This is a genomic window from Bradyrhizobium sp. WYCCWR 13022 (assembly GCF_030435535.1).
Lineage (GTDB): Bacteria > Pseudomonadota > Alphaproteobacteria > Rhizobiales > Xanthobacteraceae > Bradyrhizobium.
The window spans coordinates 173015-230365 of sequence record NZ_JAUIZJ010000009.1 but is presented as its reverse complement, the minus strand read 5'-3'; the positions used below and the strand labels follow the sequence as shown (position 1 = coordinate 230365).

General features: G+C 58.8%; 52 protein-coding genes and 8 pseudogenes (2 of these 60 only partly in view). 19 read left to right on the top strand and 41 right to left on the bottom strand.

The window, feature by feature from the left end:
- A protein-coding gene (locus tag QY049_RS15505; RefSeq protein WP_128929564.1) for a WGR domain-containing protein crosses the window boundary here: on the bottom strand, positions 1 to 46 show its beginning. Its footprint begins 224 nt before the window's first position; the window shows 46 of its 270 coding nt (coding positions 1–46); the start codon lies at positions 44 to 46; its stop codon lies beyond the left edge, outside the window.
- A 266-nt stretch (positions 47 to 312) separates the two neighbouring features.
- On the bottom strand, positions 313 to 906 hold the full coding sequence (locus QY049_RS15500) for a hypothetical protein (protein WP_128929565.1): 594 nt from the start codon (positions 904 to 906) through the stop codon (positions 313 to 315).
- Between QY049_RS15500 and QY049_RS15495 the strand changes: the two genes are divergently transcribed.
- On the top strand, positions 905 to 1357 hold the full coding sequence (locus QY049_RS15495) for a hypothetical protein (protein WP_128929566.1): 453 nt from the start codon (positions 905 to 907) through the stop codon (positions 1355 to 1357). The genes QY049_RS15500 and QY049_RS15495 overlap by 2 nt on opposite strands.
- Positions 1358 to 1369: 12 nt before the next feature.
- Here QY049_RS15495 and QY049_RS15490 read toward each other — a convergent pair whose 3' ends face one another.
- The 4 genes from QY049_RS15490 to QY049_RS15480 all read right to left on the bottom strand — a co-directional run bounded on the left by QY049_RS15490 (position 1370) and on the right by QY049_RS15480 (position 4260).
- Complete coding sequence (locus QY049_RS15490) at positions 1370 to 2488, bottom strand: hypothetical protein (RefSeq protein ID WP_128929567.1); 1119 nt, start codon at positions 2486 to 2488, stop codon at positions 1370 to 1372.
- Positions 2469 to 2777 (bottom strand): hypothetical protein, encoded by a 309-nt coding sequence (locus QY049_RS39025; protein ID WP_210214794.1) that lies wholly within the window; start codon positions 2775 to 2777, stop codon positions 2469 to 2471. Before QY049_RS39025 ends, QY049_RS15490 begins: the two co-directional genes overlap by 20 nt.
- Positions 2681 to 3112: a hypothetical protein gene (locus QY049_RS15485; protein ID WP_210214793.1), complete on the bottom strand. Its 432-nt coding sequence runs from the start codon at positions 3110 to 3112 to the stop codon at positions 2681 to 2683. The genes QY049_RS39025 and QY049_RS15485 overlap by 97 nt, the downstream gene beginning before the upstream one ends.
- 164 nt (positions 3113 to 3276) lie before the next feature.
- Positions 3277 to 4260, bottom strand: coding sequence for a CBASS cGAMP-activated phospholipase (locus QY049_RS15480; RefSeq protein ID WP_164934236.1), 984 nt, complete (start codon positions 4258 to 4260; stop codon positions 3277 to 3279).
- Between the two features lie 192 nt (positions 4261 to 4452).
- Here QY049_RS15480 and QY049_RS15475 point away from each other — a divergent pair, with 192 nt between their 5' ends.
- From QY049_RS15475 to QY049_RS15465, 3 genes are read left to right on the top strand one after another with little or no spacing between them, the layout of a single operon-like run.
- On the top strand, positions 4453 to 5601 hold the full coding sequence (locus QY049_RS15475) for a cyclic GMP-AMP synthase DncV-like nucleotidyltransferase (RefSeq protein ID WP_128929569.1): 1149 nt from the start codon (positions 4453 to 4455) through the stop codon (positions 5599 to 5601).
- Positions 5531 to 7282 carry a ThiF family adenylyltransferase gene (locus QY049_RS15470; RefSeq protein WP_128929570.1) on the top strand — a complete coding sequence of 584 codons (1752 nt, stop codon included), beginning with the start codon at positions 5531 to 5533 and terminating at the stop codon, positions 7280 to 7282. The genes QY049_RS15475 and QY049_RS15470 overlap by 71 nt, the downstream gene beginning before the upstream one ends.
- Complete coding sequence (locus QY049_RS15465) at positions 7279 to 7731, top strand: Mov34/MPN/PAD-1 family protein (protein ID WP_128929571.1); 453 nt, start codon at positions 7279 to 7281, stop codon at positions 7729 to 7731. Before QY049_RS15470 ends, QY049_RS15465 begins: the two co-directional genes overlap by 4 nt.
- 28 nt (positions 7732 to 7759) lie before the next feature.
- Here QY049_RS15465 and QY049_RS15460 read toward each other — a convergent pair whose 3' ends face one another.
- Both QY049_RS15460 and QY049_RS15455 read right to left on the bottom strand, forming a co-directional pair.
- Positions 7760 to 8656, bottom strand: coding sequence for a hypothetical protein (locus QY049_RS15460; protein WP_128929572.1), 897 nt, complete (start codon positions 8654 to 8656; stop codon positions 7760 to 7762).
- Between the two features lie 617 nt (positions 8657 to 9273).
- Positions 9274 to 9855, bottom strand: coding sequence for a hypothetical protein (locus QY049_RS15455; RefSeq protein WP_128929573.1), 582 nt, complete (start codon positions 9853 to 9855; stop codon positions 9274 to 9276).
- Between the two features lie 157 nt (positions 9856 to 10012).
- On the opposite strand from QY049_RS15455, the gene QY049_RS15450 reads away from it, so the two are divergent.
- From QY049_RS15450 to QY049_RS15440, 3 genes are read left to right on the top strand one after another with little or no spacing between them, the layout of a single operon-like run.
- Positions 10013 to 11011: a hypothetical protein gene (locus QY049_RS15450; protein WP_128929574.1), complete on the top strand. Its 999-nt coding sequence runs from the start codon at positions 10013 to 10015 to the stop codon at positions 11009 to 11011.
- Positions 11012 to 11061: 50 nt separating this feature from the next.
- Positions 11062 to 11493, top strand: a complete 432-nt coding sequence (locus tag QY049_RS15445; RefSeq protein WP_128969537.1) for a hypothetical protein — start codon at positions 11062 to 11064, stop codon at positions 11491 to 11493.
- Positions 11490 to 13208 carry a hypothetical protein gene (locus QY049_RS15440; protein ID WP_128958738.1) on the top strand — a complete coding sequence of 573 codons (1719 nt, stop codon included), beginning with the start codon at positions 11490 to 11492 and terminating at the stop codon, positions 13206 to 13208. The genes QY049_RS15445 and QY049_RS15440 overlap by 4 nt, the downstream gene beginning before the upstream one ends.
- Here QY049_RS15440 and QY049_RS15435 read toward each other — a convergent pair.
- The 4 genes from QY049_RS15435 to QY049_RS15420 all read right to left on the bottom strand — a co-directional run bounded on the left by QY049_RS15435 (position 13183) and on the right by QY049_RS15420 (position 16820).
- Entirely contained in the window at positions 13183 to 14364 is a 1182-nt protein-coding gene (locus QY049_RS15435) for a radical SAM protein (protein WP_128929577.1), read from the bottom strand. The two genes, QY049_RS15440 and QY049_RS15435, sit on opposite strands and share 26 nt — an antisense overlap.
- A gap of 245 nt (positions 14365 to 14609) precedes the next feature.
- Positions 14610 to 14816, bottom strand: coding sequence for a hypothetical protein (locus QY049_RS15430; RefSeq protein ID WP_050631493.1), 207 nt, complete (start codon positions 14814 to 14816; stop codon positions 14610 to 14612).
- A 294-nt stretch (positions 14817 to 15110) separates the two neighbouring features.
- The gene (locus QY049_RS15425) at positions 15111 to 16142 is read right to left on the bottom strand and encodes a nucleotidyl transferase AbiEii/AbiGii toxin family protein (RefSeq protein ID WP_232995576.1); all 1032 of its coding nucleotides are present in this window, start codon (positions 16140 to 16142) and stop codon (positions 15111 to 15113) included.
- A 9-nt stretch (positions 16143 to 16151) separates the two neighbouring features.
- Positions 16152 to 16820, bottom strand: coding sequence for a DUF6088 family protein (locus QY049_RS15420; protein WP_128929578.1), 669 nt, complete (start codon positions 16818 to 16820; stop codon positions 16152 to 16154).
- Between the two features lie 586 nt (positions 16821 to 17406).
- Here QY049_RS15420 and QY049_RS15415 point away from each other — a divergent pair.
- From QY049_RS15415 to QY049_RS15405, 3 genes are all read left to right on the top strand, one after another.
- The gene (locus QY049_RS15415; RefSeq protein WP_128955173.1) at positions 17407 to 18720 is read left to right on the top strand and encodes a DUF2130 domain-containing protein; all 1314 of its coding nucleotides are present in this window, start codon (positions 17407 to 17409) and stop codon (positions 18718 to 18720) included.
- 606 nt (positions 18721 to 19326) lie between these two features.
- Positions 19327 to 20340 (top strand): SIR2 family protein, encoded by a 1014-nt coding sequence (locus QY049_RS15410; RefSeq protein ID WP_232995577.1) that lies wholly within the window; start codon positions 19327 to 19329, stop codon positions 20338 to 20340.
- Positions 20337 to 22430, top strand: a complete 2094-nt coding sequence (locus tag QY049_RS15405; protein ID WP_128929580.1) for an ATP-binding protein — start codon at positions 20337 to 20339, stop codon at positions 22428 to 22430. Before QY049_RS15410 ends, QY049_RS15405 begins: the two co-directional genes overlap by 4 nt.
- A 579-nt stretch (positions 22431 to 23009) precedes the next feature.
- Here the strand turns inward: QY049_RS15405 and QY049_RS15400 are convergent.
- From QY049_RS15400 to QY049_RS15365, 7 genes are all read right to left on the bottom strand, one after another.
- Positions 23010 to 23915, bottom strand: coding sequence for a hypothetical protein (locus QY049_RS15400; protein ID WP_237866540.1), 906 nt, complete (start codon positions 23913 to 23915; stop codon positions 23010 to 23012).
- Positions 23916 to 24009: 94 nt separating this feature from the next.
- Positions 24010 to 24567 carry a hypothetical protein gene (locus QY049_RS15395; protein WP_237866542.1) on the bottom strand — a complete coding sequence of 186 codons (558 nt, stop codon included), beginning with the start codon at positions 24565 to 24567 and terminating at the stop codon, positions 24010 to 24012.
- A gap of 15 nt (positions 24568 to 24582) precedes the next feature.
- Entirely contained in the window at positions 24583 to 25353 is a 771-nt protein-coding gene (locus QY049_RS15390; RefSeq protein WP_128929582.1) for a DNA-binding transcriptional regulator, read from the bottom strand.
- 1150 nt (positions 25354 to 26503) lie between these two features.
- Positions 26504 to 27325 carry a hypothetical protein gene (locus tag QY049_RS15380; protein ID WP_232995578.1) on the bottom strand — a complete coding sequence of 274 codons (822 nt, stop codon included), beginning with the start codon at positions 27323 to 27325 and terminating at the stop codon, positions 26504 to 26506.
- A gap of 276 nt (positions 27326 to 27601) precedes the next feature.
- Positions 27602 to 28531 (bottom strand): relaxase/mobilization nuclease domain-containing protein, encoded by a 930-nt coding sequence (locus QY049_RS15375; protein WP_232995579.1) that lies wholly within the window; start codon positions 28529 to 28531, stop codon positions 27602 to 27604.
- Between the two features lie 143 nt (positions 28532 to 28674).
- Positions 28675 to 29001: a plasmid mobilization relaxosome protein MobC gene (mobC, locus tag QY049_RS15370; protein ID WP_237866544.1), complete on the bottom strand. Its 327-nt coding sequence runs from the start codon at positions 28999 to 29001 to the stop codon at positions 28675 to 28677.
- Between the two features lie 616 nt (positions 29002 to 29617).
- Positions 29618 to 29779, bottom strand: coding sequence for a hypothetical protein (locus tag QY049_RS15365; protein ID WP_232995580.1), 162 nt, complete (start codon positions 29777 to 29779; stop codon positions 29618 to 29620).
- A gap of 334 nt (positions 29780 to 30113) precedes the next feature.
- Between QY049_RS15365 and QY049_RS15360 the strand changes: the two are divergent.
- Positions 30114 to 30809 (top strand): annotated as a pseudogene (locus QY049_RS15360) (transposase); the annotation flags it as partial.
- A 113-nt stretch (positions 30810 to 30922) separates the two neighbouring features.
- Here QY049_RS15360 and QY049_RS15355 read toward each other — a convergent pair.
- Positions 30923 to 32128 carry a sulfotransferase gene (locus QY049_RS15355; protein ID WP_276575773.1) on the bottom strand — a complete coding sequence of 402 codons (1206 nt, stop codon included), beginning with the start codon at positions 32126 to 32128 and terminating at the stop codon, positions 30923 to 30925.
- Positions 32129 to 33026: 898 nt separating this feature from the next.
- Here QY049_RS15355 and QY049_RS15350 point away from each other — a divergent pair.
- A pseudogene (locus tag QY049_RS15350) lies at positions 33027 to 33247 on the top strand (helix-turn-helix transcriptional regulator); the annotation flags it as partial.
- A 200-nt stretch (positions 33248 to 33447) separates the two neighbouring features.
- On the opposite strand, the gene QY049_RS15345 reads toward QY049_RS15350, so the two are convergent.
- From QY049_RS15345 to QY049_RS15300, 10 genes and pseudogenes are all read right to left on the bottom strand, one after another.
- On the bottom strand, positions 33448 to 34431 hold the full coding sequence (locus QY049_RS15345; RefSeq protein ID WP_128929584.1) for a hypothetical protein: 984 nt from the start codon (positions 34429 to 34431) through the stop codon (positions 33448 to 33450).
- 393 nt (positions 34432 to 34824) lie between these two features.
- A pseudogene (locus QY049_RS15340) lies at positions 34825 to 35102 on the bottom strand (WGR domain-containing protein).
- A gap of 35 nt (positions 35103 to 35137) precedes the next feature.
- Positions 35138 to 35503 carry a hypothetical protein gene (locus tag QY049_RS15335; protein ID WP_128929585.1) on the bottom strand — a complete coding sequence of 122 codons (366 nt, stop codon included), beginning with the start codon at positions 35501 to 35503 and terminating at the stop codon, positions 35138 to 35140.
- An 83-nt stretch (positions 35504 to 35586) separates the two neighbouring features.
- Positions 35587 to 36261, bottom strand: coding sequence for a hypothetical protein (locus QY049_RS15330; RefSeq protein WP_128929586.1), 675 nt, complete (start codon positions 36259 to 36261; stop codon positions 35587 to 35589).
- A gap of 123 nt (positions 36262 to 36384) precedes the next feature.
- Positions 36385 to 36939: a 3'-5' exonuclease gene (locus tag QY049_RS15325; RefSeq protein ID WP_128929587.1), complete on the bottom strand. Its 555-nt coding sequence runs from the start codon at positions 36937 to 36939 to the stop codon at positions 36385 to 36387.
- Positions 36936 to 38102 (bottom strand): hypothetical protein, encoded by a 1167-nt coding sequence (locus QY049_RS15320; RefSeq protein WP_128929588.1) that lies wholly within the window; start codon positions 38100 to 38102, stop codon positions 36936 to 36938. The genes QY049_RS15325 and QY049_RS15320 overlap by 4 nt, the downstream gene beginning before the upstream one ends.
- Positions 38102 to 39103: an ATP-binding protein gene (locus QY049_RS15315; RefSeq protein ID WP_245470816.1), complete on the bottom strand. Its 1002-nt coding sequence runs from the start codon at positions 39101 to 39103 to the stop codon at positions 38102 to 38104. Before QY049_RS15315 ends, QY049_RS15320 begins: the two co-directional genes overlap by 1 nt.
- Positions 38995 to 39495, bottom strand: coding sequence for a hypothetical protein (locus tag QY049_RS15310; protein ID WP_128929590.1), 501 nt, complete (start codon positions 39493 to 39495; stop codon positions 38995 to 38997). Before QY049_RS15310 ends, QY049_RS15315 begins: the two co-directional genes overlap by 109 nt.
- Positions 39496 to 39497: 2 nt before the next feature.
- Positions 39498 to 40253, bottom strand: coding sequence for a CBASS oligonucleotide cyclase (locus QY049_RS15305; RefSeq protein WP_276575777.1), 756 nt, complete (start codon positions 40251 to 40253; stop codon positions 39498 to 39500).
- Entirely contained in the window at positions 40168 to 40437 is a 270-nt protein-coding gene (locus QY049_RS15300; protein WP_232995582.1) for a hypothetical protein, read from the bottom strand. Before QY049_RS15300 ends, QY049_RS15305 begins: the two co-directional genes overlap by 86 nt.
- Positions 40438 to 40649: 212 nt before the next feature.
- Between QY049_RS15300 and QY049_RS15295 the strand changes: the two genes are divergently transcribed.
- Positions 40650 to 41714, top strand: coding sequence for an XRE family transcriptional regulator (locus tag QY049_RS15295; protein ID WP_128929591.1), 1065 nt, complete (start codon positions 40650 to 40652; stop codon positions 41712 to 41714).
- Positions 41715 to 43510: 1796 nt separating this feature from the next.
- On the opposite strand, the gene QY049_RS15290 is transcribed toward QY049_RS15295, so the two are convergent.
- Entirely contained in the window at positions 43511 to 44431 is a 921-nt protein-coding gene (locus tag QY049_RS15290) for a nucleotidyl transferase AbiEii/AbiGii toxin family protein (protein WP_128929592.1), read from the bottom strand.
- Positions 44418 to 45215 (bottom strand): type IV toxin-antitoxin system AbiEi family antitoxin, encoded by a 798-nt coding sequence (locus QY049_RS15285; RefSeq protein WP_128929593.1) that lies wholly within the window; start codon positions 45213 to 45215, stop codon positions 44418 to 44420. Before QY049_RS15285 ends, QY049_RS15290 begins: the two co-directional genes overlap by 14 nt.
- A 315-nt stretch (positions 45216 to 45530) precedes the next feature.
- Here QY049_RS15285 and QY049_RS15280 point away from each other — a divergent pair.
- Positions 45531 to 46806: pseudogene (locus QY049_RS15280) on the top strand (DUF2130 domain-containing protein).
- Between the two features lie 416 nt (positions 46807 to 47222).
- Here QY049_RS15280 and QY049_RS15275 read toward each other — a convergent pair.
- Positions 47223 to 48545: pseudogene (locus QY049_RS15275) on the bottom strand (AAA family ATPase).
- An 11-nt stretch (positions 48546 to 48556) separates the two neighbouring features.
- Here QY049_RS15275 and QY049_RS15270 point away from each other — a divergent pair.
- Positions 48557 to 48899: pseudogene (locus QY049_RS15270) on the top strand (transposase); the annotation flags it as partial.
- Here QY049_RS15270 and QY049_RS15265 read toward each other — a convergent pair.
- From QY049_RS15265 to QY049_RS15235, 7 genes and pseudogenes are all read right to left on the bottom strand, one after another.
- The gene (locus tag QY049_RS15265) at positions 48809 to 49204 is read right to left on the bottom strand and encodes an AAA family ATPase (protein ID WP_164935606.1); all 396 of its coding nucleotides are present in this window, start codon (positions 49202 to 49204) and stop codon (positions 48809 to 48811) included. The pseudogene QY049_RS15270 and the gene QY049_RS15265 overlap by 91 nt on opposite strands.
- Positions 49205 to 49333: 129 nt before the next feature.
- The gene (locus QY049_RS15260) at positions 49334 to 50080 is read right to left on the bottom strand and encodes a restriction endonuclease (protein ID WP_128929596.1); all 747 of its coding nucleotides are present in this window, start codon (positions 50078 to 50080) and stop codon (positions 49334 to 49336) included.
- 51 nt (positions 50081 to 50131) lie between these two features.
- Positions 50132 to 51138, bottom strand: a pseudogene (locus tag QY049_RS15255) (nucleotidyl transferase AbiEii/AbiGii toxin family protein).
- On the bottom strand, positions 51131 to 51730 hold the full coding sequence (locus QY049_RS15250; protein ID WP_128955174.1) for a DUF6088 family protein: 600 nt from the start codon (positions 51728 to 51730) through the stop codon (positions 51131 to 51133). The pseudogene QY049_RS15255 and the gene QY049_RS15250 overlap by 8 nt, the downstream one beginning before the upstream one ends.
- A gap of 179 nt (positions 51731 to 51909) precedes the next feature.
- A complete protein-coding gene (locus QY049_RS15245; protein ID WP_128929598.1) occupies positions 51910 to 52326 on the bottom strand; it encodes a hypothetical protein in 417 nt (138 codons plus the stop codon).
- Positions 52327 to 52384: 58 nt separating this feature from the next.
- A complete protein-coding gene (locus QY049_RS15240; RefSeq protein ID WP_128929599.1) occupies positions 52385 to 53578 on the bottom strand; it encodes a Fic family protein in 1194 nt (397 codons plus the stop codon).
- A 405-nt stretch (positions 53579 to 53983) separates the two neighbouring features.
- Entirely contained in the window at positions 53984 to 54808 is an 825-nt protein-coding gene (locus QY049_RS15235) for a hypothetical protein (protein WP_128929600.1), read from the bottom strand.
- Between the two features lie 56 nt (positions 54809 to 54864).
- Between QY049_RS15235 and QY049_RS15230 the strand changes: the two genes are divergently transcribed.
- Positions 54865 to 55284 (top strand): GFA family protein, encoded by a 420-nt coding sequence (locus tag QY049_RS15230; protein ID WP_128929601.1) that lies wholly within the window; start codon positions 54865 to 54867, stop codon positions 55282 to 55284.
- Positions 55285 to 55336: 52 nt separating this feature from the next.
- Here the strand turns inward: QY049_RS15230 and QY049_RS15225 are convergent.
- Positions 55337 to 56059, bottom strand: a pseudogene (locus tag QY049_RS15225) (CBASS cGAMP synthase); the annotation flags it as partial.
- Between the two features lie 313 nt (positions 56060 to 56372).
- Here QY049_RS15225 and QY049_RS15220 point away from each other — a divergent pair.
- The 3 genes from QY049_RS15220 to QY049_RS15210 all read left to right on the top strand — a co-directional run.
- A complete protein-coding gene (locus QY049_RS15220; RefSeq protein ID WP_128929603.1) occupies positions 56373 to 56564 on the top strand; it encodes a hypothetical protein in 192 nt (63 codons plus the stop codon).
- Between the two features lie 183 nt (positions 56565 to 56747).
- The gene (locus QY049_RS15215) at positions 56748 to 57062 is read left to right on the top strand and encodes a hypothetical protein (RefSeq protein WP_301269550.1); all 315 of its coding nucleotides are present in this window, start codon (positions 56748 to 56750) and stop codon (positions 57060 to 57062) included.
- 111 nt (positions 57063 to 57173) lie between these two features.
- Positions 57174 to 57351, top strand: partial view of an SAM-dependent methyltransferase gene (locus QY049_RS15210; protein WP_194408521.1) — the 5' end (the start) only. Its footprint extends 623 nt past the window's final position; 178 of the gene's 801 nt are visible here — the first part of the coding sequence; its start codon is at positions 57174 to 57176; the stop codon falls past the right edge of the window.

The window sequence follows — 57351 nt, the reverse complement described above, 5'->3', positions numbered from 1 at the left end:
GATCGCGACGCTCGAGCACGAGATATTGCACGGTGAGTTCGGACATGCGCCAGAATCGCAATTACCGAATCGACCGTCCAATTAAATAAATGAACCGATCAGGGCCTAAGATTCAGAAATTTCATTGTGGCAACAAACGCCGAGGCCAAGCGTATCCGCTTTCCGCCGATGACCCCGTCAAGCGCCGCCCGATAGAGCTTATGCCGTTGCGTCGACAACTGCGCCCAATCGATTGCGAGGCCTTTAGCGGTACAGCCCGGTCATGGATGCGCCCACACCCGCCGATCGCAAGATCGGGCGCGGCATCGTCGCCTAAAACCAGGCGTGCCTCTCCAGTTTGAACTCGGCGATGCCATTTGTCGGCTGGTCCGTAAAATATTCACCGCTTAAAGTCTTCGTCCCCGACATCCCAACACTCATTATAGCCACGCCTCGATAAATCGTAGGAAGCCCAGGCTTAGTGTACTCAGCCTTCCGTCGATTCTCGAAGACGTAGTACACATGGTATTGCGTGCCGGTAGGATCGCGTGTGGCTACAACCGCCAGCGTAGTCGAGGTCGATTCCCTGGTTTCGAGGACAAGAGACATCCCGCTCAAGTGATGTCGGATCGTCAGCGTGGCATCCCTGAGCTCCTGCCTGTCGGGTGGACCATAGCGCAGCACACCGGTCCACCGGCCACCCAAATAGGGGAATGTCATACGCTGAAGTATCGGGATAGCACGCCATGCCCCGTAGATGACGACAGCAAGAGCAGCAGGTATGCCAAAGACATACCTGGAGAATATCCAGACGTCTTCGTAGGTGTTGCCGGTGAATACATCGGCAAACTTCAACCCTGCGAATATCGCTATCGCCAGACAGACGACTATCGTAAATAGAAGCCGGGTCTGAAGAAAGTTGATCATGTCGAAGACCGAAGCCGCGATGACTGGAATAGACGAAATCTTCAGGATTCTGGCTGGACGTCCAGCAGCTTTCGATCCGCTGATTTGCTGTCTCTACCATCAGAATAACCTACCACGTTTCGCCGAGCCAATGCCGCGCGATCCTTCCCCCGAGGTGGGCCAATTCCTCGACCAGAATTTTGCGGAGACCGTGCGAGCAGCAATCGCTTTTAACGAGGCGATTCACGATGGAGCGATCATGGCTGCCGTAGATCATCATTCGCGCTGTACCATCACGGGGTGGTCCTACCGCCTCTTCCCTCCCCCCTCAGAGATACCCCCACCTGTCAACAAAGGATCGGCGTTCAACAGTTGCGTGGCGATGTCCCTCGTTCCCGGGATCCTGGCTCTCTACCTGGTCTCCAAGGGCACGACGTGGAGATTCGAACGCGGCAGCGTCAATAGGCTTTAGCGGCCCGACGACTTAACTCGGTATCTCGATCGACTCGATGGCGCCTCGCGCCACCCCCCAGGGTATGCCCAGATCGAACGTCAGTTGCGGCTTCTGCTCCTTGGCGACGTTCTTCACGAGATCATCGATTTCATGTGAGAGCGCCTTCATGCCTTCGTACTTCTCCTGTGTGTCGAAAATGAACCGGGAGCTGTCCGGGACGCGCAACTTCTTTGCTTCTTCAGGGTTGTGATACAGGTAATCCAAATGTCGCTGCACCTCCGCGAGGACCCGTAACTCGTAGAGATATCCGATTTTCAAGGCCGTCTGATCCGCGTGATACATGGTAGCGGCTATGTCGAAGCTGGGGAAATTGATCTTGGTACCCTCCTCGACCGCATCAGCCTTGACGTTCTTGCAGAGCCGTATGGCCTTCCTCAGGCCGCCGAGACACGAACTGCAACGATCTTCGATCAGCTTTATGTGTTTGAATGGGAAGTTCTCGATTGTCTTCGGCACTTTGCGATCGAGAATAACAACTCCTCGGTCGTGAATCTGTCTAGACTGCTGGTAGACGACGGTATCGTACCAGTGGGACGGAACAACATCCACCGGTCGCGCCAGAGACCCTCCAGAAACGGCGACCGCCTTCCCACCGGACGTATCGACGTCGGCGGCTGGAAAGTTCAATGGCAGGATCTTCTCGATCGAGGAACGTAGTTCGCCTAGCACTCCAAGCGAGTTGCGCGCCGTGGGAACATAGGTGCCTGCCGCGGGCCCCGACGAGTGGAATATGAGGAAACCGGTCTCCAGCACGAGCAGATCGACGTCGCTGACTCCCCGGATATGGACGTTGAGGGGCACCGACCCCTGAAGCCGAAATTCGACCGAATCGATGGATTTCTGGATTTGGTTGCCCACGCGCTCGGCCGTTTCGACACTGATTCTGGTGTACTCAGGTCCCACCTCCTGCATCGCGCCAAGCGCATATCGCGTGTAAGCATGCGACGGAGCCCTATTCTGCCAGCTTTCCGCAGCCAAGCTCTTCGACAACACTTCCTTGCGGGAAGCCTCGTTGAGTTTTCCAAGACGGTCGACGCCCCTGCGACGCAGGCGCAGTTTGTTCAGTCGACTATTGATGTCCCTTACCATGGTCCCTCTTCAAACTAATCGTGCCAAATGTGAAGCGGCCGTGACCGTTGAAATACTCGCCCTCTGCTGATTCCAGATCTTTCGAGAAAATAAGCATGCAGGAACCGAGATGGCTTCTTAAGTCCACCTCTCCGATAGCCGGGTCGTTCCGATAGTTGTACAGAAGCCTATATCCCTCTGCGTCGTCGCAGATCAGGGCTGCCCAATGCTGTCGGAGCCCGATTGATCCGTCTTCAGCCTCACTCGGATCTTGTCCCAGGTCTGAAAGATCGTGAGGGTCGCCCTCCATGCGTAGCCGAGGCTCCCGTCGGGCTTGAGGCTTCGTCCTTCGCAGGACCAGCTCCCAGCGAGATCCGGGACCTTCAGCGCCGCATTCAGAAAGGGCCATCGCCACGCGTACCGATCGAGCGTCCAATAGAGCGCCGCAAAGACCATGCCCGCACCGACGAGGGAAAGGACCGATGGTGGCAGGTTGACATTGAGCCCGAAGCGGTTCGCCACGTCGACCACGGAAAGCAGCGTGAAAACGATCGCAGCCGATACCGACGCGGCGATCAACGTTAGGTAGCGTCCGACCTTGGCTCGGTTCAGTCCACCGTGCAACGAATAGTCGTGTTGTTTCACTTCAACGTTCCATTTGGCAAATCTCGATTGCGACACATTGACCGAAACTTTAACCTCGATGATCCCGCACTAGCTTTCCGGCCCCACGAGTAGCTCGCATCTCAACCTGCTCGCGGCCTTCAGGCAATCTGCCGATGTTACGCGTTGGATCCCTCTTGCGTAGTTCACACGTGATAGAACGTCGGCTTGGTAGGCCGATGTGCCAACATATCGATGACGCGCCTATCGTTGCACAGCGCTTGATAGCAACCGTCCGCCATCCCTAGCAGGGTCTTCCGCCGGCTCTCGGTCGCGAGGTCCATCCCGAGATCGGAAATCTGCTCGGCGGAGGGCTGCTCGTCGAACCTGATGTAGCGATCGCCGAGCTGATGCTTGAGCATGAAATCGACCAGCTGTTGCTGCGAGGAAATGATGGTCGATGGAAGCCGGTTGTTCTCGAGCCAGTCCCTTTGGCCGAAATTGCGTCCCGCCGACGTCGGCAGCGAGAATTTGCTGGTGGTCGTGCCAATGCTCATCACCGATACGTCCTCGATCTTTTGATCCAGGAACTGGACAGCTTCGTGCAGCGCACAAAGGTCAGGTGCGTTCGCGACCACGCCGCCGTCAATGAAATAGCTGTTCCCGATCTCGGCCATCGGGAAGTACAGCGGCGCGGCCGCCGTCGCCATGGCGATGTCCGCGGCCTTCACCTTGTAATCGGTCATGAACCTCGGATTATGCGCGGTCTTGAACATCTGGACGCTTCCCTTGGTCATGTTGACCGTCGGAACAAGCACGCGCGTCTTCGCGTCGCCGAGCTTGGCGTCGGCGCCGAGCACGCCCTCGATCTTGCTCCGGAGCACCGTACCGTCGTACTTGGGATGTCGCCACTCGAACCACCGGGCCTGCATTTGCGCCAGCCGGCTTTTCGGCGTCTCCCCGCGGGGGAATATCTCTTCCCCGTGCTTGAGAAACATCTCCTGAATCGTCTCGGCCTTCTTTCCCATCGCCAGACCGAGGGCGATAATGCCGCCTGCCGATGTCCCCGAGATCAGGTCAAAGCATTCGTGAAGGGGGCGCTTTGCCTGCTCCTCCAGGCGCGCCAGGACCGAACTTGTGAACAGGCCTCGAAAGCCACCGCCGCTGAGAGCAAGTATCTGAAAAGTCATTGCAATCTCTAGTTTCGGAGCACGCTGTGGCATCGGAGATCCACCGAGGCTCGGGAATCCCGTATGAAATGTTCATTTTCTGTTCTACAATCTAGTGGACTCTCAAGATAGAGTCTGATTCGCGCGGTTGTGCGACTGGAGGGCATTGTCCACCGTCTAGATCTCCCTCGCTTTTCCAGATGGAGATCGGCCATGGCCAACGTCTCGAAAGTGCTGCACGCGTCTGGCGACGCGGCGTGTTTCCTGAAGAACCTGAACATCGCCGATACCGACCGCGCGTGCCTCATGGAAGCGCGCGAGAAGGTTCGAGATTGCCTGCGCAAGACGTTCGCGGCTTTGACCAAGCAGGAGCTCGGCGTGACAGTCCATCCCCGGTTTTTCACGCAGGGCAGCTTCGCATATCGGACCATCAACGATCCGTGCTGGACCCCGCCGCAGCAGATGGACCTCGACGACGGCGCCTACCTCCCGATGACGTTTATCCAGGGCGTACAGCGGCCTTCCGTCGCCGCTACCGCCTTCTTCAAGGTGGTTGACGCCGCGCTCGAGAAGCTCGCGAAGGAAGAAGGCTGGCAGTTCGGGAAGAAGCCGACCTGCTCGCGGCTGGTGATCTCGTCGAACTCGCACATCGACGTGCCGCTGTACGCGATTCCAGATGCGGAATTCGAGAAGCTCGAGAAGCAGATGAAGTCGTTCGACGCTATGGCCCGCGATGCGCGCGTCGACAGCGATGATCGTTGGGACGCGCTGCCGTCGGACTGCGTCCTGCTCGCCCATCGCGAGCACGACTGGATCTCGTCGGATCCGCGCAAGATCCGGGACTGGTTCGTCGAGGCCATCAAGATCTATGGTCCGGTGCTTCGCCGCGTCTGCCGGTACCTGAAGGCCTGGCGCGACCACCACCGCCCCCATCTCGACGACGTATCGTCGATCCTTCTGATGGTGTGCGCCTTCGAAGCGTGCGAGGACCTCGGCCGTCCGAACGTTCCCGGCCGTGACGACCTGGCGCTGCTGCGGATCGCCGAACGTCTTCCGCGCCTGCTGGAAGGCCCGGTCTACAATCCCACCGACCGCGACGAGCGCGTCGACGGCAGACTGAGTGCGGCCAGCCGCCGTATCGCGATCGACATGGCCAAGAAGTTCGATGCGGAGCTCACAGAGATCGTCGAGAAGTGCTTCGATCCCGAAGAAGCCATTGAAAGGCTGACCGCATTGTTCGGTGACCGCATTCCGGATCAGATCGATCTCGTCGACGTCACCAAGGCCGCGCATGCCGAGATACGCTCGCATGCTCCGAGGATCGCCGCCGCCCCCACGGTCGGCAAATCGACCAGTGCCTGAGCGGGACGACGATTCTGTCCGGCGCATTCACGACGCCTTCAGTCAGCGCAACTTCCGGCGCGACTTTTCGCGTCGTGGCCTTCACTACATCGGCCTTCTCGACGAGACCGGACTCAAGGTCCCGGCGGTCGTATCCGTCGACGACCTCGACTTCATCAGGCCTCCGGTCATTTGCCTGACCGACCCGGAAGCGGGATCGAAGGGGCAGGTCCCGCATGTGCTCCGCTCGGACGGCACGTTCTGCTATCTCGACCGCAAGAGCGTCGTGCTCGACCGCTACAAGCCCGCCGAGACCATCATCCAGTGCCTCGAGCGTGCGGACCAGGTGCTGCGTGACGCCGTAAGGGGCCGCCTGGTCGACGACCTCGCCGAGGAGTTCGGCGGCTACTGGTCGGACGGCGAGGTCTTGGTCGATCTGCCCCCTTCTTTCGAAGGCGACGCGAAGGTCCACATCCTCAGGCTGGACCGCGATCCGGAGCACAAAACCATCGTCGTCTCCCACGACAAAACAAGTTTCGCGAAGCTGCACCGGAGGAACACCGTGAAGGATCCTGGTCCAGGTATCCTTTGCCCGATAATTCTGGTGCCGCCGCTTTCGTTCGATCCGAAGCTGCCGTGGCCGCCCAAGGATCTGGCGCAGCTCAACGGCTGGCTGAAGAAAATGGCCCCCAATGCGCTCGGATCGATCGAAGCGGCGTTCGCCAGGACGAAAGATCTCCACATCCAATGGATCTGCCTGTCCGCGCCGAACGGAAGGTTCTTCGTATCGGCGGAGATCGCCAAACCCTATCGGACGCCGGAATTCCTGAAGAACAGGCGAGCCAGCATCGCGCGAACGCTCGATCGGATACCGGCCGCTGTCGAAATTTCGGGCTATGTGGGAGTCCCCGCCGATGAAGGCTATGTCTTTTCGAGGAATCTCGGTCACATGAAGAACCTCGCAGGAAAGCGCATCCTGCTGATCGGATGCGGAACGGTCGGCGGATTTCTTGCGCAGCACCTGGCTCAAAGCGGTGCCGGCGCCGGCGGCGGAAGATTGATGCTCGTCGACGACGACGAACTCCAGGGCGCGAATCTCGGCCGGCACCTCCTCGGCGCGCCGTATCTCACGTGGAACAAGGCCGAAGCCTGCGCCGATTTTCTGGGCCAGCAGCTGCCGCACCTGGACATCGGGTTCAGCTGCGATTCGATCATGAAGCAGCTGGCAATCCTGCAGCGGTACGACCTGTGCATCGATGCCACAGGCGAAGAAGCGCTGTCGATCGCGCTGAACGACTACGCCGTAAGAAAGCGTCCTGACTTCCCGCCGATCCTCTATACTTGGCTCGAAGGAAACGGTGCCGCCGCCGTCGGCTTCATGTCGCACGATCCCGATCTCGCCTGCTTCAAGTGTCTGAAGGTTGAGCTCGCAGGCGAGAAGAGATTCCGGCTGCTACGCGAGGGAGTGGAAATCGAGACCGCCCGGAATCTCGCGTGCGGAGACGCCCACTACATCCCCTTCCCCGTGTCGCGGGCGGCTAGCGCGGCCGGCCTCGCGTGCGACATGGTTCTCGATTGGGCGAACAACGGCGAGCGTCATCGCTGGCGGTCTCTCACGATGGATCATCGGACCGCCAACGAGGTGAAGGACGGCAATCCCAAGCGGGTCGTCAAGTGTCCCGCCTGCGGCGGAAGCGCATGATCTTTCTCGCGAAGGGCCGTCTGGTGACCCTCGCCGACGCCGTCGCGCAAGAGCTCGCGCGCTTCGCGGCTCCGCCGGAGTCGGATCGCGAGGCCGGCGGCATACTTTTGGGACGCTACCGAGGCCCGCACGTCGAAGTATTGAAGTGCACGACTCCGATGCCGGAAGACCGCCGCACCCGCTTCGGATTCGTGCGGCAGGACAAGGGCCATCAGGAAATCGCGAGCAGAGAGTGGTTCGAAAGTGGAGGGGCCGTGAACTTCGTGGGCGAGTGGCACACCCATCCCGAGCGGCATCCAACGCCGTCCTGGGTCGACCGGCGGTCGTGGCGCAAGCAGTTGCGAAGGCACAAGTCCGACCCTTTGGTATTCATCATAGTCGGTACAGCCGCGACGTACTGTGAGATCGGCTCCGACGGGCACCTCGTCGCCATGGGCAAGATCGGTTGAGCCGGCGCAAGCGCTGATCTCCCGCAAATCACAAGCCGAAGTCCCAGGTAGGCGAGCCGAAATGAATTCGGATCAGCCTAGTGAGTGCGGAAACAGATTGCGCGCTTCCTGCGATCAGCTTCAAAAGCCTCTTGCCGTCATCCATTTTATCGACTGCGAAGAGCGCCAATGCGCCCTTCATGACGGAATCGCAATCCTCGTTCGAGGCGACCGATCCAGCATATTCCACCTGATTGAAACCGATCGACAACCAGGCGCTGGCCATGTCGAGGAGCCGATTCCTTCCGCTGCCATCCGGTTGCATGTGTTTGTCCAAGGCGTGGACTCCATGCGCCAGAACGTAGGACAAAAGCTTGCCTGACGTCGTCTGAGGCGAGGGGTCTGCGATTTTCTCGAAGCAATCCGGCTTGGTTCGACAGTAATTCTGGTGATGCCGGACGAAGTCCAATCCCGAGATGTCCGACAACGGAAAATCATCCGCAACCATAAACTCTGAACAGAAATCCGGATGCCACCGCCACTTCCCGTCGACACGCCTCAATGGGCCGTCATCCTTCTCCGGATCGTACTTCGTCACCAACGGCGAAGCGATATCCTCGAACGCCATGAGAAAACGGAAGGCCGGCGGGTGGTAGTTCGGCATCGCCTCGACCCAGTAGATCTTCTTGTGTTTGACGAGTTTCTCCCAATCGAACTGAAATTCGACGGTCCCATAGAGTGACCCCAGCGACCAATTATTGGCCGACAGCCAGGTGACGCTGATGCGTGATTTGTTGAGCCGGCTCTTGTCGAAGACAAGCCCGGACTTTATCCGTCCGTCCTCGATGATCCGGCGGGCGACAGGCAGGTGCACGATATGCCGCACGGTAGTGAGTTCGGCGTACTTGTCGGCAATCTTGTATCGCTCCCATTCTGGCTGGGGCATTTCAGTCCTCGGTTGTCTTCGAGCTCCAAGTGTCGGAACCTGCCCTATCTATCGAACGAGAGGGATCGTCCTTCCGTCAGATCGCCAAGGAACGCGGCGCAACGCGATCTATCGGAGCATAGAGCAGACCGTCTCCGCCGATCTGAACCGGTCCGTCGCTGCGGCGCGCCCTCGCGTCGAGGCGTTGGCCTGCGAGAGCTCTCCGGATGACATCCGCATCGACCCCTACGAACCGGATCGAGTTCGGCATCGCTTGGGCGAGGGTCTGAGCTTGACCGAGGGGAAACGGCAGCACGCCAAGCGGCCCAACGGGTACGCCTAGATAGGTGGCGGAGTCCTCACCGTCAGACCCGAGGAACGCTCCCTCCAGAGGCCTGTTGCCGCCGGCAACGTGCTCCGCCAAGAGCTGCGATGCCATCTCGCTGAACCCCATGCCGGCCAGAAGGTAGCCGACATGAGCCCGGGCAATGTCCTGAACTATATCGTCCCGTTCGTGGGCCGACGGGGGTTCGCCGTGCGTGTCCGGATCCAGCACGTAGAGGAAAGCACCTCGTGGTGGGATTTCGACCCCCCAACGCGACATGACCGCCCAGCCCTTTGCGCGAACCGCGGTCCAGCTATTCCTTCCCGGCCACGTTCCGCAATCTCTCGACCACGACTCCCTTGAGTTGGCCGTCGGCAGTTTTTATAGGACCAGGCAACCCGGTGCCGGTGCCGTTCGATGCCTGACTGGTACCCTTTGCCTCGGCGACCGCAACTCGACCCGATCCGGAGCCGCAGATCCAATCCGGAAGCTCGGTCCCCTTTCCGGCTAGTCTGGTGACACGCAGACGCTTCGAGACGTTCGTTGGATCTCCGTCGATCGGTGTGAACCAATCGAAACCGTGGTATCGGGCGAGGTAAGCCCGGGCGAAAAATCGCCCGAACAACCCCGAAAACGCGCGCCGCATCTCCTTGCCGCGGCCAGGCCCCTTGCCCTTCCAAATGAGTCCGTCTCCGCCGGGGACGAGGAGCTCTTCGAACAGCAGGGCCAATGGCCTGCTCGATCCGCCACCGGTCTGAAGGAGCTCTCCGATGGCACATGCGGCCACGAAATCGGTATCCACCTCGCATTGGCCGCCGGGACTTATGCCGGAAAGCAACTCCTTTGGGCAGGCGCTGGGCGGCCGGACTACATAGCGAATCTTGTGAACGCTCATCTGTCCCCACGCCCCTCACAAATCTCCGTTAAAATCTAATACCATGCACGAATGTCGCAGCCTTTCCTCCCGCGCGACCATGGATTCACTTAGATTGCGCCGGACTTGTCCTGCAAGCGAAAATTGAGCAAAATTCTACCGTGCGGAGACAATCGACGTGGATGCATTCGTTTTTCTGAAGGGATTGCCAGCCGTTCTCGGCATCGTGGGCTTCTTCGTCTATCTCTGGGCCGGCCAGTACCGCATCGGCGGTGACCTCATGAAGGGCGTCGTCGATAAGCTGCGCGCCGCTCCAAATGTCGACATCAAGGATTACGCATCGCTCACGCCGACGCGCATCGGTCAATTGATCGAACGGGACACGGCCGTCCGCAGTGTGGTGAACGATCAGGACGTGAAACTGATCCGCCTCATCGTCATTCTCCATAACGTCTTGACCTTGATAGTGCTTCTAGTCTGCGCCGCACTCGTCGGCCTCGGCATTTGGCTCATCGCAAGGCCTGAGCCCCTGTCAATCGTGGCCAGACCGCCCGTTGCCGCACGTGCGAACGCCGACCTCGCGCTGACCGTTCTCGATCTGGTGAAGGTCGAATGGGATGCGAAGGGGCTGACCGAAAGCGTCAGCGTTTTCCTAGAGAACGTCGACACGAATGCGAGAACGAGCAAGAAGGCGGTATTGGCGGACGTCCGGAGCGTGACTTTCAGTGCCGACGATCTCCACGACGTCGCGAGCAACCGGAATTATCGCGGTAAGAACCGGGTACGCACGGTCATCGAATGGAGTGGACAAACCGTACATTCGGACATCGCGGATATCCTCGTTGGAATCAAATACAGGCTGATGGTCGGTGGGAAGCTGATCACTCCGCAGGGAAGCCGGTCGATAAATACTCTTTTGGCTACAATCGACGACAGTACGGAGCAGATGCCACGAGAATATTGCTTTTCGGTCGACTTCGCCGGCTGGAGCCACTCGAACTCGGCCTTAGTGGCTCCCCTCAAAGCCTGCAACTCCAAGGCGGAGGTGAACCTGCCCTTCCTTCAGCAGGTCGAATGGGGCCGCCCACCCGGCCTTGTTCTCAACGATCCTCTGGCCGACAGACCTATTGCTCGGCTGTGCATTGCCGCGCCGCAGCATTCCGGCAACAATTGCTGACGGACCATGTCGATGGCGGCACCTGCACTGCCTTTCCTTGGAGAGAGATCATGACGGAAGTGAATAGTGAAAACCTCAAGAAATGGGCCCTTGCTATCGTCGCCGAGGTCGAGCCTGACGACACGTTCGTCGTGGAAGACGGCTTCGATGCGCTGGTGGAAGAATGGCATCGCGCGGACGCACAGGATGAGGGCCGCTTCATCGGCGGGGCCGAAGTCGCGACTTTCGCCGCCATGGTCGCTCCGTTTCTTCTGGCGTTCTTCGGGGACGTCGCCAAGGACGTCGTGAAGGACAGAGTAAAGACGGCCATAGGGTCCCTGCTCGATCGGGTGCTGGATCGTCGTGCCAGGAAGGACGACGTGGAGAAGCTTCGCAAGGAAGTGTCGTCGGCGATCAATAAGAGCCGCTTCTCCGCGGCCGAGAAGGCTAAACTCGAGGCCGGTTTCGCCAAGCTGTTTGCCAAGGTTGGCCCGAAGAAATGAAGGGGACCCATCCCAGGAGTTTGCTGCGCCGCCTCGGCATTTCCGACGGCCCCGCCGCGGCGGCGATCATCATCTCGGTTTGTCTGCAGTATCTTTTTCTCGCAAAATTATGGGAGGGCTACCCGATACGGTACATGGGCGACGTCATCCATCAGAACGTCGTGCTTTCGATGATCGGCCTGACCGTGCTTGGCGCGATCGTCATCGCAGCTGCATCGCTGTACCGATGGCGAAACGGAACGAATGCCGCGTCGAAACTAGAACGACTTGCCGTGAACCCGTCCTTCGATCCCATCCGATCAACGCTGGAGCAGATCGCGGCACGTTCGACCCTGCGTTCGCAGCCTCGCCTCCTGTACACTCCGAAGAACGGTGACGCGTTGGAAGCCAGAGAACGCGTGACGCCGTCCGGCGATGCGGTCGTCGTCGGTCTCAATCAGCGTGCTAGACAACGCGATCAACCACGTGCCTTCGAAGCCATGATTGGGCATGAAGTATCGCACCTCGAACTTGGCGAAACCTGGCTTGAAATTTGGGCAAGACGCGGCATCCTCCTGCATTTTCGAACGCTCGGCTGGGCGGTCGCGATATTCTGCCTGGTGCTCGGTTTCATCGATCGCAGAGGCATCGGCAGCCATCCCCCTTTCGGAGGCTTCATTCCGGTCTTCGATGGCGCTATCTTTGCCGGCCTGTCCTCCCAGTTCGCGGTTCTGATCCTCTCGAGCGCGATCGTTTTCGTCTATTCATACTTCTTCGTCGTTCGCCGCGAGCACATCCACGATTTCCGCGGCTCCCAACTTGCCGGAACGGACGCCTTGGCCGACGTCTTCGCCGCCCAGCAGCCGCCGGCGTTCCGGCCGTTCGACGCCTTCAAAGATTTCTTCAATCTGCATCCTGATCCGGCCGCACGAACCCGCGTGATCAGAAATCGTGACCTGATCCTGATTTCGGTGATCCTGTATCCGTTGGTCATGTCGGGCTTGCAGCCGTTGACATTGTTGCTGACGGCGGGCTGGCGCGACTTTTTCGGCGTGGCGAGAGAGGCTTGGAATTTCGGCCTGACTGTCGCCTCCGGCCTCTTCCTGTATGCCGTTCTGCGCGCTGATCTTGCAAGGTTGGGTTTGGGTCTGCTTTTGGACCCACGTCGGTACGCCCTGTTCGTTCCGATCTACGCTCTGGTCGCGGGTCTAGCCACACAGATCCCGCGCATCGTGCTGGAAGTCCTATACGGCTGGCGTCATGAATTTTCGCTCGACCAGATCGCCGATCGGATTTGGAGCGGAACGCTGATCGGGGGTGCTCGCATCGCGCTCATGACGGCCGCCATCCTCGGCCTGCTCGCCTTCCTGAACGGCGTCCGCATCGCCGCAACCGGCGAAACAAGGCCGGGCAAATGGAGCGCTATAGGTGACGCGGTTGCCGCCATTCTGGTGGTCGGAGCGTTCACCATCGCAAGCCTATCGAGCCTTCAGTTCGCTATCGGCGTGCTGGCATTCTGCGCGCCTCTGATCTTCGCTTATGCAATATTGTTTGCATTAGTTTGTCGATGTCTGGACTGCGGTCGCAGGCGCACTTCTGCTCTGCGGCTGTCGACGCGATGCAGTTGCGGGAGGGACCATTTGTCTCTGCCAAAGCTTTGGACTCGACATCCATTCGAGGTCCAGCTGTCGGTACCGAACCAGGTGGACATCAAGGGTCGAGAGAAGCCGGCCTAAACTGGTCGGACTCGGCGAATGTGAATTCGCTTTCCTGGAGGGCCACTCCGAATTGCCAGGCGATCTTCTGCGGCAAAGCTTTGCGCCAGTACAAGCTCTGCTCGTGCAAGGAATGCGAGTCGCCTTCCAAGTGCTTCTTCGGACAGCCGCCCCAACAGACCGGAAGGAACGAGCAGCGGCTGCAATTGGGCTGCCGCGTTGGGTCGAAGCCGGTCCACCAGGCCGCATCGCGGCCGGGCACCATGTCGCCTCCGGCACGGCGGATGGCGACGGGGCGGTCCTTCTCGCCCACTTGAAGCCCGCACCGATAGTGATTGCCGTCCGCTCCGATCACGATCGAATCGTTGGCCAGCGCTGCACAAACGGAGGTCCTTGGCAAAGGATAGAGCGAGCGGGTTGTGGTTTCGTCGAGAGTTGCTTCGTCGGGGACCATCTGCCGGGACCGTTCGCGAAGTCTCTCAAACTCTTCCTCAGAAAGCTTCGTGCGGCTAAGAAATCCGGCGCGCTCGGAAAAGTCGGATATCCGTGCGAGTTGAAAAACGCACGGAAACGCTCTGTCGAACCAGCCGCGGTCCTTGCAGAAGGCGATGAAGCCGTCCAAATCGCATTGGTTTCCGTGATCGGCATTGAACCTTACGTCGACGCGTACCACCTCGAGCAATCCGTCGACCACCGCGGTCGCCTGATCGAACGAGGAGACAGACGGATCGGGCGCCCTGCCCCTTCTATATCGGCGTCTCTTGTCGTGGTTCGGTTTGAGGCCGTCAAAGGAAATCTGCACCTGCCGGAGGCGGTGTCGCCTCACGAAGCCGGCGATGTCGTCCGGCCAGCATGTCCCGTTCGAAATTACGGAAGCGGAGTAACTTACCCCGATCTCCTTGCATAACGATTGAAGCGCAGCGGACGCTGCATCGATGAAATCGACGTTGAGGAGCGGCTCTCCGCCGTACCAGTCGACGTGAAGGCTGTCCTTACCCGACGCGACAAGGCGCTGTCGGGTCCAATCGACTATCGCCGGAACATCGCCTTCTGCGAGAGCATCGCGGGATCTCTCTTCGTAGCAGTAGTAGCAACCCAGGTTGCAGTCCTGCGTCGTCGTGAGGGTGATGACCATAGGCGTCCGTCCACGCGCATGCCAATAGCGCTCGCGGATCATGTCTAGCTCGTCGAATTCGTGGTCGACGAGAAAGCCCCCTCGCCGTAGTGTGGCGAGGAGCGTACGCGGGATCGTCTTGGCGGCGACCCTCCGCGGAGGACCGCAAAGCAGCTGCGCAAGCTCGCGCGCGTCCTGGCCCGACAGCCGAACCGAAGCGCCCGTACCCGCGTTGTACAGGACGTTGTCGTCGCCTAGCGGGACGCAGAAGTTGTAGCGCGATGATCGCAGACGATGCCGCGCTGCAGTCACTTGTCGATATCGACGATGGCGAGGCAGATATTCGTGCCGTACCCGCAAAGCCGAGCACCGACGCGACCGGCCTTCTTCAGATCCGGAGTGATAGTTTCGACCTGAACGACGTGCAGCTTGCCGGGTCGGACCTTCAACTTTACGTCCTTGTCGTCGGAGACGATCAAGCTCACCTTCGGCTTCTTGGTCGGCTTTCGCGCCATGGCTTCCTCCCGCCCCGTTTCCGTGAACAACCTATGGTCGCACATTCTTCGCAATCGTCAAGTGCAGCCTTTTGCCCGTCCGAACTTAGGAATCCCTGACGGCGGCGTGCGCCTGGCATCGAAGCCGTATCGAGGCTAAGCGTCCAGCGAACTCGTTTTCAATCGCTCCACCGGGTTTCGCCGATGATGTGGGTACCCGACTTCGCGACGGCCGCCGACGGCAGGCACGTCGGCAAGTCCATCGGCAGGGTTGTAGCCGGTGGAGGACCGATTGAGACTTTGGTCAGGTGGCGTTCAAGGTCGCTTCGGCTGCTTTAATCTTGCCGAGGATATCCTCGAAAGAAGGGATCCTCCGAAGATCATGCCGGCCATCTTCTGGTAGTCCGCCTTCAAAGGTTCGAGCATGCCGTCGACCGGTACGATACCGAACGTTCCGGGAGTCGCCTGGTCGAGATCGAGAGGCTTCCGGTTGAAGTAGAGGCGGGCATGGCGAACGCAGCTTTCCGCGAGCTCCAGATCTTTAAGTGCGGCTTCGCCGTGTTCGGAGGTCAGAAGCCGGAATATGTCGTAGTAATGGCGCGACAATCGCTGCCCGTCCTTGTAGAGCTCCCCTCTGTTCTGGAACCAGTGTCGCTGTCCGTGTAGGATGATGATCTTGTCCCAGAACGTCCTCTCGGGCTTGATCGTCAGCACGTTTGGCACGGTGAGGTCCAGGCCGTCGGTGTCGGTGGCAGAATATGGACTGATCGTTTTCGTCTCATGCGGATCGAGCGCCGACTTAGCGCCGGATTCGATCTTCACGACGCGTCGGACGTACCGCTCGTCGGAATCCGCGAATGCGCTTGGATAGTGGAAGAGCAGGGATTGAGCGTCGGGGTCGTCCGGATCGGGCTCGATCTTGAACGTCAGTCCTTCGAGCTCACCAGCGGCGAAGTTCGTCAGCGCGTTCTGGAATTCGCCGTTAATGAAACTGCTGCACCGCTCCTTTATTTCGTCAAGCTTTCGCTTGCGTTCGTTCGATCCCATCGCGCGGAGATCGTCATCTGACGGGAAGTTTTCGCCGGGCAGGTCGTCGCGGAATACGGTGATGTCGATGTCTTCCGAGAACCGCTGGATCAGATCGAAGGCCTTCGAGAGTGACGTGCCGCCCTTGAAAAGCAGACGCTGCTCGATGCCCGCCTTGTTGTAGAGCGCGTCGAGGATCCAACAGACCCAAAAGTCCTTTTCGATGTTCTCCGGGGGGCACGAGAGACGCTGTCCGGTTTGTTGGAACAGTCCCCGCCGGTCTTCAGCGCTTGCTCGAATGATCTGCGGCAGGTCGGTCATGATCGCATCTCATTGGCCGCGGATCGGCGGGAGCGGATCTGGCGCCGTTGCGTCGGACTTGAGGATATCTTTTACGATAGGAACGAGCCAGTCGGGGAGATCACCCAAGTGGTCCTGCAAATCCTTTCGCATGCGGTGCCCGTCGTCGCCGTCGTTCAGGATGGACTTGAGGCGCTTTGCGATCTTGTCGCCATCCGAAGGAAGAACGTCGCGCAGCCAAATCAGAGCTTGCACCAACTGCGCGGCCGGGCGGTCAGCCCACAGAAGTCGACTTGGCGCGACTTTCTTGAAGTCGATGACCATTTGGTCGAGTTGGATCGGCTTCACGCGGGCGTCCGTCCACACGACCACCTTCGCCGGGACGGCGTTGGTAAGTCCCAAGTTGTTGGCGGCGGTTATTCCGTCGACCAGTACTTTGGCGCCGTCCCGTCTCGCGACCGCCTGAATCACCGACTTGTAGTCCGGTGGCGAAATCTTCTTCGTCAGTTGGTTGGTGCGAGCAAGATCGTAGAGACCTTGGTCGATGCGCCTGATGCGGTTGTCACTCCGGAGGCGGTGGAGGGCGACGTCGACAGCCGATCGAGTGCCGGTGTCCGCAAAATCGCGTGCGGTCCATACCTTGCTCGGCTGAGGGTCATGGCTCATCCGATCGTATATCTGGTTCGCTGTGCTAGCCATTTTACGGTTCCCTTGTAAGAAATTTGCGCCTTAAATCTTACAAAGTCAAGACCGCGTAAGAAATATGACTCATATTCCTTACGGCCGTCTAATTTCGGCGCCGGAACATATCGGAGCAGCGAAGCACCACGCGATGGGCCTCTTCCAGGAGCCATCGCGAGATTTCCGGCTGTTTCGGCGTCTTTGCCCAGTCAGATTACGTAAAATAGAGGATTCCCTCGGGTTGGTTTGGAAAAGTGCTAATTTACTTAGTATGGCTGAGCAAAAGGACAGAAAGCTAAACAAGCTCGAAAGGACTCTCCCTCAGGGGCTTCTGGTCGATGCTGCCTGGATGGAACGACAGGGTTATTCCACCAGCCTGCGCAGCCAATTGGCGCTTGATCCTGTTTTGTTCTCATCTAGAATATATTCCCAATAGAACGGCTCGCCCTGAGGCGTGGCCTTACGTCGACATGTCGTGATGCCTTCCGTGGAAAATCCCCCGGCCAGGTCGATATCGGCGACGCGGATGTGGACATCGAGAGCGGCGACATCGCAATCGCGCGCGGATGGTGTTCAATCCTGCTCTACGATGACGGGGGAATTCATGAGTTTCAAAGTAACCGCAGCCGGCGCTTCACACGAACCTACCCTGCATTGTCCCAACTGCAATCACGAGATCCGGTTGACGGAATCATTGGCCGCTCCCCTCCTCGCTGAAATTCGTCAGCGCTTTCAACAGCAGCTGGCCAGCAAAGATGCAGAGATGGAGCGTAAGACCGAGGCACTGCGGCTGGAACGCGAGCAGGTCGCTAAGGACCGCGAGCAAATCGAGGACCACGTTGCGAAACGATTGATCGCCGAACGTGCCCAGCTGGTCGCGGCCGAAAGCAAGAAGGCGCGAGAGGCGGCCGCGGCCGAGCTGCAGGCGAAGGAAGCGGAAGCCGCGGAGCTGCGAGCCAACCTGCTTACCAACAACGCAAAGCTTGCCGAGGCCCAAAAGCAGCAAGCCGAACTGATGCGACAGCAGCGCGCACTCGAGGGGGAAAAGCGCGAGCTCGACCTGACAATAGAGAAGCGCGTGCAGGCCTCAATCAGCGAAATCCAGATCAAGGCCAGGCAGGAAGCCGACGAGGCTGCGCGCTTACGCGTTGCAGAGAAGGACCAGACTATCGAGTCGATGTCTCGAACGATCGAGGAGCTCAAGCGCAAGGCCGAGCAGGGATCACAGCAATCCCAAGGGGAAGTACTCGAGCTCGAGCTCGAAGAGCTTCTGCGCGGACGTTTTCCGACCGATTCGATTGAGCCGGTTGGAAAAGGTGAGCTTGGGGCGGACGTTATTCAACAGATAAATGGCGCCATTGGCAAACCTGCCGGCATCATCCTTTGGGAAACCAAGCGAACCAAGGCATGGAGTGACGGATGGCTTGCCAAACTGCGTGACGACCAGCGTCGTTCCGCCGCCGACGTCGCTCTGATCATCTCTCATGCGCTGCCGAAGCACGTCGAGCAATTTGACCTAGTCGACGGCGTATGGGTGGCCCATCCGCGTTGCGCATTGCCGGTCGCCGTGGCGCTGCGCCAGGGGCTGATCGACGTAAGCGGATCGCGCCTCGTTCAGCAGGGTCAGCAGACCAAGATGGAGCAGGTTTATCACTACCTGACCGGCACGAAGTTTCGGCAGCGGGTAGAAGCTGTGGTTGAGAAATTCAACGATATGCGCGACGACCTGGACAAGGAACGCAAGTTCATGGGCCGGCAATGGGCCAAGCGCGAAACTCAGATCCTCGCCGTGGTGGAGTCGACCGTTGGCATGGTGGGCGATTTGCAGGCGATCGCCGGCAAAGCCATGCCAGAGATTCCGAGCCTGGATATGCCACTGCTTGAGAGCCACGCCGCTCCTGAACGAAAGGTGGGATGATGGCGGAAGCTGATGGCGAGCTCGAGTCGGAGAGCATACCTCGCTCCCGCCGCCTCCACCCGAGCCGGCGGACGGGATCGACTGAAGCTGGAGGCGTGAGGGAGCCAGGATAGCGGCACTCCTCGTCAGATCTCGTCTCCTCACCGGTTCAAGCGATTAGTCGAGGAAGCTAATCTCGATGCCCTTCATCCCCTCGCCGCTTCGCTGCTTACCTTTTTCACTTTGACTACCTGCCCGCCTTGCAACCTCTGATTATGTTGCTTTAAGACTTACTAGCGGGGACTCAGGTCGGTCCTGCAACTCGTCGCGAGGGTCCATGGAGTGGAAGGCGCACGGTTACCGGGTTGGTGCATCGAGCGAGACCTTCGATAGCATCCCAGAAAGCGCAGACGAACTTGATCGGTTCATCGCGCTACACCGCCGAAAGATCGAGCCGTGGCTCTCGGCGGTATTCCAAGCTGAGCATCTGAACCTCCTGCTTGGCAGCGGCTTTACCATTGCTGTGGGCTTCGCTGCCGGCGTCAAGGCGACGGGTATGGCGATTGCGACGGGGAAGTCGAAACATGCCAAGGCAATCCTCGTCACGCGACCGCAAGCGCCAAAAAGATGGGTCGCGGTCAAGCTAACATCGAAGATCAGTTGCGTAGCGCCATTGCTGTGCTCGATGGTCTTGACATCATCGATAAGGGGTCGGCGCAAGGTGTTCGCGACGACATTAACTCCGCAATCGCGACATTCCTAACCTCACTGCTTGCTACCGAGCGAGGTATTTTCGAAGCAAACAGTGCATCAGCACTGGCGACGGTGCAGTCATTTCTGCTCAGCTTCGTCAGCCGCGCCGCTTCACGCGAGCGTTTACATATCTTCACGACCAACTACGACCGGTTGATCGAACATGGCTGCGATCAAGCGGGGCTACGGATCATTGATCGCTTTGTGGGGAGCTTGCGTCCACTGTTCCGCAACACTCGGATCGAGCTCGATTATCATTACAACCCACCCGGGATCCGCGGTGAGCCGCGCTTTATGGAAGGCGTCGTCCGTCTGACCAAGCTCCACGGCAGCCTTGATTGGCGCTTCGACCCCATCGCGCATCGGATCTATCGGTCAGAGACACCATTTGGTGCCGACGACGATCATCCGAGCTTACCAGATTCTCCAGTTGATACCGTGATGATCTATCCTAATCCGGCTAAGGACGTGGAGACCACCCAATATCCTTATGCGGAGCTATTCCGTGATTTCGCCTCGGCAACTTGCAGACCCAACTCGGTGGTGGTGACCTACGGCTACGGGTTCGGTGATGACCACATCAACCGTGTTCTGCTCGATATGCTGTCGGTTCCGTCCGCACACCTCGTGATCATCGCCTTTGAACTAGACGATCGCATCAAGGGATTTCTCAATCAAACTCGTCCTGCACAAGTCAGCCTCCTCGCCGGCAACCATTTCGGAAGCCTCCAGCACCTCGTCGACGATTATCTGCCAAAGCCCGCGCTCGATTACATCACCGGGCGTATGTCTGACTTGCTGAAGAACCGCGCTTTCGCAGATGCCGCTGCGGGCCTGGCGCCAGCCGAACCGAGTCAGCCGCCAGCGGGCTCTGGAGGAGGAACGTGAGCTCCCCGATCGAACGGCTCGCTGAACTGGTCATCGGCACGGTCGAGTCGATCTCCTCGGATGAGATCCGTGTGCTGCTCGATCTCGATGCGCCACAGGCTACTGCGCTCAACACCGGCACACCGATGAGCTTCCCAAGGCTCAATAGTTACGTGCTGATACCGAATGAGGCTGGTGCTACCGTCGCCTACGTCACGTGGATCGGGATTGAACGATCGCCGTACCCCAAACGGTCGGGGCTTAAGGATTTCGGCCTGATCGATCTGCCATTCCCTCTGCGGAAGATGTCGCTCACTCCGATCGGCACCCTGTCTGTCGCTCGAAACCGACGCGAGGGAAGCAGTATGTTCGAATTGAGTCGAGGAATCGTTGCGTTCCCTTCGGTAGGCGATCAGATACCAATCCCAACGCCGGAACAAATCACAGCTATCGTCGGAGCAAAGGACAAGGACCGCCGCGTTCGCATCGGCTCGTCACCGCTGGCTGCAGATACCTCAATTATGGTCGATCCCGATAAGATCTTCGGGCGGCACGTCGCCGTACTCGGCAACACCGGTAGTGGAAAATCCTGCTCCGTCGCTGGGCTGATCCGCTGGTCACTCGATGCGGCGCAGGCCGCTCTTGAGAATGGCACAGAACAGCCGAATGCGCGGTTTATTATTCTTGATCCTAATGGGGAGTACGCCAAAGCATTTGCAGATAGGGGCGGAAATATCCGCCTGTTTCGTGTCCCGCCCATCGACCTCAACAGGGGTGAACGCGCGCTCCGTCTGCCGGCCTGGCTCTGGAACGGTCACGAGTGGACCGCGGTATCGTTCGCACGACCCGGAGCGCAGCGGCCCCTGCTGCTCCAAGCGCTTCGTGAACTAAAGAACGGGCAGCTGGCGGGGACGCCTCGCCAAACTATCGTCAGGCGGCATTTGTATTCCTATCGCATCATGATCGCCGCTATGTTGGCCGAAGGTGCCGCGACCTACGCTGGCAGCGCAAGCAATCGGCGGCGCTGCGGCGAACTGCTAGACAACATTGCATCAGACTGCAGCAATATGACGGAATCCGTTGATGGTGAGCACAAGACAGCTCTGGAAGAGATAAGCAGCATTATCGAAACTATCGCTAATTCCCGTCGGTCAGGAGACTGGTTCAACTCCTTCTCAGTACAGGACATGGAAGCGGTGCGGAGGTCACTGCAGAGCTTCGTAGATCTGGTAGAGGATGCTTTCGCCATCGCGCATCTTACGGAAGATGCACCGATACCATTCGACGTACACATGCTGCCAGAGCACCTTGAGAGGATAGCAGCGACGGAGGGAGGTGCGTTGGCCGGATTCATCAGCACGCTCGGCATGCGCATCCGCGGCATGATGTCGGACCCGAGACTCGGTCAAGTGATTGGAAGTGACCCGGCGATCACCTTCGATGCCTGGCTTGACGCGTTCGTGGGCAGCAACGCCTCGGCCAACGGACAGGTCGCAATCGTTGACCTTTCGTTGGTGCCTTCAGAAATAATCCACGTAGTCGTTGCGGTTCTGGGACGGCTGACGTTTGAGGCATTGCAGCGCTACCGACGGCTTCATCCTGATGGCAAACCTCTGCCCACGACCTTGGTTCTAGAGGAAGCACACAACTTTGTTCGGCGAGGCGCCAACGAAGATGGGCCGGCAGAAAACCCGACCCAGCTCTGTCGCGAGACGTTCGAAAAGATCGCGCGCGAAGGTCGCAAGTTTGGTCTTGGATTGATGCTATCGTCACAACGCCCATCGGAGCTCTCGCCCACGATCCTTGCACAGTGCAATACTTTCCTACTGCACCGGATCGTAAACGACCTCGATCAGGCGCTAGTTGGACGTCTCGTTCCCGACAATGTGGCGGGCTTGCTAAAGGAGCTACCTAGCCTACCATCCCGTCAGGCAATTTTGCTGGGATGGGCCACGCCGATTCCTTTGCTCGTGGAGATGGATGAACTTGCCGAGGCACATCGGCCGCAATCGTCAGACCCAGATTTCTGGGACGTTTGGATCGGCAAGAACCCACGTCCGATCGATTGGCCCACCCTCGTCGGCGATTGGACCGGCAGTGCGCAGAATTGAACAGACTGCGCTCCTCGATCAGACGTTTCCATGACTGCCGCACGCCTTATGAGTCCGACGGGAGAAAACAAGGTGAGCTGGTGATCTCATTGCTCAATGGCTTGCAGGACGAGACGGAGAGCGAGGTCGAGTTCGTCGAATCCGCTATTGTCATTCGGCGTCACAATTGATCCCTTCAGCATCCAATTTTGCATGCCGAATGACAGCTTGCCCGCTAAGTTGAGTGGCGTAAGTCGGCCGGCGTCAGCAGGCGATGAGATCGCTTCGACGGAAACACTGATCCGGCAGCAAGTGCCCGAGCATTGCTAACTGCGTTTCGTGTTGCGGGGACTTCGTGCTGAGCACAGACGAGGCTAGGGCCGAGATCGATCGGATCGACACCATTGCAATCAACTGGCGCCAAGTTTTTGAGGATGAGGGTGTCGACGAAATCGAAAGAATAGCACCTGCCTTCCCAATAGCAGACTGCTTTCCCCGCAAGCTCGTCTCCAGCCTTAGAGAGCTCAGCCGACTTTGCCGGCTGCGCTGGCCTTGCTTTTTACGGTCGTACTTCCACCGTTGTGACTGATAAGCACTTCTCTACGAGATGGAGAGCATGACCTTATCCCAGTTAGAGAATCCCTCCGCGAAAAAGGCCGGTCTTTTCGACCCCCGATCCTTATTCGATCGTTCAACTGCGCTCTCGACAAAGTCAGACGTATCGGCATTCAATGCCCGCACCACCTCTGATACAATATGGGGCCGACCACCGATGAGCGTGACCTCCGGCTCCGAGCGGCTCGATGATACAATCGGAAGTTCGATAAGCGCCGTATAGCGCGACCCAAAACATTCGAGCGAAAAAGGCGTCAACAAAGCATCGTCAGAAGTCAGTTGAATTTCGTCAGGCCAATGGTTGAAGATGATATTGACGCCTGGCGTTGATGCTACGGCAAGAAATTCGATGTGAGTATCAACCCAATCGACGAAGTCGGCAAATTTAAAGCGGCGCGCTGTCTGCCGACCTGCCCGAACCATCGCCGATACAATCCTACGAAGAACTGGCGCGGCCGGAATCCAATGCGCAAATGGCCCTTCGCCTGGTGCCATTTCCAACTTGAGCTCTTTTCCCTTGAAACGGAGCGTTATCGATTTCTGCGGCCTGGCCAGTATGACGCCAATCTCGATGATGGCGACCGCCTCCTCCAGGTCGACAATTCGTTCACCGTCATAGTTGAGCGTTAGGTTCGCCTCCGCCTTCGGAAAGTCGATCAAAAATTCAAGGAAGTTGTTTGCAAGTCGCACCGGCCCGAGCTTTCCATCGAATATCGGAGTGACGAACATCTCGAGCTCTACCGAGGTCCACTCGCCTGCTTCCGAAGAAAGTTCAACCGTGGTTGACATCGATGACGATACGTTTAGCTCCAGCACCGCTTCCCGAAACTCATCGCGATCATTGTCGAGCGGAATTCCGAACCGGCGTCGCTCAATCGTCAGGTCCGTCACCTTAAGCGTGCGAGGGCCACCCAAAAAGAGCTGACCGATCTTTTCGCCCGCATTTTCTCCTGGAACGAAAAATCGACCGACAATGGATCTGTTATCAAAACCGCAAGTCTTGCGGTAGTCGACCTTCCCTGCAATTATAATCGGCAGGTGCCCCTCCGAGCATTCCGTTTAAAGCCTTTGCCAGCCCTTCTCCTGCTGGAGACAATTCTACCGCACGATCGAGTGGCACAAGAATCGTGATTCTGTGAATGTTCCGCTTTCCTTTGGCTTCCTCGCTGCGAACCCGCTTGAGGGTGTCGTAGATCATTTTTTGATCGACCGGGACGAGGAGAGTGCGAATCGGCGTCCGCCCGTCTTTGACGAAAAACATGACGACGATCGCCGCCGGCAGGTCAGCATCAACGAGATGCTTGAGCGCCGACAGCTTGATCCTCGGCGGCTGAGATCCTTCTGTCGCTTTCACTTGGATCAAGAATTTCGGAAGATCGTTCTGGGAATCAAGCGGACGCTCTTTCATCCGCAAAGGCTCGCCTTCAAGGAGGTAGTCCCAGCCGAGACGGTCTGCCTGTGATTTCTGGGCACGAAACCCTTCCGGTTCACACCAACCGATGAACACATTCTCACCTCGCGCGCCAAGATCTGGAACGCTCACTGAATTCTTCATATTTTAGACCATAGCCTTAGCTACTGCTGAAACCAGATCGATAGTCGGGAAGAACCCGAGTTCGTGGAGTTGATGCAGTAATTCCTCAAATTGAAGGTGATTGGCGCTGCCCTTGGCGGCAAGCTTCGCCAGTTCATCGATTTTGCCGGCGAGTAATTCGATGTCCCGCTGGCGGCGTTTGGAGTCCGCAGGCGACAGCCGCTGCGGGCCATCGACAACAAACGCGGCCGAATGTTTTCGGACGTACTCCGCGACGTTGTCCAGCGCAATTTCGCTTTCGCCGGCCTTTGAAAAAGCCATGCTGATGCTGTACGCGGCATCTTCAAGGTACGGCCTGTCCCGCACGAGGTCCGGCGAGCTGTCTTTGCGGCGGTACCCGCTGAGAGAGAAGCTTCCGTTTTGCAGGTTGTAAAACCCGATCTCAAAAGGACCGAACGTCGCAACGCCTTTAGCGATATTGACCGACCATGGATTTTGCGGCCCGCCGCGAGCTTCGACCGCTTTGATCAGCCCGCTCACCTCTCGCGCATGAAGTCGCGCACGCTCGAGCTGAGCTTGGTCGTTCTCGAATATGGAAATGGCGTCCGGCTTCCAAGCCAAGTGCCGCGCGTGGAGTTGGTGCCAGGCACGCAGAGCGGCTTGGGCCGGACCGGGAATTTCCTCGCCTTCCATCCATCTTCGAAGCGTTCGCGTCGAAACTCCCAACAGTTGCGCAGCCTCGGCCAGGTCGAGGCCCAGAAATGTCAAAATTTCAGTCAGCTCAATACTTGTCATTATGTAAAATCCGTTTTGATAATTTGTCCTTCGTATTTTGACAATATGTCAGAAAAAAGAACCTGCTTTGTCCCCCTCCCCTTCCGCGGGAGTGTCGTCCCGACGCGCGAGTTGGCGAATGCCGTCACCAAAACAGATTGAAAAATGGACCGCCGCTACTCGGTCGTCGTCATCGCATTCCGTCGGTTCAGACGCAGATTTACCGCAAGAGTATTGGGATTCAATCCTGGCTGACGCGAGCGTCGGAACGAGTCCAGGCGTGCCAATTCAGCAGCGACGGCTATCGGAGATCCCTCGTCACGTTTTGCGGGTGACCTGCCAGCGCTGCAGTCGAATCGTTGAGATCCGAAAAGGCAGATGCGGTCGGGTCTTTCGATCAGCATGCAGTCTGGAAGGACGTCGGGCAGAAGTCGGCCGATCGGACATGTCAGAATCGTAGCGCGCGCTACGAGGAGGATGGCTGCTGGCTATCTTTCAAGAGCTCCTAAAGGATCCGCTCGCGATCGGTTTGTTACTCAATGGCGCTTAACCACCATCCAACACCCCTGTCCGGTGGCGATCGCAACGCTCTAAAGAAGGAGCTGGGCAAACGACTCCTTGAAATCGACGGGCAGGGCCAACCCGAAGGGGTAGGTCGTCGGAAAAGATCGGGGATGAAGGAGCCTTAACAAGCGGGACACGGATCGGGCTAACGACTTCACGCCGCCCGAAAAGCGGCCGGCTTCGAGTCCAGTTGAGAGGCCGCTGCCCGCTTTGGTGGCATCTGGCCCCTATCGAGCCCACGAGACGCGGCTTCCCGAAGTCTATCTTGTTGAGACGCTAGGCTGTCAGCCGGCGACCGCCGTCGTGCTGATCGTGTCGCCACGGTGGCGAGACTTGCCTGCCGATCGCCTGCAGATCATCCATCCAGGCAGCCGTTTGGTCCTCGACACCGGTAGCACACATCTCCTGCCCGGCGCCTACTATGTCGCTCTCCGTACTGGCACATCATCGCCACCGAGGAAACTCACTTTTCGCCGGCATCATCAGTCTGATCCCGACAGCCGCCTTCACAGGCATCCCGCAGTCGGGGCGCGCAGCACGCAAAGGCGTAGAGAGAGCGAAGCGTCTCCTTCTTGGCACTGTCGTGCAGCCCGCACCTCGTTCGTAATCAAAGCCTAAAGCTGCCGCGATCCGCATAACCTTTGGGCCGAATATCCAGCGCGGCGATCAGGTCCAGGCGCTGCTTCCGACAACCAAACTCGGGGTGATCTCCCACCTGGAGCCACGCTCCGTCACGGCGCTCAAGCCATCCGGATGCAAACACCTCGCCCGCCAGGAAACCGCCATTTGCCGTTCGGACCCAGCGTTCGCCGTCGATCGCAGGCCACAGAGCAACGTGGATTGATAGCTCGTCCCAATCCGCGTCGTGAACGCTGGCAATCGCCGCAATATCCTCGATCATGAATCGGTACGTTCGACCATCGTCCCCGTACCTCGGATCCAGCAGCGGCCAGCTGTTTTCTCCTGCACGCGGCGTAAACAATCCCTGGTCGATGCCAGCATTGATCCCGGCGACCATCACATTGCGCCAGGCCCGCCGCCTGCGGGACCCGTCGTATTTCACCTTGGTTACCCCCTTGGACGCGGTCGGAATCACGTCCGCACCCTCGTAGTTGAGGCGATCGAAGGAGAATCCGCGGAGGTCTTCGTCCGATGTCGGAACACCCGTCATCGCCGCGAGCCGGCTCAGGAACGGCAATTCCTCGAGCAATGCAAAGTCCGGATGCACCGGTGCACGCTCCAACATGCGGGCTCGCAGCGCTGCATGACTTGCAAAGCCGCATGCGGCTGCGATCGCCTCGGTCAGATGGGATGATTTGTAGTTCGGATAGCCCTGCCTAACCGCACGCTTCACGGACGTGAGCGCAGATTCAGTCAAAGGGATAGCGGTCAAAGGATCCACCTGTTCATATCGGCGGCCGATGTCCACAGATTACGCACCGACCTGGATATGACGGTCGATCCAAGGATTTGAAATAGTGCCCACTTTGACCCTGTGGCAGGTCCGGCGAGACGGCCGATTCGAAGAATGCACGATCTATCAGCCAGCTTTCAAGGACCTAGGCGCCTCAGGGCAGCCGCTCCATAGGGGTGTAACTTCCCGTTGACGGCTCCAATGCTGTTCGCGCGCTCGAGGAACATGACAAGCCGCCAGTGCACATCTACGTGCCAACCGATGAAACGGTTGGCGGAGCGCGCGGGCGCCTTACCTCGTCCGCTCATCGTCTCGCTTGTGACCGCGCAACTCGGCATCGATTCCCTGCTCTGCCTTGCGGCGACGGCTATTGGTGAGCTCCGAAAGCTCATTCTTTAGTGCATGCCGCCGGGTTTCAACGGCGGGCATGTCGTTCACGAATTGCCTAACCTGGCGCGCGAGCGCGTGATCTGCCGCCGCTCCAGAATGCTGCAGCTCGGCTGCGTAATCGAGATATCGCCGCCGGATCGCATCCTGACGTGACTTGATCTGCTCGTCCCAAGGACGTTTTGCAGTCGTGCCGCCCCTCACCTCCGAAAGCACCTCTTTCCGGGCGAGCCGGTCGACATCAGGTACGATTTTTCGCTTGCGCATAGCGAGCACCGCCCCGCGATCGGCCTTTTGAACTCGCCCGCGGGTTCGCCGCGGCGTTGCCTCGGCCGCTATCCCGCGAAGCCGGAGTTCGCCAGCAAATCGCTCCCGCCAAGCCTGCAGATCTGCCTTCCGAGGGTTGAGACGCTTGCCGTCGTGGCCCAGGGACCGGACGGTCAAGTGCACGTGGGGATGTTTGTCGTCGAGGTGCTGGACGAAGACATAGTCATGATTGTCCCCGAACGTTTCGATGGCAAATGCCCGGGCTGAATCCTTGACGGCGACGGCATCGGTGCCAGCCGGCATCGACAGAATGATGTTGATCGAAAGCGACCCATCACGGCGGCGCTTGTCGTCAAGGCCGGCATCATCCTCCCAGCGTTGCTGTAGGTCTTTCAATCCGGAACGACCGGCCAGACTCGCGCCCTGCTCTGTTTCCGCATCGAGCTCGCCGTTTCGCGTGATATACGCAAGGTGCGACTTGAGATGCGCCACGTCCTTGGTGCGGCCGGTGATCTTGACCATCACCTCTGGCGCTCGGCGCACGATCCGTTCGAGCTTCGCGCGCATAGCCGGCGTCAGGCGACTAGGAACCGCCGGATCGGGGATATCCCACTCGGCCCGCCGCGGGCGCCGATTGGGCGTTTCCCAAACATATGAGATCGGCGGAAGCTCGGAGGCCAGGTCTGCCGGCCGCGGCTTATGGCGCCGACTCATCGCCGCCCATCCCAATAATCCGCGTTGCCGTGCAGCGCATTGCGTAGTTGCGCGAGCTCTTTTTCGATGACCAACTGGGCCTCTTGAATTGCGGACAGATCGGGCTCGACCGCCCTGCCCTGCAGCACACTGGCGTTCGCTGCGCGCGCGATCTGATTGATGTTGCCGCCGATCTGGTTGAGCTCGCGAACAATCGCGCGGAGCGCCTCGTGCTCGCCTGGAGAATGCTGCACCGGTGATCCCAACCGCGAGCGCACCAATGCAACGATCCAGCCGGTTCGGGTCATGCCGCGCTGATGTGACACTTCCGCGAGCTGCCGCATCTCGCTCTCGCGAAATCGCACCGTCACCTTCTCCGGTCGCCCGACAGGCAGCACGGAGATGCGCGGCACTGGTTCAGCAAGTGCCTCAGCAATGAGACGCCGCAAGAGCGCGGATTTGCCGCCCTGGGTCGCTGCCAAAGCTGAGAACTCCGCAGCGACTTCGTCAGAGACGCGAAGCGAGATCAGAGCCATGCACTCCAATCCCAATCGCGATCTAATACATCGCTGGCGCGAAGCCTATCCTGCACTAGAAAAAGCGAATCCTTCCACTCCCTCCGTGTTGGTTCGAACCAACAGGCTCGGCATTCAAAGCTCGGGATTTGCTGCAGGTGAGATCCAACCCAGCCGACGATCGATGCGCAGAATTCCTCCGGGAATGGCGCCGCCGTCAGCCCCGGTGCTCTTATTCCACGAACGCCGCGCGTGGAGACCGGCAACATTGGCACCGGGTATGTGGACCGCGGCTTACCAGCAGCCTCCGGCCTCTCTACGGCGCTGTGGGGGGCGCGTTCGGCCTCCGGCTGCTGCGCTAACGCGCCATCCTTCGGATGGGAAATCCGCTCCGCCGGCATGCCAAGCGCAGCGGTCTTTCTGAGGAGACAGTCGAAGGCCAGCTTCATGCGAAAATGATCTCTTCGATGGTGATGGTCGATGCCGGCACCTCTTCCACTTCTTCTGCGCCATCGACCAACAGCACGGCATGGCGTGAGCCTTGAGACGCGAGCCGATCGACGAGAAGACAGCCCGCGCGATCTTGGTGGCGCACTCTGATCGTCACTGACGAACTCATTCGCTCATTTCGATGGACGGAAGACCTGGAGCTCTTCTCCGCGGCCGCCGTTACACGGTCTCTCTCTATGGGTCGCAATGCTACTTGCGGTGCGATCGGGCCTCGCGCCGATTGAGCTCCAGCGGCACCTTCGCTATCAGCATGGGAGCCCCCAACTCCGCTACGAATTTTGCGAGCCAGCTGGCGGGCGTGGGCGTCGGTGAAGCTCTCCTGTGCTGCACATATGGTCTCGACGGCGTTGGGCTGCTCACGCCAAGCCTGGTAGAGTTCATACACTGCACGGATTGACGAGCCCGCAAGCTTCGACCGGAGAAATTCCGGCATACCAGGCGGCGGGATCGCTCCTGATGGAAGCTGGGTTCATTGTCGCCCCGGCTTCTTCCTTCCCGTTCGCGTGCTATCACGATTGCATCGTCGGCTATTCCTGGAGCGCCTGCAGGCGGCGTTCGATGGCACCAAGCTCCAGTTGTTCGGCCATCTCGCGCACCTCGTCGAGCCAGCGGCATTCGCCCGCCATCTAAACGCCCTCCGCAAGGTCGAGTGGGTCGTCTACGCCAAGCGTCCCTTCGGCGGACCAGAACAGGTTCTGACTTATCTCGGGCGCTACACTCATCGCGTTGCGATCGCCAACGGCCGGCTTCTTACCTGTGAGCAGGGCCACGTCCGCTTCCGGTGGAAAGATTATCGCGCCGGGAACAAATCCAAAGTAATGACGCTCGACACTGAGGAGTTCCTTCGTCACTTTCTGCTTCACATATTGCCGAAGGGGTTCCGCCGCATCCGTCATTTTGGTTTCCTGGCGAACGCCTGCCGCGCCGCCAAACTCGCGCGCATCCGAGCGGCACTTGAAGCCCCGCAGCCACCTCCGCCTGCCGAAGCTGTCGACTATCGTGAGCGCTGCGCCATCCTCCTTGGTCACCGCCTCGACGTGTGCCCCATCTGCGGAGGCCGCATGGTCGAGATTGGGCCTGCGCCGCGTGCGCCGCCGCGACGCGCACCTCGCTGCGATACATCATGACCGACTACCTCGACTTATTCGCTCCCACTGCACGTCAAGCGACGCAGCAGCGCGCGCGGGAGGGACCTGTGGGCCGGTGGGGCGATCGGGCGCGCGGTGGTCACGCGTTTGTCCTATCGTCGGCCCGCCGGCGCAAGCTGTCGCCTCACCTCCGAGGACACGACCGCCGTGAGCTCCTCGTTCAACTGCGCCGCGATTGAATTTGCCACCCGCAGATTCTCTTCCTTCTTAGTGGCGGCCAGACGTTGCGCTTGCTGAAACACTGAGGCTGCGAAAGCAACCGCGGCGTGTTCCTCCGCTTGCCCACCACTATTATTGAGTTCGGCGGGGAGCTCGAACGATCCTCCCGTCTTGCCGTCCAGAAAATCCCAGCAGGTCCGAAATAAGTGGCGATAGCCTTGGGTTGCTTCCGGCCCCCTATCGACGACGCCGGCTTGCTTTGCGTACTGAAAATCCCGCTCATAACCGAGCTCTGTCAAGAGCTTCGCCCCAACCAGGTCGGTCACGACTTGCATCTCTTCGATGCTCAAGTCAGTTTGCCAAGCCTCCACTGAGCGGTCATCGACGGCCTTTCGCTCCAGGATCTTGCGATCTCCGAAAGTGCTGGAGCGGAGATAGTCCGTCTGCCCCCCCGGCGCCGATCCCGTCTCGGTCGGAGTGTAACCGAGGCCGGCAAGCACGCGCCGAATTTCGTCATCGGGGTGCGCCACAAGGGTCTCATAGTGGACCACCTGCGTCTGAGGTCGACTGCGGTATGCTGCTAGCGCAGGCAGGCCCAGGACAAGATCTGCGAGAGAAGATGCGATCGCGGGCGTGGGCTGGCCCAACGCGATATCGGCGAGACACGATGCGATGGCGGGCGGGGAACTTGCGGCCAGCAGAGGGACGCCCCATGTCGTCTTCAGTGATGCGGCGATGGCGTAGGGGTTACGCATGAGAACGAGACGCGGTGCTTCCGGATAAAGGGAATCCAAAAAGTCGAGCACCGTCCAATAGCGCGGCGTCTTGTCTATGAGAGTGCGTTTGCCTGCAGCAGCTAAATACTGGCAATAAGCTGCATCGGAAAAAGCGCGGGTAACGATCATCCGATCTATTCGCCCCAAGAACTGCGAGGTTGCGCTTTGAACCAATGATGCGCCGGCTGGGTGGCGGTGGTCGACTTTACCGAAGGCCTCAAGTGCCAACATGAGCCACGGTTCAGGCGGAGCCAAAATATCCGGGTGCCGCTGCAGCAAATGCGCTAGCAGCGTCGTCCCCGAGCGGGGAAGACCGAGCAAAAAGCACACCGCAGGCGCATGGCTTACATCGCGGTTCATCATTCAACAGCCTATCTTGGACAGACCGAGCGTCCGTCTTAAAACCTTCGTCCGGTAGAAAGAGACAACACCAGCAATGGCAATCCAGATAGGGTCAACCATCCCTATCCTCAGATGACGTGACATCCGCGAGGATGACATCATGCCGCGACAACATTCGATGGCCCTTGTGGCAGCTTTGGCTTGTTCGCTGCATGAGCGCCTACTGCGCGCTTCGGATGGACGCGCGCCATCTCCGATTGGCAATGCGTACGTAGATTGCCCGTTGTTCAGGTTTGTTGCAGATAGACCGTAACTCTCATCGATCCCATTCGTAGCGGAAATGGAAGACGACCCTATCCCTGTTTCGCATGATCTGGGTGCCATGAATTCAATCCATTTAGCCAGCCACAGCACCGCACCTGAGATCGGCTGCGCCCAGCTCCTTTCGGGGCCGGAGCCTCCAAGCATCGCCCCGCCGCGCGGAGCTAAGCCATATTGAGACCATCAGAAAAGCTATACCGTGGTTTATCGGAAATAAGCGGCAAAGCGACCGCGGAAGCCCGTCGCTTCGAGCCGCCACGATGCCATTCCCTCGCCAGCCAAAGAAGACGGTAGCTCATCTCGATGTCTAAGTGCGCCATCTGAACCCAATATCCGCCATTCGTAGGATCGGCAAAACTCAATAGTTTTGATGGAGCACATCCATACCGTGGATTGATGGCTTAACCGGCCAACGGCCTCTGCATCCAAAGAGACACGGCCGTGCTCTGCCTGTCATCTCGCAAGGAACAGAGCAGGGGTGCCGAAATCATTCCCGCATCTTCGGCATCCCCTTAAGCGCTCTTCTACTCCACACCATCATGCTCGTCGGCACGCGATCAGCCGCGCGAGCCCTCCAGAAGAGCAGGGAGCATCTCAAATGCCAGACCACCGCCGGCTGCCGCCGCGATACTTGCGGAGCCCCGAAGCGGCACGCTTTCTCGGCCTGTCCGCCGAACTTTGGAAAAGCATCGCACATACGGTACGGGGCCGACTTATCGCAAGCTCGGTGGGCTCGAAAACCTCGAAGCCTTGGTGGACCGCGGAGCCAAGAAATCGACCAGCGATCCCGGCACAGGAACGGTCTTGCTCGCAAAGCGGCAAATACCGCATTCCTTATGTGTCGCGCGCCATGGAAAACTGCCCCCCATATTGCCTCAGATGACAATGTTACCGAAGTCACCCTGGTGTCTTCTGGATCGACTGCCGCGAGTCGGAGCAAGCCGCTCGCGAAGCTCGCCCCCCAGAGCGCCGTAGCGAGCGAGCGGCTTGCGGTGCTTCAGCGAAAGAACCTGTCAGGATTAAATACGAAGGCGCGAAGCTTGGACCGATAGTGTGATCTCTGTGTTGCTGATGAGCTGTCGAGCGGCCTTTGATCGCCAATTCTTCACCAATCGCTGCACCGTGCGCCGCTGATGGCCGCTGAACCGACCGGGCGCATGCGCTTCCAGCAGGGAGAGAAGATCGACCGCAGACAAGTGCGGAGCTGCGGCGAGCCATTCCTCGATGATGGGAATGTATGGGTCGAGCATCGATGGCCGACGTGGCACAGGCTTGCGCCGCACATAGCGACGCCGATGAATGCCTCGCTGCTCACCCTGTTTCCAACCATCGCCGAGCTCTCGGGCAAAGGCCGCCAAATCACTGTGCCCCTGCGCGACAGTCATCGCTGACTTTCCAGCCCGTTGATCGACACGCTTACCCAACTCATTCTGAGCGTCCCGCATCTGTGCCAGCAATGCCACAGGATCAAGCGTCCGGTAAATCTCCCGCAGCCGACCTTTGAATGCCTCATTGAGCCTCGGGTGGACCAATGCTTTTTCGTACGGCGTAGCGGGAGGAAGATAGCACTTGATCATCTTGGCACCTTCGCGGTGCTTCTCCTTCAGCTTAAACGAGGGCTGGAAGAAATTGATGTATAGCCGGGCCGCCGCAAACAGGCGAACCAATGAACGGGCGGCATCAATGCCTTCAAACCGCCCGTAGCCCACCAGGCGGCGAACGATAGCTCCGTTCTTTTGTTCAACGAATGCCTGATCGTTCTTCTTGTAGGCCCTGGAACGAGTGACTTCGACATCGTGAGAACGGCACCACGACACGACCGTGTCGTTCATGAAGGCGCTGTCGTTGTCAAAATCGAGCCCCCGAACGGGCCAGGGAAATAGGTTCTGCGCGCTCGAGAGCTTCGACCACAAGAGCTGCTTCACGCACAACAAGCGGAAAGCATTCGGTCCACCCGCTGATCTGATCTCGCGCTTTGCGCGCATGCTGATCTTCCCTGCCATACCTGCCACCGAACTGATTCGGCAGCTCCGCCCCAGACACGGCAGAGAAGTTGTCCGGTAACATTTTTAGTGAGGCAATGCGGGGGGTCAGTTCCGGATGGCGGGAGCCGGTGACCATGTCGAATGACACATGCTCTGCTTGTGGGCAACAGCGCGGTCGACTCGATCTGTTTCACTCATTCCCGGCGATCTGGCGCCGCACGGATCCACGCCTCGCTTGAATAGCAACTGATGGAGCATTTCTATTATGGAGTTCGGTTGATCTCTCCTACTGAAACCATGACACTATTTAAATTCGCATAATTAATTATGGAATACTTTCGCAATTCTTGGAATATGGTCGAGTATGATCTCGGATTACTTTGATATACTTCCACTGACATTTTGTCCAGATCAGCCGACTTGTGGCGTGTCGCACGCCGGCTCCGAGCCCGGAAAGTGCCGCTGGACGTAACCGCGACGGGCGTTGCGCCTGAGCCAGGACTCAAGAGCCTCGACGGCTTGAACAGATCGAGTCGCCGTCGACCGCGCCCACCGAGACGGCCCCATTCGCGCACCAATGCCGTATCGCCAAAGAGCGTCGGCTCAATCGTGAGCACATAGAACCGCGCCATGTTACGGGCCGGATCGCGACGCTCGAGCACGAGATATTGCACGGTGAGTTCGGACATGCGCCAGAATCGCAGCCGCCGAATCGACCGTCCAATTAAATAAATGAATCGATCAGCGCCAACGATTCAAAAATTTCATGCTGACAACGAGACAGGTCGCGGCGAGGCTCGCGATGGGCGACTGAGCTGAGGCGCGCTCCGGCCTCGCTGGGTGGCAGCGTCTCCCCTGGAGAAGCCGTCTGAACAAGTTGCCATCGCATGGCCGCCAGGTAAATGGAGGGTTTCCTCCTCCGACCCCATGCGTTGCGCAAGACTTTCTCGACTTGCGCGACGAGCTTCGCCCTGTGCTCGGCAGGCAGTTTGTCCAGATTGATCTGCTTCCAGCGTATAGCCGGCAGGTCCGCCGCGCCAGGGACGCCCAGCAGGCTCCAATCCGGCTCGCCGCGCTTGAGGTCCGCCATCACGGCGAATGCGCAGGAGACATCGATATATTCTTCTCAACGGCTGCCTTCTCTGGATCCCAAACTAGAATCCAACACTGACCTTATCGGAATGCTTTGCGAGCTACCTTTTCAAGGTCTGCGGCCGCACTTGACGACCAGCCGTTCCGCTGAGCCCATCGGCGGACCTCAACTGGATCAAACGAATGCCCTTCCTGACGCAGCTGCGCGATTGTGCGCTCTGCGTGTTTCTTGTCTGAGGGATGATTGAGACCCGTACCCAAATTGACGGCTTGGGTCAGGCTCTGCAGCGCCTCCTCCACGGGCTCGGGCAAACTAACGGTCGGTGCCGGTGCAGTAGTGGCTCCTACGATCTGAGCTCCCCATGTCGCTCGCCAGTTTTTGCCGTCGGTATCGTTCCAAGGAAGGTAGACGATCGCTTGCGCGCCGATCGCATCGTCCAGCTTGTTCATGTCTTTGTCCGAGATGTGGCCGCCGATCAGCAGCCCATCTGACCAACTCCCCCGGGAGGTCTGCGCACTTTCCAACTTCATCTGAACGCCCTGCGCCACCAGAACGGGTTGCCCCTTGACGAGCGCCTTTACGACGTTCGGTCCGAGGAATTCGGCCACGATGGTCCGATCGAAGCCGCCCTTCTGCGGCACCACCAACGTCACGCTGGAGATATTCCTTTCCTTGCAAATTTCGAGGACGCTCTTGAAAGCGAGCCGGACCTGGTCCGGCGACCGCTCAACGACATATCGCGCGACTGATGCCACCTATTGTTCCCCTTTAATAGAAAAGCGACCGATCAAACGTAGTTGCTTTGCAAAAAGTTGCATCGCGAATGCGAGTGGTCCTTCGACAATGAGCGAGCGTCGCTTCATGTCTCCCGCCATGCTCTACCGATTTCCCAAGAGCTTGGTTCGAATGAGACTGAATAACTCGGCCTGATACTGCGCATCATGCAGGGCCTGATGATCGCCCTTCAACCGAGGCGACAGGCGCTCCGTCATTTTGCTCGATCGCGTATCGGCCCAATCGCACCCCGTCGCACCCATGAAAAGCGCCTTGATGTCCAAAGCCGTGAACCCGAATGGATTATCGCCCGTGAACCGATGGAAATAATAATTTACGAATGACCAATCGAACGGCGCGTTGAGCCCGACGAAGACGACCGAGCCGTCTTTTTCAACAAGCGCGTCGAGCCACTGCGCGAAGGCCCGCATCGCCTCCGCCGGTTCGAGCCCGTTCTTGGCAAGCTCATCCAGCGACAGGCCGGAAACCTGCAGGGCTTTCGGATCGGCATTGCGATTGATCGGCTTCAATTCGCAGGAGAAGGTCTTTGCCGGATCGTTGACAACGCAGGCGCCGATCGACAGAAGGCTGTACTCACCGGGGATCGGCCCGGCGGTTTCAACGTCGACTGAGACGAACACTTCGGTTTTACGCCTCATGAGATCAATGGCTCCGCCGGCACGAGCGAGGGTCGCGTGCGGATCGCCTGCCAATGTTCGCGGAAGGCGCGCCGGCGATCCTCGGCCGCGCCGCTGTTCTTCCAATGCAGGCCAGAGAGCGTGGTGATGTCAAACGGCAGGTCCGAGCCCTCACGCGCCGTCACCATAGTAGGCAGCCCGCGACCCAGAGCATATCCCAGCTCGAGGAAACAATTCGATCGTCCGCCGGTAATGTCGGCGATCACGACGGCGCTGCGGTGCAACTTGGCGAAGATTTCCTGATCGATACGGGCATGGTCGTGGGCTTGCCGGCCGTCGATGACGACGAGCCGGTAGCCAAGCTCGTTCTCGATCACCGGCTGCACGACGGTGTCGAAAAAGTCCTGCACGTCGGCATAGTCCGGCAGCGCCGGATTCAGCAGCCGCACCGCGAAGGCCTTTGGTCTTTCCAGGGACTCGAGCAGGTCGACGAGGACCGCGACGCGATCGGGGATGGACTGGCGCGGCGGAAACCGGATCTTGTTGAGCCAGTCATGGGCGTCGCCGTCATCCGCAACCTGGAACAGGCGGCGGGTTTGGCTGCTAGTCAATCCGAAGCTGTAGAGCCGGCGAGCGCCCGCCGTTTCCGGCGACACGGGAAGATTGAGGGGAATGATCGGCTTTCCGGCATCGTGGTAGAGATTTGCGAGGTAGAGGACCCCTTCCGTCCCCCCGAGCGCGACAAGAATATCGCCGAAGCGGGCCTGGGCTTCCATGCGCTTGCTGGCCATGTTCCAGTGCGCGGCGTTCTCGATCTTGACCATTGGCGAGCTGCGCAGCTCGTCCCATAGGTCGGCATACTCAGCCGGGACCTGATCTTCGCTCTTGTGGTGCTGCACGGCGACCGCGAGCGGGCCCGGAACATTCGCCGGGCGTGACGCGAGGCTCTCCCTGAGCGTCTTCCAGATCAGCCAGTCGAAGCAGATCGGAAGCCCGTCGGATTTGCGCAGAGGTTCAGCGTCGACAGGCACGACGAAATTCGCACCGCGACGGGCCAATTCCTTGACCAGCGCAGCAACGAGCTCGCGGGCCTGATTGACGTCGGCGGTCGAGGCGATGGCAAGGTCTTCGACGATGCTGCCGGCAATGTGGATGCGCCGGCCGAACAGAGGGGAGCGCGCCATCAGCGATCCTCCATCACCGGCGACGCGGTGATCGCCGCGGCGGCGAGCTTGAGTTGATCGAAGCGCAGTGGCCCGCTCGGGAAGGCCTTTGCCAGCGCGGCCGGATAGAGCCTCGTCCTGATATCCGAATAGGTCCAGGACGGCTTGCCTGCCCGCGCTCCGGTGGCTTCGACGAGCTGCGATAGCTGAATGGGCGTCAGAGACAACCCGGCCAGATCCATCGTGAGCAATTGGCGGCGCTCGTCGTCCGTTGGACGGCGGAACTCCTCGATGATGGCGGCGCGGCGGCACAAGGCAGGATCCAGGACCGACAGCCGGTTGGTGCACAGGATCACCACGATCCGGCCGCCGTACTGGCGCAGGTCATCGACGCCCTGAATGAGCGTGTTCACCGCTACCTTGTCTTCGTGGTGGCTGTGCTCCTGGGCGCGCGAGGCGGCGAGGCTGTCGCCTTCGTCGATGATCAGGACCGCGCGGCGGTGCTTGCCGGCCGATTGAATGACCTTCTTGAAGGCTTCCGCGATCAATGTTCCCATCTCGCCGACCATGCCGCTGCCGCGGACGCGGTTACTCAGCTTGAACAGGATCGAATCTTCGCTTCTGGCCTCGATTACCAACTTGTTGGCGATGCACTCCGCTGTTGCGGTCTTGCCGGTGCCGACATCGCCGTGAAAGATCACCAGCGGATACTGCTCGGCGACGAGATCGCAGATCGGAAGGCTCTTGCCGTGATTCTTGTGGCTCCAGCCCGCCAGCTCGCGGACATTCAGCAGCAGACGAAGCTGATCGTGGACCCGCGCATATCGGGTATCGAACCCCAGAAGGGTCTTCTCGCGTTTGGCCAGCGTATCGCTGGGCAGCGGCGTCTCGCTGTCGAAGATGCTGGGTTGACTCACGAGGCCCAATCCTTGCGCTGCATGCCATAGGCATTGCTGACATAGTTGCGGCCGCCAGCCGACGAGAGAGCGGCATGGCTGGTATCGTCGTAGCAGGTCACCCAACCGATCTTAAGCTTACCTTTCGTGGCTTCGCGTGCGGCACTGGTGTAGTCGTCGGTGTAGCTCAGCACGACACGAAGCTTGGCCCCTGCGACCTTCGGCCAAAGAACGCCGCCGGGCCGGCTCGTAGACAGCGAGCCGGCGTCGGTATCGACTTCGAACCTGACGGCCTTGATCTCGACCCCACTGCTGATCAGCGTGACGTCGACCCATTTGAGGTAGCCGTCCTTGGCCAGGACCTCGATGTCATGGGCGTAGTTGCGAGCCTCCTCCGGAGTCCAGCAGCCGGTGCTGTCCGCGATCATCACGAGATCGGCGTTGACGCGCCGAACGACGTTCTCGATGTCGACGTAGGTGTAGGTCGCGCTCGCGCTTCTGACCTGGGTCATGCTCATCTTCAGTCCTCCGTCTTGAATCGAGGGCCGAAGATCTCCTTCCAGACCTCATTGTCGTTCTCGGCCGATGCAAAATTGGACGTCTCCCAGGCCTCCTGGGCGGCGGCGACGATCTGTTTCCGCTCGTCCTCGGAAATCCGGCTGGTCACGTTGTTGAGGCTGTAGACCGGATCGAGAATGACCACCGGATCGCAGAACGTCGTGAATGGCGCGACATTCTCGGGAAACTTGATCTCTTCCTTCAACTGCGACTGCGCGACGTAGAGGAGGAAATTGCGAAAGCGCTGTTCGATGCTTGCACCGTTGCCCTGCTTGGCGAGGACATGCGCCATGATCAGCTCGATGGCGAAGGACTTCAGCGGCTTCAGTTCCGCCTGGTTGCGCCACTTCTTGGCCATGCGCACCAAGGTGCGGAAATCCGCGTCCTGGTCCTTGCGATCGCGGACGAACTTGATCTGGCAAGGCGCGCAGGTCTGCGTCTTCGTGCCGTCGTGAATGTCGAACTGCCAACCGTAGCCGGCGCGGTTCTCGTCTTCGATGACCGGCACGATATCAACGCTGAGGCCCGTGCCCACGAAGGTGACGGTCGCCGCCTTGCGCTGGATCTCAAAATCCTCGACCGACTTGTTCGGATACTGCTTGATCAGCAGCGCGTAGATCGTGTCGTTCAGGCTATCCAGCGTCTCCTTGCTGACGTCTCGGCCAGAAATGTAAAAAACGACATCGACATCGACCGGATCGACAGCGGTCTTCCGCAGAATCGTGTATTTGGCGAAGGCCGGCCTTCACGACCTTAGTGATCTTGATCTCGGTCTTGTCGCGAACGGTCTTGCGGAGTTCATCGATCAAGCGATCGACCTGCTCGTGGTATTCCTTGCGCTTGTCGGCAGGCAGGCGCAGCACGTTGCTGTCGTAGTACCGCAGTTGAGTATTGTTCAACATCGCTGCTCGATTCCTGCTGGTCGGTTTCGCCGGCGGCTGGCGCAAAAGTACGCCACAGTGGAACTTGTCCGACCCAGACCGGTTTACAAATCCGGGACAATGGAGCGGTATGCGGGCCATATAGGCTCAATTTTCCGCGCATCAAGGGTTTTTGGTTTACAAATTTGTGCCCATATCGTACTTCTGTAAACTGAGACGCAAAGGAGGCCCAGATGATCGGACACAAGCTTAAGGTCGCACGGTCGGCCTCGGGCCTGTCGTTGCGTGGCCTCGCTGACGCCATGGATGGCATCGTATCGGCCCAAGCCATTGGCAAATATGAGAGAAACGAGGATATGCCGAGCTCGCGGGTGCTGATCGCCTTGGCGGCGACGCTCCACGTGACGGAGGATTACCTGCTCAGCGAGGACGAACTTGCCCTTGAGGGCGTCGAGTTCCGCAAGAAGGCGGGCACGTCGTTCCGGGAAGAAGCCGCCCTCGAAGCCCGCGCGATTCACATGCTGGAGCGCTATCTCGCGATCGAGGACCTGCTCCAGATGCGCAGCATCGATTGGGAGCAGCCACGCAGCGCACCACATCCGGTGGCCGATGTCCGGGACGCCGAAGATGCGGCTCGCTCTGTCCGCGAAGACTGGGGTTTGGGAAACGATCCCATCCCGCAGCTCGCCGAGCTTCTGGAGGAGCGCGGGATCAAGATCCTGTCGCTCGATCTCGACGATATCGACGGGCTTGCCGCCAAGGTGCGACGCAAGGACCGCAACGCTGCGCGAGTAATCGTCATCAAGCAAAGCACGTGGTCGGAGCGGAAGCGCTTCAATCTCGCCCATGAGCTCGGTCATATGGTGCTGGCCCCATCCCCCGGCGTCGATGAGGAAAAGGCGGCGCATCGGTTTGCCGGCGCCTTCCTGATGCCGGCCGACGTCCTTCGGGCCGAAGTTGGGGTCAGCCGATCGTCGATCAGTCTTGGCGAGCTGGTCGCGCTCAAGAAGCGTTTTGGCGTCAGCATCCAGGCCATCGCCTATCGCTGCAAGGATCTCGGCATCATCAGCCAGTCCGCTTTTGGCCGGCTGTTCAAGATCTTCGCGGAACGGGGATGGCGGACGGCGCCCTATGAAGAGCCAGGCCGGATGAAGCCTGAACTCGAGGAGCCGAAGCGCTTCGAGAGGCTTTGCTATCGTGCGCTGGCCGAACGAGTCATCGGCGAAGCCCGGGCCGCTGAACTGCTGGGAATAACGGTTCGCGAACTGGACGCTCGTCTGGATCAAGTTGCGGCGTAAGCACCTTGGCGGTCCTCGTTTCCGATACCTCGGTTTTGATCGATCTGGAGCGAGGCGCCTTGCTCGAGGACCTGTTTCGTCTCCCTTTTGAGTTTGCGGTCCCCGACCTGCTCTTTGTTCGAGAGCTGGCCGGGGACCTGGGCGATCGCCTTACTGCGCTCGGCCTACGGGTCGAAGAGCTGTCCCCGGCAGAATTGACCCGCGCGACGACAGTCCGCGGCAACGCGCTCATCTCTCCACGCCGGACACGTTCGCGTTTGCCATCGCGGAGGCCCGCCAATGGACGCTTCTGACCGGCGACGGAGGGCTGCGCGAGTTGGCGACCTCGGTCGGGCTGCAAATGCACGGCGTGCTATGGATTTTCGACCAGCTCGCCGACGGCAACCACTGCGAACTGAGCCGACTGCACGCGGGTTTAACTGCCATTTCCAGGCATCCTCGCTGCCGGCTTCCAACGACGGAAGTTCGGCGACGACTGACCCGGTTCGGCGCGTGAACGATCCACCACGCCCCCCCCCCGAAGACGACCGCGAAAGCGCCGAGCTCACGCCAGAGGTCGTATCCATACCCCCTGCCCGCCGGGACGGTCTCTGGACCATCGAAACCGGCGGCGCAAAGTCAATAGGCGCAAAATCCCTCGACGCTCGGCCTAGGTCCCGAGGAGGTTGGACCATTCTCCTTCATCAAGAGGAAGAAGTTTCATTTTGCCATCAAGCCCGACATGCAACTCAGACCAAGGGCTGCTGTCGCCCTGGCGCGCCAGCTGTCGACGAGGGAGTTTTAGGTCGATGGCGCGATAGACTCTCGCACTTCAATGCTAACGAAGGGCAACATCGTTCCTGGCGAACGCGAACCTCATAGGCGGCTCGCCGCTTTCTATCGGTCGTAGTGTTTGCCGCCGGTGCTGATTTGATAAAGGGTCGCCGAATAAGGAAGACGCAGGAGAATGGGACCTTCCTTCGTGACCTTGCCGAGGACGGCAGCCTGGCACAGGAGGCTGACACCACCCATTGTTCGGTCGCAAAAGGCGTCCGCGCTGTCGATAAAGTTCAGCTTTGTAAGGCGAGCTATGACGACGGTCCGCCCCTCGGGTAACGCGCCAATAGGCTGGACAACAAAGATGGTGATGAACTGCGCGCCAATGATGAGCGCTAGAAGGAGCGCACCAATACCGAGTCAGGCTTTCACCCTCCCCTCCGTCTACCTTGAATAATCTATTTCGGCATACTCGGCGCCGACCCGGGTCGCCATGATCAGGCTTCTCACCCGAGGTGGCGAATCCGGCTTGCAACATCGACGCGCGTTCAGCGGATAGGCGCATCGCGCGCCTTTTCTCGAGCAAGCTACGATCGGCAAAGACGATGTGGGCAAATCTCGCCAAGCCTGCCTCGCGCATCTTCTTGCCGCCAGAGGCGGTGATAAAGACGAGAACGATATTGCGGTTCATGCCCTCAATGCGCAAATCCGACAAACACAACAGCGAGCATTTCTGAGCGTCTGCTGTTGGAATAGGTGGTAGCCATTTTGGCGGCCGCGTGTCGTATGGTGGAGACCATCATACCTCTAGCCACGGCGGGACTTACATCGGCGGCTCGGGCTCTTCTCATAAAGGCGGCTCCTACCGAAATCCAAGCACCGGAAACGTGTACGGCACGCATAGGTAGGCGCGTCCACTGTTCGATAGGCGGCTGAGCTGAAGCCCGCAAGCTCTGGGCTCGCTGGGTGGCGGGCGTACCCCAAAAATTCTCTCAACAAGTTGCTACGAGCGTGCTCGACTGAGATCCCCTCCTCCGACCTCAGGCATTGCGCAAGACCTTCTCGAGCTGCGCGACGAGCGTCGCCCTGTGCTCGGCAGGAAGCTTGTCCAGATTGATCTGCTTCCAGCGCACCGCCGGCAGGTCCGCTGCGTCAGGGACGCCTAGCAGGTTCCAATCCGGCTCGCCGCGCTTGAATCCCATGAGGAAGTCCTTGCGAGCTTGCCGCATTTTTCCCGCGATTTCGGCGATCAGCGTTTCCCGGGTTTTGAGCAACTCGTCCAGGGTCACTTCATCGGCGGTCATGCCCTCAAAGCCGTGCGTGAATTCGTGCTGGATGTCCTTGCGACGAGGAACCACGACCTCGGAGATCGGCCGGTCATGGCTGATGAGGTAGACAATGAACGCTTTGCGGAGATCGTCCGTGATGCCTTCGTTGGCGAGCAGATCGCGGACATCGAAGAGGTCGCGCGGATGCTGCCGGTCGAGCGCCGCGACAAGCTTGCCGGCGTATAGATCGGCGAACGAAACGACTTTCATCTGCGCGAAGCCGAACGTCTCTTCGACGCTCGGCGACACGTCGCGCAGCTCCGGCTCGAAGACGCAGCCCCTGATCACCGGCGTGATCTCGATCTTGATCTGCGCGTCGCCTTTCTGGACGGTCAGCTTGGTGACGATCTTTTCACGGGGATTGACGACTTCCGTCAGCCGCGCGCCCGGCAATCCTTTCCTTATGGCCTCTGTCATGCGCTTCATCGCCGCATCTATCGCCGCAAGAGATTCGGGACGCGGAGCCACCGGCAGATATGTCAGGTCGATATCGACCGATAGGCGCGGCATATCTCGGTGGAAGAGATTGATGGCGGTGCCACCCTTGAGCGCAAAATCGGGCTCCGCCGCGACGAACGGGATCGTCTCGATCAACAAGGCCACTTGATGCCGATATTTTTCAGACAGGGGCATTGAGGTCGTCTGGGATGGTTATGAGGTATTTGGTGTCGAGTTTGCCGCCCTTGACGAGCATGCGCTTTCCCGTGCCGAGATTGACTTTCGACTTGTCGATCTGTTTGAGCCAAGCGTGCTGATGTCGCTCCGCGAACCAGAAAAACAATCGTTTGACCTTGACGCTTTTGCAGTCGTTCAGAAGCATTTGCAGCCGCCGGGGGCTCAGGCTCCTCAAGCCTTCCGCCAGTGCATCGACGTGATGGAAGCTTTCGTGGCGGGGCAATTCGTCGAGCAGTTCGAGAAACGCGCGTTCGGGCGTCGATACCGTGAGAGGCCAGTCGAATGGTCCCGGTATTTCCCGCGTTGTCCCCGACTCTGATGTGGGCAGGCTCCCGTGCGTTTTGAACAGGCTTTGCGTGCGGTGAACGCGGAATTTCTGTTTGAGCGGAAGTTTGCCGAGCCAGCCGGGAGCAGACCGCGTTCCGTATAGATGTATGGTCGAAGGACCCGTCTGGCTCAGGTAGTGGCCGAAGCCTTGCACTTCGATGGCGGTGCGTCCGCCAACGACGAAGTCGGAGCCGAGCAATCGCTGGAGTGACACGACGGCGCCCTGCCAGGAGAGTTCACCGAGCGGGCGCTTGAAGGTTCCCCGCGCCGGCTGAACGAGCCAGCCGGCCGATACGTATTGGCTGCGCAAGCTGGTGGAATATCCATGTCGTTCCATCCAGGCGGCATCGACCAGAAGTCCCTGCGGAAGGGTCCTTTCGAGCCTGTTTAGCTTTCTGTCCTTTTGCTCAGCCATACTAAGTAAACTAGCGCATATTCAAACTATATCCAAGGTTTAAGTTCTATCCATTTCCCATGGCCAGACTAAGTAAAATCGTCGTCATACAAACTCACCTCGGGATCCAAAGTTGACGCGCGTTCCTATTTTGTTCTATTCTGGACTACATTCGTGCGAGGCTGCTCGTGCACGCGTTCGGGTAGATCGACGTGTCGGTGGAAAACCCGCCGGCCAAGGTCGAAATCGACGACGCGTATGTGGACATGAAGTCGAGCGACATCGCAATCACGCACAGATCATGTTGAATCCGGTTGCAACGATGATGGGGAATTCATGAGTTTCAAAGCAACCGGCGCTTCGCACGAGGCGACCCTACATTGCCCCAACTGCAATCACGAGATCCGTCTGACGGAGTCATTGGCCGCTCCCCTCCTCGCTGAAACCCGTCAGCGCTTTCAACAGCAGCTGGCCAGCAAAGATGCAGAGATGGAGCGTAAGACAGAGGCACTGCGGCTGGAACGCGAGCAGGTCGCTAAGGACCGCGAGCAAATCGAGGATCACGTTGCGAAGCGATTGACCGCCGAACGTGCCCAGTTGGTCGCGGCCGAAAGCAAGAAGGCGCGAGAGGCGGCCGCCGCCGAGCTGCAGGCGAAGGAAGCGGAAGCTGCGGAGCTGCGAGCCAACCTGCTTACCAACAACGCAAAGCTTGCCGAGGCCCAAAAACAGCAAGCCGAACTGATGCGACAGCAGCGCGCACTCGAAGAGGAAAAGCGCGAACTCGACCTGACAATAGAGAAGCGCGTGCAGGCCTCAATCAGCGAAATCCAGATCAAGGCCAGGCACGAAGCCGACGAGGCTGCGCGCTTGCGCGTTGCCGAGAAAGACCAGACCATCGAGTCGATGACGCGCACGATCGAGGAACTTAAGCGAAAGGCCGAGCAGGGATCACAGCAATCCCAAGGGGAAGTGCTCGAACTCGAGCTCGAAGATCTTCTGCGCGGACGCTTTCCGACAGATTCGATTGAGCCGGTGGGAAAAGGTGAGCTCGGGGCGGACGTAATTCAGCAAGTAAATGGTGCTATCGGCCAATCTGCCGGCATCATCCTTTGGGAAACTAAACGCACCAAGGCATGGAGTGACGTGTGGCTCGCCAAATTACGTGACGACCAGCGCCGTTCCGGCGCCGACGTCGCTCTGATCATCTCCCACGCGCTGCCGAAACAAATCGAGCAATTTGACCTCGTCGACGGCGTATGGGTGGCTCATCCGCGTTGCGCATTGCCGGTCGCCGTGGCGCTCCGCCAGGGTCTGATCGACGTGAGCAGCTCACGCCTCGTTCAGCAGGGCCAGCAGACCAAGATGGAGCAGGTCTATCACTACCTGACAGGCACGAAGTTTCGACAGCGGGTCGAAGCTGTCGTTGAGAAATTCAACGATATGCGCGAGGATCTCGACAAGGAGCGCAAGTTTATGGGCCGGCCAATGGGCCAAGCGGGAAACCCAAATCCTGGCCGTCATCGATTCGACCGTGGGCATGGTCGGCGACCTGCAGGCAATTGCCGGCAAGGCCATGCCGGAGATTCCCAGCCTAGATGCTCCGCTGTTGTAGAACGCTGTCGAGGCCGAACGGAAAACTGGGTGATCCGTCCCCTACCCTCTTTGCGCTGCATCCAGCGATTGGGCTCGATCGCCATTGATGGCGAATACTAAAGCGGAAAACGATCAGCTGTTGCGACGATAGATAAAGGTGACCGGCTTCAAACGGTCGTTCTCTGGCTTCCACGGACGCTGCAAGTCGATCTTTCCCCCTGATTTCTTGCGTCGGCCCAAGGTGATACCGTGAAGGACAAACAGCACGCAGTCGTGCAGTGGATTCTGCGCGTGCCCTTACTTCGTTCGCCGTCAGCACGATCTGCTCACCAGCCGTCGTGGTCTAGTCGGCCAGGCAACAAGGTCCTTGCCTCCGAACTGGACCACTTTAGCATAGCTGTGTTCTTTGCGCCGGGTTGGAACTGCGACAAGGGTTCATCGGCATAGTCGTTGCAGCCCAGCCAGATGGGTAGGGTCTACGGCCTCCATCATCGCGATCAAGGCCGCCGTGGCAGCCTTACTCTCCTCCAGCGTCATAGAGGAAAACCCGATTAGGTCATCGATGTTATCGGAGTGCGATTCCAGTTGCACGAGACGTTCCAGCGCGGCCAGGCGCTCGCCGTCGAGCGTAGCATGATCTTTTCGCAACTGGCCCATCTTCGAAGCGAAACCTGCACTTCCCGGGCACCGGAACGCTAAGAAAACGTCGAGCACTCGCCGAAGTACATTCGGCATCATGTAGGCGTATTCGTAGTCTGGATCTGCGCTGGCGTTGAACTTCAGGACGTGATCCACCAAGTAGTGGTATTCAGACTCATCCTCACGGAGCAGCTTTGACATCTCAACAATAGCTGTTGAGCGTCCGTCCAGCCCTTTTGGAATTTTGACATCTAAAAACAGGAGGCTTGCCGTAGGCGGGGTCGCTTCGTTGCGAGGTTTGTGGAAACCCTTCCAGGCTTTCTTGAACTCGTTCATGCAGTTTTGGTTGTGTGTCAAAACGAACACCTGAGCTGCATTCCCAAGCCGACTTAAAAGAAGGGAACACGCTTAGTTCAACGCTCTGCTGTCCAGGCTAGAAATCGGATCATCCACGACGAGGATACGGTCCTTGATCGAACGCCCTTCAGCCTCAAGCCTTGAAAGGAAATAGCAGAGTGCGATCGCCGTCTTCTCCCCTTCGCTAGGACTGCTGTCTATCGGCCTACCGCGACGGTGGATTTCATAGCCTTTTTCTACGCTTGCAATAGAAAGTTCCTTGTGGCCAAGGTAGGCCTCGATCAAGCGATTGATTTTCTCCGCAGCCTGACCGTGCTCTTTGATCCGAGATCGCAAGTCCGTGGCTTGCTCTTGAAGTTGATTGTAACTGAGCGTCCTAGCATCAACGTCCGTTTTGGCTTCGCTCACCGCGTCGCACGCGTTCTGAAACTCCTGGGATTTGTCAGCCAAATGGTGGCGCCTCAGAGCAAGACGGGCTTCATCCTGCCGTTGGGTGAATTGCGCGAAGGTCTCGTTGTGCTGCTTGATGGCAGCGTTGAGCGTGCCCACCCAGGCGTTTACCAAGCCCAACGTCACGGCGATCGTCTCGTCGTCGTTCCACGCCAGTTCCCGTAGCGCAATTGTCGGTCGGGCTAACTTTGCGTCGATGGCGGCAACCGCCGGACTGAGAACTGTCTCGACCGCTTCTAGCAGGCTGCTGAAAAAGTCGTTTCGTGAGGCGGCTGGAGTGTGATTCTGTGCATGCGGTTGATTCCTTTCGATTGAGGAACGGGATGCGCGGCGAAGATGAGCATGCGGAACGCCTTTTTAGCTACGTGCGGCTGGAGACCCGGATCCCGGCGGACCATCCGCTGCGAGCGATCCGGGAACTCGTTGATGCGGCGCTGAAGGATTTGTCGCGGTCGTTTGATCGGCTGTATGCCCGCGAAGGACGGCCATCGATCCCTCCGGAGCGGCTGTTGCGAGCGCTGTTGCTGCAGGCGTTCTACACGGTGCGGTCGGAACGGCATGATGGAGCAGCTTGACTACAACCTGCTGTTTCGCTGGTTCGTCGGCTTGTCTGCGGACGATTCGGTGTGGGACGCGACCGTGTTCTGCAAGAACCGCGATCGGCTTCCCTGCCGCAGCTCTGTTGAGACTGTACGAGCATGCGCACGCTTGAAGTTTGCTAGCTGTTGCTCCTTTGCGCGAAAGAGCGCTTCTGCCGCGATCTTGCGTTCGTTGGCAACCGGTAGCGCTGCCTCCTTCTTTGCAAGCTCGGCGGCTAACTCGGCCTGTTCTCGGCCGATGTAGAAGACGGGTTTGGCCCGACCAGCCGACCATTGCAGATTCAGGTCGATGAAATCTTCATTGAAGACTGCAAGGCGATTGCTCAAGCTATTGCCCGCACCCGCCTTTACCGTCGTTCCTTCGCTTGTCACAAACTCGAACTCGCAACCAGCGGGTACCCGCAGCTATACCCGCTACATGCGTGTCGCTAAGCTGAAGTCGGTCTGATCAGTCGGAGACCGACACTGCTTCAACTGTTCGACAGATGGTTCAATGCTGGCTTACTTGTTGCGATCTCTGACCGCGCGGAATTTCGCAATCGCCGCTTCTCCATGGTGAAGTGTGGCGTCGAGAAGATCGCGATAACCCACGGCGCTCATGATATCCGTGGGAAGCCCCTTATACTTCTCGGTGGGATCGGGAATATTCTTGAGCGGCAGCGGTGGATAACTGCTATGGCGGAGAATCCTCGAATAAGTAGCCATCGACATCGCGAACCAGCCGAGGGGATCGAGCTCATCCTTCAATTGAAGATATTCGTTTTGATCGGCCTCAGGCCAATGGGGAAACGAGGGCGGCAGGAACGGCTCGGAAAAGCCCATCAGCGGATCGAGCTTCGCTGTGATCACCGGAGTGAAACAATTTTCGAGCCAACTCGGCTCGAACGCGTTCTGAAACTGATCCCAGGTGACCAACTCGACATTTGTCATCTGCGCGGCATCGCGGGCTCCCGACTGAAAGCCCGAACTCGAGATGATGTAGCCCTTGTGGGCGCCGACATCCGTCATCACGCTGCGAAAGGAATGAACCACGGTTTGGGGAACGGCGGCCCTCCAATGCTTGCACCCACAAAGGATGATGTATTTTCGTCCTTTCAGAGTTTCCTCGGCATAGACGTCGATTTCCGCTTGGCCACGAACAAGCTTCACCTTTTTTTCGATTTCGACGGCAAACCCGCATTCCGCCAAGATGCGTGCGGACTGTTCCTGAAGATCTTGCCAGCTTGAGGGGGTTCTCGATGTGATCATGCGAAAGGCGATTGAATGAACATAGCCGACGATGGACAGGGCGGCGGCGCATCAATGTCGCTCGTTGGCACGCTTCTGCAAATCTGCGCAGCGCATCATCAGACCGGCAAAAGGCATGGCGTCGCCGAGAAGCAAACCGGCATCGACCATCTTCTGATAGTCGGCCTCAAGTTCTTTGCGCATTTCACCGTCAGGGACGAGCTGGAGTTTGCCGGAAACGGCGGCATGATAGTCAATCACGTTGCCGTCCCGATCTTTTGTGCGAAAGAATTTGCTTTTCCAGTCGGCGACTTCGTTTGCGAGATCCTGATCGTCGAATGCAGCCTTGGCATAGCCAGCATCATCAAGCTTCACAAGGTCATGCCAATGGCGGGAGATGCGATCGCCTTTGATGCCTTGGGCGCAAAGGACGTGGACGGCGGTGGCTTTCTCCCAGAAGGTGCGCTGAGGCAGCATGATCTTGGGCGCCGCTGCCGAAAACGATAATTCCGGCAGATAAGATGCTGCGTCGCATGTGACCTGGCGTATCTCGGCCGGCTCGCCGGTTGATCGAGCACCGAATTCGAGTTTGACGGACGGCGCTACATATTCGGAACCTTCGGAGACTTGGTGATAGTCGATATAGATCACATCCGCATCGACGCGGAATTTTACATTCACACCCGTCGCCGCGGCATGTTGCTGTAGAACCGGCAGGGCTTCATCTTTGACCCACACGACTAACTTTTCGCGCGCAGCCTTCGTCCATTTGTCGGCTTGGGCGCGTGTCTCGGGTATCGGGTGATCGCCTTTGGCGAGTTCGGGAATGATCTGACGAACGTCGTAGGTGAGATCGATATCTTCGGAGAAGCGCTGGATGATGCCATAACCTTTTGAGAGCGAGGTGCCGCCCTTGAAAACGAGATGTTCGCCGAGCTTCGTTTCAAACAGGCCCTGCAAGGCCCATACGACCCAACTATCTTTTTCAAGCAAATGAATGGGTCGGCTGAGGCGGTGGCAGCAACGCCAAGTGCCTCAAGCCGATCTTCGGCAGAAAACGTCAGAAAGGATTCAGCCATAGCTTAGCAGCGATTGGCTGATCGATTTTGACATCCACGCAGGCAGAGCGGGGCGCACGGCGATGAGGTCTTGCAACGTTTCCGCCGACAATTTCTGCTTAAGGACCCGCAGCGCATCGTTCGCTTGCCGTTTGCCGAGCCATTCCAAGGCGCGAATGGCTTGCCCGGCAGCCGGCTTTGCCGGAAACAGCATCCATTCTGGCGCATGCTTCACCTCAACGGTTTGTGCGCCGAGCTTAAGCTCCCGGTCAGGACCAGACGTCAGATAGACGAGTTTCGTTGGCACCTGGGTCGTAAGACCAAGTGCGTTTGCAGCTGCTGCCCCGTGCGGGACGATTGTTTCGGCACGCGTGGCAGCGAGCGCTTGGACGACTTTCTCCGCTTGCGGTGCGCGTACACCGAACCGGGTTTTGACCGGCAGGACGTAGAACCCATGAGCAAGGCGCATCAGCTCGTTGCGCTCAGAAAGCCTTTTCAGAGCTTGATCGACCGCTGCACGGCTCCCCAAATGCAAAGCATCCTTAGCACCAATCAAGGCGCCTTCGGGCAATGTTCGGGCATATTCCAGAATGCGCTCAGCTACGGTCTGCATGCCCCTCCTCCTATCTGTCAGAAATAGATAGTGATTTCTGACAGCCTGCAATACTTAGCATGCTTGCCAAGCAAAATCAGCAGGTTAGCTGCTAAATTCATCAAGCAGGTAGGTCGAAACACGCTGGATTTTGTTCCCGAGCGGGCTGATGGATCGCACGCCCGCACCCTAAGATAGTGTCATGAGGAATCCGTCACGCAAGCTAATTCACCGAGGTTCCGATGACCCGAATTGATCGTTACTCGCTGGCTGTCGTGCCGCTCGAACAGCTCTTCAATGAAGAGAGCCTGGACATTGCCATGGGTTTTATTTGGAGCCGAAACGGACGTTTCTATTTGGTCACGAATTGGCACGTCATCACATGCCGGCGATTTCCGACTGGCGAAAACTTGCATAGCCAAGGCGCGCGGCCGAACAGGTTGCGCGTCTTGTTCAATCTGGGATTTCAGCAATTTGGAAAGCAGGAGCACCTGATAACGATACGTGACGACGACTCTCGCCCTTGCTGGCTGATCCACCCGAACCGGAATGTCGATGTCGCTGTGAGGGGGCAGTTTTCCATGGCGCGCGACATGTTTCCTGCGCTCCCGCGGCATTACGGGTGTCTGGGCGCGCTCAGGGGCGTAACGAGTCTCCTACCACTCACTCCCGCAATCACGTTTCCGGGAACAATCGCGGAAACAGCACATCCAAGGCCTCAACCGGAAAGCGGAGCGATACCGCGCCCTTGGGCGTGTCTGATCCGAGCACGCCGTCGGCAAGCACGTCAGCAAGCACGCGACGCGCGGTGCGCTCAGGCAAACCCGTTATCCGGGCGACGTCACCACGCTCGAACTGCCCGCGAACCAGCGCCTCTTCGAGGAGGCGCTTTGCTTCTGGCTTGAGCGTGTCGCTGCGTTCGACATAGGTGTTTAAGCGCGAGCCTAGGTTATCAAGCTCAAACAGCCCGTCCATGAACTTCACCTGATCAAGACAGACCTGGAGAAACCATAGAACAAACTCGTTGAGCGCCTTCAGCGAAAGATTGCCCCGTCCGTCGAGGTCTCCCTGTCGTGACGAGTCCGCCATATCCATCATGCGCTTGTACTCGCTCGGCGATTTGAGGCCTCGGGCGAGGCCGCGCGAAATCGACCATAACCCGTGTGAACCGATGCCGGCCAGCTGGGCCATAGCGTGGCTCATCAAGCGGCTAACGCGGCCGTTTCCGTCAGGAAACGGATGGATGTAGTTGAAGCGGTGATGCGCCGCAGGGATCGCCATGATTCGGCCGGCTGTTTTCAGCGGCCTGAAGGCGTAGCGTTGCTCGAAATAGCGCATAAAGTCGTCAACACGCTCGCTAGATGGCGGAACGTGACGGCCTATCGCAACATCATGCTCAGGCTTCGACCGCCATTCGCCGGGCACCATCATAAAGGTCGTGTCGTTGCCGCGGATTTGGAGCATATCGCCCGGCGCCCCTCGATAGAATTCACGATGCAACCACTTGATAAACTCCACTGAGGCCGGCTCACCGAGCTCGCTGTCGGCGGTAAGGCGATCGATCTCCGTCTGCACGCGTACATGTGCCGCGGCCTCCAGCTGAAGGTTGCGACGGCCCTCGTCTTGGTCAAGCTCCCCCTCGAGCGCGCGAGCAATGTCCTTTGGCCGCGTGTTATGGCCCTCGATGAGGTTGCTGTAGTAGGTGTTCATCAGCCGCACCAAGTTGGCAAGGTTCGCAGCTGTGCGCTGATGAAGCCCGACACCGAGCCTGGCCGAGGCTGCCGACAGGTCGGCAACCACATCCGCGATGGCCTCGGACGTTTCCTCAAGCCGCGCCGGCTCAATGCGCTGGGGTGTTTCTATCGCCATTGGCCGATCTTATCGCAAATTAACTAGCTGATTTTACGCATGAATTTCCAAATTACAACCGAATTTGGCCCATTTATTGGCCGATCTCCGATTGCGCTTTCGTGACCGCTGGAACTTTCATTCAAGGCATTGACTTTAAAGCATATTTTAGACCTTTAACGTTTCGATTGGCCGGTATTTTGGCCGGTCCTGCGATCTCTACATGAAAGGTTCTTCATAGGCAGTCCTCTCACCCAACGGCCCTCCTCGCTGGCCGGTACATACATATGCCTCGCCGCCCACTACGAAAAATACCAGTCCCGACGTACTGGGATGTTTATAATCTTCGCGCGACATATTCGGCAAACTCGCGCGCCGTGACGTGCGGATAGCGGCCATGACGGCGAGTGCTGCGCTGCGGCGTTCCTACCCGAGTTCGTGCATCGGCCACGGTCTTGGGCAAACGCCTGCGTGGCGCTGACCGATGACGGTAAGGAGGCCAAGTAAAGCGCTGCCGCAGACATCACGTTCGCCGATTTGAAGCGAGCCGGCGTCCGCTGGGGCCGCACTTGGGTCGATGCCCGCGTTACTGTCGTTCGAACCACTGTTGCTCCCCCGAGCGGTTACTCGCGCCCAGAAGAACACGTCGTCGAGGTAGTTCAACGGCAATATCTCGGAGAGTGTCACCCGGTCTCCGGGCTTCAATTGGACGCGCGCGGGCGAGTAGTAGGCGGATCCAGACTCGACGACCGGACAATCGGATCGGAGGTTGACTGCGATATCCGGGGAAAGCCTCGTGCCCATCAAGAATCCACGCTTATCTGCGTCGAGGAGTATCTGCAGAGTACTCAATCCGAAAGGCATGTCGGGCGTATTTTTGGCGAGCCGAGCCGAACGTTTTCCGAGAAAGACGCACCCTGAAACCGCGATTTCGATAGCATCTACGGCCGTGCTCGTCGGCCTGGTTCCGCCGAGCTCGGCCATGCTCGGAATGGCTTTTCGCGCGATCGGTGACGCGGTCGGACCGCTGAGGATCGATGCGAAGCGCGTCACCGGAATTGCGATGCCTTGCGTCGCGCTGCCCGGCTGGTTGGTCGCTTCGATCATAAGTCCGATCACCCGGCCATCCGAATCCAGCACCGGCGAACCGCTGTCCGATCGGACGTAGTCGCCGGACAAAGTTATCTTGTCGGCGGTCTCATCGAGAACGCGCGCGGCCTGGGCCGTCGCTTTCGCACTCTCCTCGCGCAACTAATCTGCTAGCCTAGTGCTTTGCAGTGAGTCTCGGACGACGATGGGGAATTACTATGGTCTACGCAAGGTGCAACTGTGGTGCAGTCATGCTCTCGCTCCCGGAAGAACCGTCCAAGATAGTCGTTGCTTGTCACTGCATCGACTGTCAACGTCGAACAGGTGCGCCGTTCGGCGTGGGAGCATATTACCCCGCGGAGGTTGTTACCGTCTCAGGAACTTCAAAAGAGTTCGCACATGCCGCTGCAAGCGGCGGGGAAATGCATAACTATTTTTGTCCGCAGTGCGGATCAACGGTCTATTGGAAAGTCACCAGCTTGCCTTCGATGATCGGTGTTGCAGTCGGCGCGATGGCAAATCCAAAGTACCCAGCTCCCGGCATATCGGTTTTTGAGAAATCGAAACACGACTGGGTTCAAATTGAGGGTGCCGTAAAGCACTTTCGGGAAAACTACCACCCGGAAAATTCAGGCTGAAATCTCGCCCCGCGCCGACGAGGTGATTGACGCGTCGAACTTGCGGTCCGAGGTCGGCCACCGCCTGCTTAAACCAATCTTCGAGCAGACGAGGGTCGGATTCGATCCACTTGCCTTCCCGAAGAGCGAGCCGGAGTTCGTCCTGATTGAGGCGCTCGTATATCTCGTCATCGAGCGTCTCTGCATCAAGAAACAGCGCGCTGTCAGCCCGCTTGGTCAATGCGGCGTCCTCGGCCAGCCGAACGAACTCCTGATCCGGGATCGCGTACAGCGGAAGGTCGATGTAAGCTTTGCTGTCGAGGACGACGCGGACGCATTTTTTGGCTCGTCTATCCAACGTCCATTTTCGTTTTTCGCAGAGCGGCGCAAGGACCGTCTCGACCAACCGGTAGTAACCTGCGGCCGCGATCACGGGGTTTCCCGTCTTGGCGAGAAACGAGACCGGAAGGTAAACGCCATCGTCGTAATCAATCTGCTGCGGCGGATGTGCCGGATCATTGAGCGTGCGATACGCGGGCGAGGCACTACCCTGCATACGGAACTTCAGACGCAATCGAGGTTCGGTCGCGCCCTTCCGAACGGCAGTCGTTTCCATAACCAAACTACGATCCGCGAAGCGTTGCCAATCCGAAAATCCAGCCTTAAGCGTCTCTCGGATCTCGTCACGTGCCTTGCGGAGCTTTCCCTCGCGCGGCTCCGGTACCGTGAGCCGGGCGAGATAGTCGTTCTCGGTCGCCGCGTCAGTGAATGCGCGATGCAAGTTGAGTAGAGCCATTATCACCCCCAAATCGAGCGGAATATCAACAAAATGTGGTGGGCTGCTGCCCAGACACGAGAGGTGACGTGAACAAATAGGGTCCCGCCGGAACGCGCCTTCTTTCCCAGTTAAAAATGCGAGAGGATTCGGTCTTCCGGTGGGCAAGCCGTGGTTTGTAACAAAACTTCAAAAAAATATAAGTGATTTCAATACGATCTGGCAGAGAGAGTGGGACTCACCCCCTTTCGGGGTCGCGGACCCCTTGTTTACAAGCCTAACCTTCATTTTCAGGGGTTCTTGTACGGCCGGTCCCACACCGAGGTGCTCCACCATGTCGAATTTCAAGATGCCCAAGCCGATCAAGCGACCGACCTCCGAGAACTACTGGATCCGCAAGAAGGTGCCCCTGGTCGGCAAGACCGAGCTCTGGGCCACTCTGGGGACCAAGGACGAACGCCAGGGCCAACATCAAGATCGGCGCCGTCAACGTGGCCATCGAGGCTCAATGGGCCCGCCTGCGTGACGGGGCTGCCCGGGCGGCGAACTCGACCGAGGTAAGTGGCGACCCGCGCCAAGCTCAAGAAGCCTCTGTTCTACGATCCGGAACGTCGTCGCGGCGGAACGGTCAGGGCATCCTCAATTCCACAAGCTCGCGGAGCGGATCGGCGAATGGGTTCACGGTCCCGGAATCAACATACCCTACGACGTGAAGCCCAACCACGGCTGGCGCCATCTGTTCAAGAGCGTGGCGAGGCACGTCAAGATGGACCGCGAGGTCGAAGGCTTCATCACCGGCCACCGTCCCAAGGACTCGAACGCGGGCAACGACTACGGAGACTGCTGGATCGAGACGATAGCGGCCGAGATCGAGAAGTACCCGCGCTACGACATCGCCGCTCTTGATCATCCCCCGGTGCCGCACAAGCGCCGCGGGCGGACCAACTTCGACGTCGCGATCGCGAAGGTGGCGAAGGAAGGGCGCAAGGCAGCACGCGCGAGCCGGAACTCTGGTGCTGGCTAGGCGACAGAGGAGAGCGGGTGGATGGGGCAAGCGGAATTCGCTTCCCAATTTCCGGATTTCTCCGGGCAGGAGTAGCGGATAGTGAAGGAACTGGGGTAAAAACGACCTGTGATGTCGCAAAGCTGTCCACCTTCGCCGGAGTACCCGCCGATCAAGACCGCCGATCTCTACCTCATCGGATGCGGAATCCTGCCTGCGCGAGACGTCACTTTGGAAGCGCTCTCGATCCTGCGTCAGGTGGTCTCATATACGACGCTGCCAAGCCCCAATCTCCGGTCGTTTCTCGAAA

Coding starts and splice junctions, on each gene's coding strand:
- QY049_RS15495 (WP_128929566.1), top strand. CDS start 905: ATGTCGAAGACCGAAGCCGCGATGACTGGAATAGACGAAATCTTCAGG.
- QY049_RS15500 (WP_128929565.1), bottom strand. CDS start 906: ATGATCAACTTTCTTCAGACCCGGCTTCTATTTACGATAGTCGTCTGT.
- QY049_RS15490 (WP_128929567.1), bottom strand. CDS start 2,488: ATGGTAAGGGACATCAATAGTCGACTGAACAAACTGCGCCTGCGTCGC.
- QY049_RS39025 (WP_210214794.1), bottom strand. CDS start 2,777: ATGGAGGGCGACCCTCACGATCTTTCAGACCTGGGACAAGATCCGAGT.
- QY049_RS15480 (WP_164934236.1), bottom strand. CDS start 4,260: ATGACTTTTCAGATACTTGCTCTCAGCGGCGGTGGCTTTCGAGGCCTG.
- QY049_RS15475 (WP_128929569.1), top strand. CDS start 4,453: ATGGCCAACGTCTCGAAAGTGCTGCACGCGTCTGGCGACGCGGCGTGT.
- QY049_RS15470 (WP_128929570.1), top strand. CDS start 5,531: ATGCCGAGATACGCTCGCATGCTCCGAGGATCGCCGCCGCCCCCACGG.
- QY049_RS15465 (WP_128929571.1), top strand. CDS start 7,279: ATGATCTTTCTCGCGAAGGGCCGTCTGGTGACCCTCGCCGACGCCGTC.
- QY049_RS15460 (WP_128929572.1), bottom strand. CDS start 8,656: ATGCCCCAGCCAGAATGGGAGCGATACAAGATTGCCGACAAGTACGCC.
- QY049_RS15455 (WP_128929573.1), bottom strand. CDS start 9,855: ATGAGCGTTCACAAGATTCGCTATGTAGTCCGGCCGCCCAGCGCCTGC.
- QY049_RS15445 (WP_128969537.1), top strand. CDS start 11,062: ATGACGGAAGTGAATAGTGAAAACCTCAAGAAATGGGCCCTTGCTATC.
- QY049_RS15440 (WP_128958738.1), top strand. CDS start 11,490: ATGAAGGGGACCCATCCCAGGAGTTTGCTGCGCCGCCTCGGCATTTCC.
- QY049_RS15435 (WP_128929577.1), bottom strand. CDS start 14,364: ATGATCCGCGAGCGCTATTGGCATGCGCGTGGACGGACGCCTATGGTC.
- QY049_RS15430 (WP_050631493.1), bottom strand. CDS start 14,816: ATGGCGCGAAAGCCGACCAAGAAGCCGAAGGTGAGCTTGATCGTCTCC.
- QY049_RS15425 (WP_232995576.1), bottom strand. CDS start 16,142: ATGACCGACCTGCCGCAGATCATTCGAGCAAGCGCTGAAGACCGGCGG.
- QY049_RS15420 (WP_128929578.1), bottom strand. CDS start 16,820: ATGGCTAGCACAGCGAACCAGATATACGATCGGATGAGCCATGACCCT.
- QY049_RS15415 (WP_128955173.1), top strand. CDS start 17,407: ATGAGTTTCAAAGTAACCGCAGCCGGCGCTTCACACGAACCTACCCTG.
- QY049_RS15410 (WP_232995577.1), top strand. CDS start 19,327: ATGGGTCGCGGTCAAGCTAACATCGAAGATCAGTTGCGTAGCGCCATT.
- QY049_RS15390 (WP_128929582.1), bottom strand. CDS start 25,353: ATGACAAGTATTGAGCTGACTGAAATTTTGACATTTCTGGGCCTCGAC.
- QY049_RS15375 (WP_232995579.1), bottom strand. CDS start 28,531: ATGCGCGCGAAGCTCGAACGGATCGTGCGCCGAGCGCCAGAGGTGATG.
- mobC (WP_237866544.1), bottom strand. CDS start 29,001: ATGCGGCAGCTCGCGGAAGTGTCACATCAGCGCGGCATGACCCGAACC.
- QY049_RS15355 (WP_276575773.1), bottom strand. CDS start 32,128: ATGATGAACCGCGATGTAAGCCATGCGCCTGCGGTGTGCTTTTTGCTC.
- QY049_RS15345 (WP_128929584.1), bottom strand. CDS start 34,431: ATGGCAGGGAAGATCAGCATGCGCGCAAAGCGCGAGATCAGATCAGCG.
- QY049_RS15335 (WP_128929585.1), bottom strand. CDS start 35,503: ATGGCGGACCTCAAGCGCGGCGAGCCGGATTGGAGCCTGCTGGGCGTC.
- QY049_RS15325 (WP_128929587.1), bottom strand. CDS start 36,939: ATGAGGCGTAAAACCGAAGTGTTCGTCTCAGTCGACGTTGAAACCGCC.
- QY049_RS15320 (WP_128929588.1), bottom strand. CDS start 38,102: ATGGCGCGCTCCCCTCTGTTCGGCCGGCGCATCCACATTGCCGGCAGC.
- QY049_RS15310 (WP_128929590.1), bottom strand. CDS start 39,495: ATGAGCATGACCCAGGTCAGAAGCGCGAGCGCGACCTACACCTACGTC.
- QY049_RS15300 (WP_232995582.1), bottom strand. CDS start 40,437: ATGTTGAACAATACTCAACTGCGGTACTACGACAGCAACGTGCTGCGC.
- QY049_RS15295 (WP_128929591.1), top strand. CDS start 40,650: ATGATCGGACACAAGCTTAAGGTCGCACGGTCGGCCTCGGGCCTGTCG.
- QY049_RS15290 (WP_128929592.1), bottom strand. CDS start 44,431: ATGCCCCTGTCTGAAAAATATCGGCATCAAGTGGCCTTGTTGATCGAG.
- QY049_RS15285 (WP_128929593.1), bottom strand. CDS start 45,215: ATGGCTGAGCAAAAGGACAGAAAGCTAAACAGGCTCGAAAGGACCCTT.
- QY049_RS15260 (WP_128929596.1), bottom strand. CDS start 50,080: ATGATCACATCGAGAACCCCCTCAAGCTGGCAAGATCTTCAGGAACAG.
- QY049_RS15250 (WP_128955174.1), bottom strand. CDS start 51,730: ATGCAGACCGTAGCTGAGCGCATTCTGGAATATGCCCGAACATTGCCC.
- QY049_RS15245 (WP_128929598.1), bottom strand. CDS start 52,326: ATGCCGCGGGAGCGCAGGAAACATGTCGCGCGCCATGGAAAACTGCCC.
- QY049_RS15240 (WP_128929599.1), bottom strand. CDS start 53,578: ATGGCGATAGAAACACCCCAGCGCATTGAGCCGGCGCGGCTTGAGGAA.
- QY049_RS15230 (WP_128929601.1), top strand. CDS start 54,865: ATGGTCTACGCAAGGTGCAACTGTGGTGCAGTCATGCTCTCGCTCCCG.
- QY049_RS15220 (WP_128929603.1), top strand. CDS start 56,373: ATGTCGAATTTCAAGATGCCCAAGCCGATCAAGCGACCGACCTCCGAG.